At 54.2% G+C, this 56,458-nt stretch carries 55 protein-coding genes and 8 pseudogenes (1 of these 63 cut by a window edge); 32 read left to right on the forward strand and 31 right to left on the reverse strand.

From position 1 onward, the window contains the following. Together GT355_RS15640 and GT355_RS15645 are read left to right on the forward strand one after the other, a co-directional pair. Positions 1-389, forward strand: a 389-nt coding sequence (locus GT355_RS15640) for a hypothetical protein (protein WP_205250458.1), incomplete at its 5' end; no start/stop codon positions are given. A gap of 365 nt (positions 390-754) precedes the next feature. Beyond that, positions 755-1,624: a DUF5694 domain-containing protein gene (locus tag GT355_RS15645; protein WP_160135490.1), complete on the forward strand. Its 870-nt coding sequence runs from the start codon at positions 755-757 to the stop codon at positions 1,622-1,624. Between the two features lie 26 nt (positions 1,625-1,650). Here GT355_RS15645 and GT355_RS15650 read toward each other — a convergent pair whose 3' ends face one another. Together GT355_RS15650 and GT355_RS15655 are read right to left on the reverse strand one after the other, a co-directional pair. After that, the gene (locus GT355_RS15650; RefSeq protein WP_160135491.1) at positions 1,651-2,466 is read right to left on the reverse strand and encodes an AAC(3) family N-acetyltransferase; all 816 of its coding nucleotides are present in this window, start codon (positions 2,464-2,466) and stop codon (positions 1,651-1,653) included. A 51-nt stretch (positions 2,467-2,517) separates the two neighbouring features. After that, complete coding sequence (locus GT355_RS15655; RefSeq protein ID WP_160135492.1) at positions 2,518-3,117, reverse strand: NUDIX hydrolase; 600 nt, start codon at positions 3,115-3,117, stop codon at positions 2,518-2,520. A 159-nt stretch (positions 3,118-3,276) separates the two neighbouring features. On the opposite strand from GT355_RS15655, the gene GT355_RS15660 reads away from it, so the two are divergent. Further along, on the forward strand, positions 3,277-4,650 hold the full coding sequence (locus GT355_RS15660; protein WP_160135493.1) for a bifunctional metallophosphatase/5'-nucleotidase: 1,374 nt from the start codon (positions 3,277-3,279) through the stop codon (positions 4,648-4,650). A gap of 126 nt (positions 4,651-4,776) precedes the next feature. Here GT355_RS15660 and GT355_RS15665 read toward each other — a convergent pair. The 6 genes and pseudogenes from GT355_RS15665 to katG form a co-directional block, all read right to left on the reverse strand. Next, positions 4,777-5,232 (reverse strand): annotated as a pseudogene (locus tag GT355_RS15665) (IS1595 family transposase); the annotation flags it as partial. Positions 5,233-5,271: 39 nt separating this feature from the next. Next, entirely contained in the window at positions 5,272-5,487 is a 216-nt protein-coding gene (locus GT355_RS15670) for a hypothetical protein (RefSeq protein WP_160135494.1), read from the reverse strand. Positions 5,488-5,568: 81 nt separating this feature from the next. After that, a pseudogene (locus GT355_RS15675) lies at positions 5,569-5,994 on the reverse strand (transposase); the annotation flags it as partial. A gap of 97 nt (positions 5,995-6,091) precedes the next feature. Further along, the gene (locus tag GT355_RS15680; protein ID WP_160135495.1) at positions 6,092-6,478 is read right to left on the reverse strand and encodes a cupin domain-containing protein; all 387 of its coding nucleotides are present in this window, start codon (positions 6,476-6,478) and stop codon (positions 6,092-6,094) included. Positions 6,479-6,546: 68 nt separating this feature from the next. Further along, positions 6,547-6,692, reverse strand: a pseudogene (locus GT355_RS15685) (IS1595 family transposase); the annotation flags it as partial. Between the two features lie 326 nt (positions 6,693-7,018). Then, positions 7,019-9,181, reverse strand: coding sequence for a catalase/peroxidase HPI (gene katG, locus GT355_RS15690; RefSeq protein ID WP_160135496.1), 2,163 nt, complete (start codon positions 9,179-9,181; stop codon positions 7,019-7,021). A 326-nt stretch (positions 9,182-9,507) separates the two neighbouring features. On the opposite strand from katG, the gene GT355_RS15695 reads away from it, so the two are divergent. The 3 genes from GT355_RS15695 (at position 9,508) to GT355_RS15705 (ending at position 13,193) form a co-directional block, all read left to right on the forward strand. Further along, complete coding sequence (locus GT355_RS15695) at positions 9,508-11,103, forward strand: transposase (protein ID WP_160135497.1); 1,596 nt, start codon at positions 9,508-9,510, stop codon at positions 11,101-11,103. A 713-nt stretch (positions 11,104-11,816) separates the two neighbouring features. Next, positions 11,817-11,963 (forward strand): DUF2080 family transposase-associated protein, encoded by a 147-nt coding sequence (locus tag GT355_RS15700; RefSeq protein ID WP_160135498.1) that lies wholly within the window; start codon positions 11,817-11,819, stop codon positions 11,961-11,963. Positions 11,964-11,966: 3 nt separating this feature from the next. Next, positions 11,967-13,193: an RNA-guided endonuclease InsQ/TnpB family protein gene (locus tag GT355_RS15705; protein WP_160135499.1), complete on the forward strand. Its 1,227-nt coding sequence runs from the start codon at positions 11,967-11,969 to the stop codon at positions 13,191-13,193. 1,137 nt (positions 13,194-14,330) lie between these two features. Here the strand turns inward: GT355_RS15705 and GT355_RS15710 are convergent. Further along, on the reverse strand, positions 14,331-15,695 hold the full coding sequence (locus GT355_RS15710) for a glycoside hydrolase family 68 protein (RefSeq protein ID WP_160135500.1): 1,365 nt from the start codon (positions 15,693-15,695) through the stop codon (positions 14,331-14,333). Between the two features lie 195 nt (positions 15,696-15,890). Here GT355_RS15710 and GT355_RS18335 point away from each other — a divergent pair. Then, positions 15,891-15,971: pseudogene (locus tag GT355_RS18335) on the forward strand (RNA polymerase subunit sigma-70); the annotation flags it as partial. A gap of 253 nt (positions 15,972-16,224) precedes the next feature. On the opposite strand, the gene GT355_RS15720 reads toward GT355_RS18335, so the two are convergent. The 6 genes from GT355_RS15720 to GT355_RS15745 form a co-directional block, all read right to left on the reverse strand. Then, positions 16,225-16,746 (reverse strand): HTH domain-containing protein, encoded by a 522-nt coding sequence (locus tag GT355_RS15720; RefSeq protein ID WP_160135501.1) that lies wholly within the window; start codon positions 16,744-16,746, stop codon positions 16,225-16,227. Positions 16,747-17,690: 944 nt separating this feature from the next. Continuing rightward, a complete protein-coding gene (locus GT355_RS15725) occupies positions 17,691-18,842 on the reverse strand; it encodes a UxaA family hydrolase (RefSeq protein ID WP_205250459.1) in 1,152 nt (383 codons plus the stop codon). Beyond that, positions 18,839-19,162 (reverse strand): UxaA family hydrolase, encoded by a 324-nt coding sequence (locus tag GT355_RS15730; protein ID WP_160135502.1) that lies wholly within the window; start codon positions 19,160-19,162, stop codon positions 18,839-18,841. The genes GT355_RS15725 and GT355_RS15730 overlap by 4 nt, the downstream gene beginning before the upstream one ends. Beyond that, complete coding sequence (locus tag GT355_RS15735) at positions 19,159-20,346, reverse strand: UxaA family hydrolase (protein ID WP_160135503.1); 1,188 nt, start codon at positions 20,344-20,346, stop codon at positions 19,159-19,161. The genes GT355_RS15730 and GT355_RS15735 overlap by 4 nt, the downstream gene beginning before the upstream one ends. Before the next feature lie 566 nt (positions 20,347-20,912). Beyond that, on the reverse strand, positions 20,913-21,194 hold the full coding sequence (locus GT355_RS15740; protein WP_160135504.1) for a DUF3006 domain-containing protein: 282 nt from the start codon (positions 21,192-21,194) through the stop codon (positions 20,913-20,915). Then, positions 21,191-22,726 (reverse strand): lamin tail domain-containing protein, encoded by a 1,536-nt coding sequence (locus GT355_RS15745; RefSeq protein WP_160135505.1) that lies wholly within the window; start codon positions 22,724-22,726, stop codon positions 21,191-21,193. The genes GT355_RS15740 and GT355_RS15745 overlap by 4 nt, the downstream gene beginning before the upstream one ends. Before the next feature lie 360 nt (positions 22,727-23,086). On the opposite strand from GT355_RS15745, the gene GT355_RS15750 reads away from it, so the two are divergent. Then, on the forward strand, positions 23,087-24,106 hold the full coding sequence (locus GT355_RS15750; protein WP_160135506.1) for a lysylphosphatidylglycerol synthase transmembrane domain-containing protein: 1,020 nt from the start codon (positions 23,087-23,089) through the stop codon (positions 24,104-24,106). 11 nt (positions 24,107-24,117) lie between these two features. On the opposite strand, the pseudogene GT355_RS15755 reads toward GT355_RS15750, so the two are convergent. Further along, positions 24,118-24,798, reverse strand: a pseudogene (locus tag GT355_RS15755) (RNA-guided endonuclease InsQ/TnpB family protein); the annotation flags it as partial. A gap of 109 nt (positions 24,799-24,907) precedes the next feature. Between GT355_RS15755 and GT355_RS15760 the strand changes: the two are divergent. The 3 genes from GT355_RS15760 to GT355_RS15770 all read left to right on the forward strand — a co-directional run bounded on the left by GT355_RS15760 (position 24,908) and on the right by GT355_RS15770 (position 29,556). Beyond that, on the forward strand, positions 24,908-26,857 hold the full coding sequence (locus tag GT355_RS15760) for a dolichyl-phosphate-mannose--protein mannosyltransferase (protein WP_160135507.1): 1,950 nt from the start codon (positions 24,908-24,910) through the stop codon (positions 26,855-26,857). A gap of 242 nt (positions 26,858-27,099) precedes the next feature. After that, complete coding sequence (locus tag GT355_RS15765; protein WP_275690161.1) at positions 27,100-28,572, forward strand: glycosyltransferase family 39 protein; 1,473 nt, start codon at positions 27,100-27,102, stop codon at positions 28,570-28,572. Between the two features lie 99 nt (positions 28,573-28,671). Next, positions 28,672-29,556 (forward strand): IS1595 family transposase, encoded by an 885-nt coding sequence (locus GT355_RS15770; protein WP_160135509.1) that lies wholly within the window; start codon positions 28,672-28,674, stop codon positions 29,554-29,556. Positions 29,557-29,573: 17 nt separating this feature from the next. Here the strand turns inward: GT355_RS15770 and GT355_RS18755 are convergent, their stop codons facing one another. Continuing rightward, on the reverse strand, positions 29,574-29,843 hold the full coding sequence (locus tag GT355_RS18755) for a PIN domain-containing protein (protein ID WP_476702763.1): 270 nt from the start codon (positions 29,841-29,843) through the stop codon (positions 29,574-29,576). Further along, on the reverse strand, positions 29,770-30,399 hold the full coding sequence (locus GT355_RS15775; RefSeq protein WP_240145845.1) for a DUF7437 domain-containing protein: 630 nt from the start codon (positions 30,397-30,399) through the stop codon (positions 29,770-29,772). The genes GT355_RS18755 and GT355_RS15775 overlap by 74 nt, the downstream gene beginning before the upstream one ends. 285 nt (positions 30,400-30,684) lie before the next feature. On the opposite strand from GT355_RS15775, the gene tbsP (GT355_RS15780) reads away from it, so the two are divergent. The 3 genes from tbsP (GT355_RS15780) to GT355_RS15790 all read left to right on the forward strand — a co-directional run bounded on the left by tbsP (GT355_RS15780) (position 30,685) and on the right by GT355_RS15790 (position 32,610). After that, entirely contained in the window at positions 30,685-31,515 is an 831-nt protein-coding gene (gene tbsP, locus GT355_RS15780; protein ID WP_160135510.1) for a transcriptional regulator TbsP, read from the forward strand. 156 nt (positions 31,516-31,671) lie between these two features. Further along, positions 31,672-32,127, forward strand: coding sequence for an HTH-type transcriptional regulator Lrp (lrp, locus tag GT355_RS15785; RefSeq protein ID WP_160135511.1), 456 nt, complete (start codon positions 31,672-31,674; stop codon positions 32,125-32,127). A 123-nt stretch (positions 32,128-32,250) separates the two neighbouring features. Continuing rightward, positions 32,251-32,610: a hypothetical protein gene (locus GT355_RS15790; protein WP_160135512.1), complete on the forward strand. Its 360-nt coding sequence runs from the start codon at positions 32,251-32,253 to the stop codon at positions 32,608-32,610. On the opposite strand, the gene GT355_RS15795 is transcribed toward GT355_RS15790, so the two are convergent. Continuing rightward, the gene (locus tag GT355_RS15795) at positions 32,575-33,009 is read right to left on the reverse strand and encodes a hypothetical protein (protein WP_160135513.1); all 435 of its coding nucleotides are present in this window, start codon (positions 33,007-33,009) and stop codon (positions 32,575-32,577) included. The genes GT355_RS15790 and GT355_RS15795 overlap by 36 nt on opposite strands. 455 nt (positions 33,010-33,464) lie before the next feature. Between GT355_RS15795 and GT355_RS15800 the strand changes: the two genes are divergently transcribed. Continuing rightward, on the forward strand, positions 33,465-34,193 hold the full coding sequence (locus tag GT355_RS15800) for a DNA-directed RNA polymerase subunit epsilon (RefSeq protein WP_160135514.1): 729 nt from the start codon (positions 33,465-33,467) through the stop codon (positions 34,191-34,193). A gap of 224 nt (positions 34,194-34,417) precedes the next feature. On the opposite strand, the gene GT355_RS15805 is transcribed toward GT355_RS15800, so the two are convergent. Further along, positions 34,418-34,855, reverse strand: a complete 438-nt coding sequence (locus tag GT355_RS15805; RefSeq protein WP_160135515.1) for a TRAM domain-containing protein — start codon at positions 34,853-34,855, stop codon at positions 34,418-34,420. A gap of 112 nt (positions 34,856-34,967) precedes the next feature. Here GT355_RS15805 and GT355_RS15810 point away from each other — a divergent pair, with 112 nt between their 5' ends. The 3 genes from GT355_RS15810 to GT355_RS15820 all read left to right on the forward strand — a co-directional run bounded on the left by GT355_RS15810 (position 34,968) and on the right by GT355_RS15820 (position 36,725). Beyond that, entirely contained in the window at positions 34,968-35,234 is a 267-nt protein-coding gene (locus tag GT355_RS15810) for a hypothetical protein (protein WP_160135516.1), read from the forward strand. Between the two features lie 118 nt (positions 35,235-35,352). Beyond that, complete coding sequence (locus GT355_RS15815) at positions 35,353-35,520, forward strand: DUF1931 domain-containing protein (protein WP_160135517.1); 168 nt, start codon at positions 35,353-35,355, stop codon at positions 35,518-35,520. A gap of 626 nt (positions 35,521-36,146) precedes the next feature. Continuing rightward, the gene (locus GT355_RS15820; protein ID WP_160135518.1) at positions 36,147-36,725 is read left to right on the forward strand and encodes a TATA-box-binding protein; all 579 of its coding nucleotides are present in this window, start codon (positions 36,147-36,149) and stop codon (positions 36,723-36,725) included. Between the two features lie 350 nt (positions 36,726-37,075). On the opposite strand, the gene GT355_RS15825 is transcribed toward GT355_RS15820, so the two are convergent. After that, entirely contained in the window at positions 37,076-38,056 is a 981-nt protein-coding gene (locus GT355_RS15825) for a mechanosensitive ion channel family protein (protein WP_160135519.1), read from the reverse strand. A gap of 552 nt (positions 38,057-38,608) precedes the next feature. Here GT355_RS15825 and lrp (GT355_RS15830) point away from each other — a divergent pair. The 4 genes from lrp (GT355_RS15830) to GT355_RS15845 all read left to right on the forward strand — a co-directional run bounded on the left by lrp (GT355_RS15830) (position 38,609) and on the right by GT355_RS15845 (position 41,892). Beyond that, a complete protein-coding gene (gene lrp, locus GT355_RS15830; protein WP_160135520.1) occupies positions 38,609-39,079 on the forward strand; it encodes an HTH-type transcriptional regulator Lrp in 471 nt (156 codons plus the stop codon). A 305-nt stretch (positions 39,080-39,384) separates the two neighbouring features. Beyond that, entirely contained in the window at positions 39,385-40,215 is an 831-nt protein-coding gene (gene tbsP, locus GT355_RS15835; protein WP_160135521.1) for a transcriptional regulator TbsP, read from the forward strand. Positions 40,216-41,056: 841 nt separating this feature from the next. Next, positions 41,057-41,413 carry a nuclear transport factor 2 family protein gene (locus GT355_RS15840; RefSeq protein WP_160135522.1) on the forward strand — a complete coding sequence of 119 codons (357 nt, stop codon included), beginning with the start codon at positions 41,057-41,059 and terminating at the stop codon, positions 41,411-41,413. 155 nt (positions 41,414-41,568) lie between these two features. Then, positions 41,569-41,892, forward strand: a complete 324-nt coding sequence (locus tag GT355_RS15845; protein WP_160135523.1) for a rhodanese-like domain-containing protein — start codon at positions 41,569-41,571, stop codon at positions 41,890-41,892. A gap of 120 nt (positions 41,893-42,012) precedes the next feature. Here the strand turns inward: GT355_RS15845 and GT355_RS15850 are convergent, their stop codons facing one another. Then, on the reverse strand, positions 42,013-42,381 hold the full coding sequence (locus GT355_RS15850) for a DMT family transporter (RefSeq protein WP_160135524.1): 369 nt from the start codon (positions 42,379-42,381) through the stop codon (positions 42,013-42,015). 129 nt (positions 42,382-42,510) lie between these two features. Here GT355_RS15850 and GT355_RS15855 point away from each other — a divergent pair, with 129 nt between their 5' ends. Continuing rightward, complete coding sequence (locus GT355_RS15855; RefSeq protein ID WP_160135525.1) at positions 42,511-43,296, forward strand: sulfite exporter TauE/SafE family protein; 786 nt, start codon at positions 42,511-42,513, stop codon at positions 43,294-43,296. Positions 43,297-43,408: 112 nt separating this feature from the next. Further along, complete coding sequence (locus GT355_RS15860; RefSeq protein WP_160135526.1) at positions 43,409-44,254, forward strand: formate/nitrite transporter family protein; 846 nt, start codon at positions 43,409-43,411, stop codon at positions 44,252-44,254. A gap of 195 nt (positions 44,255-44,449) precedes the next feature. Here the strand turns inward: GT355_RS15860 and GT355_RS18620 are convergent, their stop codons facing one another. Next, complete coding sequence (locus tag GT355_RS18620; RefSeq protein ID WP_420825977.1) at positions 44,450-44,656, reverse strand: hypothetical protein; 207 nt, start codon at positions 44,654-44,656, stop codon at positions 44,450-44,452. Further along, positions 44,586-45,029, reverse strand: a complete 444-nt coding sequence (locus tag GT355_RS15865) for a DUF7347 domain-containing protein (protein WP_160135527.1) — start codon at positions 45,027-45,029, stop codon at positions 44,586-44,588. Before GT355_RS15865 ends, GT355_RS18620 begins: the two co-directional genes overlap by 71 nt. 481 nt (positions 45,030-45,510) lie before the next feature. Between GT355_RS15865 and GT355_RS15870 the strand changes: the two genes are divergently transcribed. Beyond that, positions 45,511-46,287, forward strand: a complete 777-nt coding sequence (locus GT355_RS15870; RefSeq protein WP_160135528.1) for a CPBP family intramembrane glutamic endopeptidase — start codon at positions 45,511-45,513, stop codon at positions 46,285-46,287. 246 nt (positions 46,288-46,533) lie between these two features. On the opposite strand, the gene GT355_RS18525 is transcribed toward GT355_RS15870, so the two are convergent. The 5 genes and pseudogenes from GT355_RS18525 to GT355_RS18345 form a co-directional block, all read right to left on the reverse strand. Beyond that, the gene (locus tag GT355_RS18525) at positions 46,534-46,797 is read right to left on the reverse strand and encodes a hypothetical protein (RefSeq protein ID WP_338036196.1); all 264 of its coding nucleotides are present in this window, start codon (positions 46,795-46,797) and stop codon (positions 46,534-46,536) included. Next, positions 46,688-47,221 (reverse strand): annotated as a pseudogene (locus GT355_RS15875) (recombinase family protein). The gene GT355_RS18525 and the pseudogene GT355_RS15875 overlap by 110 nt, the downstream one beginning before the upstream one ends. A gap of 1,173 nt (positions 47,222-48,394) precedes the next feature. Beyond that, positions 48,395-49,957, reverse strand: coding sequence for a sulfatase family protein (locus GT355_RS15880; RefSeq protein ID WP_160135529.1), 1,563 nt, complete (start codon positions 49,955-49,957; stop codon positions 48,395-48,397). Positions 49,958-50,009: 52 nt separating this feature from the next. After that, positions 50,010-50,273: a site-specific integrase gene (locus tag GT355_RS18340; protein WP_338036195.1), complete on the reverse strand. Its 264-nt coding sequence runs from the start codon at positions 50,271-50,273 to the stop codon at positions 50,010-50,012. Positions 50,274-50,441: 168 nt separating this feature from the next. Beyond that, positions 50,442-50,638, reverse strand: a pseudogene (locus GT355_RS18345) (inorganic phosphate transporter); the annotation flags it as partial. Positions 50,639-50,727: 89 nt separating this feature from the next. Here GT355_RS18345 and GT355_RS15890 point away from each other — a divergent pair. The 6 genes and pseudogenes from GT355_RS15890 (at position 50,728) to GT355_RS18630 (ending at position 54,996) form a co-directional block, all read left to right on the forward strand. Continuing rightward, positions 50,728-51,765, forward strand: coding sequence for a pentapeptide repeat-containing protein (locus GT355_RS15890; RefSeq protein WP_160135530.1), 1,038 nt, complete (start codon positions 50,728-50,730; stop codon positions 51,763-51,765). Positions 51,766-52,152: 387 nt separating this feature from the next. Beyond that, positions 52,153-52,671: a DUF7342 family protein gene (locus GT355_RS15895; RefSeq protein WP_160135531.1), complete on the forward strand. Its 519-nt coding sequence runs from the start codon at positions 52,153-52,155 to the stop codon at positions 52,669-52,671. Continuing rightward, on the forward strand, positions 52,668-53,105 hold the full coding sequence (locus GT355_RS15900; protein ID WP_160135532.1) for a hypothetical protein: 438 nt from the start codon (positions 52,668-52,670) through the stop codon (positions 53,103-53,105). Before GT355_RS15895 ends, GT355_RS15900 begins: the two co-directional genes overlap by 4 nt. 154 nt (positions 53,106-53,259) lie before the next feature. Beyond that, positions 53,260-53,399: pseudogene (locus tag GT355_RS18625) on the forward strand (cytochrome d ubiquinol oxidase subunit II); the annotation flags it as partial. A 392-nt stretch (positions 53,400-53,791) separates the two neighbouring features. After that, positions 53,792-54,637, forward strand: coding sequence for a formate/nitrite transporter family protein (locus tag GT355_RS15910; RefSeq protein ID WP_160135533.1), 846 nt, complete (start codon positions 53,792-53,794; stop codon positions 54,635-54,637). 173 nt (positions 54,638-54,810) lie between these two features. Beyond that, positions 54,811-54,996 carry a DUF7577 domain-containing protein gene (locus tag GT355_RS18630; RefSeq protein WP_420825978.1) on the forward strand — a complete coding sequence of 62 codons (186 nt, stop codon included), beginning with the start codon at positions 54,811-54,813 and terminating at the stop codon, positions 54,994-54,996. A gap of 246 nt (positions 54,997-55,242) precedes the next feature. Here GT355_RS18630 and GT355_RS15915 read toward each other — a convergent pair whose 3' ends face one another. Then, positions 55,243-55,566, reverse strand: coding sequence for a DMT family transporter (locus GT355_RS15915; protein WP_160135534.1), 324 nt, complete (start codon positions 55,564-55,566; stop codon positions 55,243-55,245). Positions 55,567-55,654: 88 nt separating this feature from the next. Between GT355_RS15915 and GT355_RS18350 the strand changes: the two genes are divergently transcribed. Continuing rightward, on the forward strand, positions 55,655-56,137 hold the full coding sequence (locus tag GT355_RS18350; protein WP_160135535.1) for a nucleoside deaminase: 483 nt from the start codon (positions 55,655-55,657) through the stop codon (positions 56,135-56,137). A 67-nt stretch (positions 56,138-56,204) separates the two neighbouring features. Here GT355_RS18350 and GT355_RS15925 read toward each other — a convergent pair whose 3' ends face one another. Next, positions 56,205-56,458, reverse strand: partial view of a DsbA family oxidoreductase gene (locus GT355_RS15925; RefSeq protein WP_160135536.1) — the final stretch only. The gene runs 436 nt beyond the window's last position; the window shows 254 of its 690 coding nt (coding positions 437-690); its start codon lies off the right edge, out of view; the stop codon is at positions 56,205-56,207.

A 56,458-nucleotide genomic window follows, 5' to 3' on the forward strand; every position in this document is an offset into this window, starting at 1 on the left:
TGACAGTTCTTAGCAATATACGAGCGTCACTGACCACCAATCGGCAGCTCAAACTGGGAGAAGTCATGGGATGGGCAAGTATCTTAATGAGCCTCTGGATAGGGCTCACGGCGATCACTGACGAGGCTTGGATAGCTGGCGCACTTTTCCCAGTGGGAGCTCTAGCATTCGCAGTCGGGATGGCTGCCAAACAACGGGCCTATGGTTTTCTACTGCTGAACCTCACCGGCCTGTTGCTCGTTTCAGGACTAGTAGTATTTGGATATCCAGCGGAGGCCAGCCTCCCTCTGCTTATCGTTGCTGGTGGCTTTTTCAATGGGTTAGTCTTGCTTCTGGGGTACATATATCCGGACCTACACGGCGAGCCTGCCAGACCAAACCCGGAATAGATCTTTCCAGAGTGATCGTGCGCGCTACTGGCAGCTTGTCTATCACAGTTTGTTAGGGCAGTCCGATTGTAGCCGATAAGATGCTTGCACCGGCTACTAAGAGAAGAAGGCTGGCAATAATCACTCCAGCAAGCTCATCGCCAGACCCGACGACAACAGCGTCAGGAGGCGATTGAAGCGCGCTTGCGAGTCGCGCGATACGCTCAGGTCGGTCAAACGCGTTCTCAACGTCAGAATAGTGAAGCAGAGTTGGCATACTCGAAGCTTGTCTTTGATTTGTACTCCATCGACAAAGAACGTACTGCCGCTTAGCTGGATTGCAGTACCCGCATGGTTTATTGCGATATCGTCTCAAGGGAATCATAATGCTCAGACCACGGGCAACTGCTCGAAAGACGCCGACCTGGCCAACACCAACTCCTGAACAGGTGGAGGTCGTACTTCTTGGAACGTACCACATGGATGAACCCGGATTAGATGACGTCAATGTCAGTGCCGACGACGTTCTTGCGGATTCTCGGCAGAACGAACTCAAATCCTTGGTCTCGCACCTCGAGCCAGTCGAACTAGACTACGTCGCCGTTGAACGACCTGCCTCTCTGGGGCAGGAAGTGAACGAGCTCTATACGCGCTATCACGAGGGGGAGATCGCATACGATGAAGAGCACACGTTCGCTCCCCATCATCCCGAGCGAGACGACGACGGAATGGCATGCCGGAGTGAGGTCATTCAAGTTGGATTCCGGCTCGCCGATCGACTCGATCATGACCGGGTTTTGCCTGTCGACGTTCCCGAGATGCTCGGAGAAGATCCTGATTTCGAGCGCTTAGAAGATGAAGCCGACCTCACACCGAAGGTAGACACTCCACAATTAGACCGAGATCGATTACAGGAATCCCTGGATGAGCGCCTCACTGATAGCTCTATCACCGAGTACCATCGCTACCTCAACGAAGAAGCTGCTCTCCACTACAATGATGGAATGTTCGAGGAATTCCTTCGCTATGGTGAAGGCGACAGCTATGCCGGCCCCGATGCGCTCGCCAAGTGGTATCGTCGGAACCTCAGAATGATTCACAACATCTGGCGCGCTGTGGACGCCGATACTGACCGGGTGCTTCTCGTCGTTGGGTCAGGGCACATCCACATCCTTCGACACCTTCTCACCGAATTTCCACAGTTCTGCCCTGTTAGCTCGCTGCCGTACCTCCCATCGGATTCTAAGCGGGAGTGAGCGGCGCTAGGAATGAATGACCATACTCAACAGCGGTTTGCTTCGAGCCATTCAATGGCAAAGTCCACAAGCTCTGACTGAGAGAGGAGTTTTGCTTCACAATCACCGATGGCCCCCGTTCTGCATGCCTTCGGTTTACAACGCTCAAATGCTGCGCCACACTCTGAGAAGTCCCCATCATCGAAATTGAGGTCCCCAAAGGACACCCACTCACGCTCTCCATCCACGAGTACTGCGCTACCATGCGTATCAGTACCCAGGTCGAGGTCGGCTCGATACTCAGCGAGATGGATAGATGTACTCGTTTCGTGGGACGTTCCCAGATACAAGACGTCACCATCGAGGTCATACATACGAGCTAGTGGCGAATCCTTGCCGAGCGAATACGCTAACGAATGGTCCTCAGTGACGAACTCAGCATCGGCTCCCCACGCCGCAAACGAGTGCTGGGGATGCTTGCTCCGAAGAACATCTGGATAGGACCGAAAACACTCAGCGATAGCACCCATCCCCTGTGTCGGAGTCACGGCTGGCCGGAACGGCGGCATCTGGTCTCGAATCGTATCGTACCACGAGTCGGGGACGGGTGGATTTTGCATATCAGTCGGGTCTCTATTTCCTGGTGAGTGCGTCGGCATGACGAGAGTTCCCTCCTCACCAGTAACCTCTTGCAGCGCGTCCACAACCGTAGGAGCGCCGCCACAGACCCATCCGAGGGAAGATAGCGATCCGTGGACAAGTAGCGTTTGACCTGCTTTAACACCGAGAGATCGTAAGTCCTCTACCAGCGAATCAACTGTTATTGGCTCTGGAGAACGATCTTCAGGAAGGATATCGTTCATGGGGAATCTACGAAGGTAGCTGGACTTAGCAAGTGGGGAATCTCAGCTGCTCTAATGAGTACTGGAACCAGTCGCTAACGAACGCAGGTAGTCGTGTTTTCGTGTGTACTCGCGCATTTCTTCAGGGAGTTCGTCGTGGCTAAACCACGCCAAATCCGTGATCTCCGGATTCGCTTCGATTTCTGCTTCGCTCAGTTCTGCTCCGCCACTCGGTTCTGCAGTGAAGACGATAACGGGTATCGGGAGGGGCTCTGGTCCACCGAGGTCAACATTCATCAGACGGGCGAAAAGGACACCAGTGATTTCGCACTCGATGCCGGTTTCCTCACGGGTTTCACGTTGAGCGGTTTCCGCGGGCACTTCACCCGGTTCGCCCGCCCCGCCAGGCGTCTCCCACTCACGAACGGGGTTTCGCACACAGAGCAGCTCGGCATTGTCGTTTACAACGACCGCTCCTGCCGCATACGGGTAGGATTCGTCCTCGAATTCGTCGGCCGTTTCTGGATAGATTGGGTCGTCGTGGTTCGGCATTGGCTCGACGAGAAGTGGCTCAATACGCTCGTAGTCCCAGCGTTCATCCAAGTCAGTAAGCGTCCGTTCAGCACGTTGATGTACAGCCTCAGCAACCGAATCGTGGTCAGTACTGTCCATGTTTCTTCTCCTCTAGGGTGTGGGAAGAAGCTACTCCTCCTGAAGCGATTGCGACAGTGAGGGAATCGCTTGAACTATAAGAAAATCAGCAATAAAATACATCAACACTCGCTGTAGCCTCCGAAATATCTTTGAAAAGCGGCTGAGATGATTGCCAGTATGCCTCTCCAGATCCTCCACTACTCTGATATCGAGAACGCCTATGACGATCCTGAACGCATTGGACGCCTCGCTGGGCTTATCAACCGCCTGCGCGACGAACAGACTCTCGTCACAGGAAGCGGTGACAACACGGCCCCAGGTGTCCTCTCGCTCGTCACCCATGGAAAGCAGGCATTCGATTTCTTCCACGCCGTCGAACCAGATGCCGATGTCCCCGGGAATCACGATTTCGACTACGGAATTGACCCTCTCCGCTCGCAGATTCGTGACTCACCACAGCCATGGCTCTGCGCGAACGTCTTCTCGGGAAACGAGCGTTTTTCCGCCGACGAAGGAACGCTGTCACACACCGTCATCGAAACCGAGAATCACCGAGTCGGGCTGATCGGCGTTGCAACCCCTGATACGCCAGTTATGGTGCCTGAGGCGGAGCCTCTCAATTTCACTGACCCCGTCTCCGCTGCTGCTGAGAGCGTTAACGAACTTCAGGACAGCGTGGATACTCTCGTCGTGCTTTCGCACTGTGGCGACGACACTGACCTCGCTACGGCACTTGATGTCGACGCGGTCCTCGGCGGGCACAAGCATACACCACATACTGAGTACATTGACGGAACTCTCGTCGCTCGTCCTGGCTCAAACGGCCGGTATCTCCTTTCAGTCAATTTCGAGGGTGACGATCCAACTGTTACCAGACACGAGGTTAGCGATGGTGCGCTTGATGAAGGCGTCTCGTCAGCTCTACGAACCCGAATGGATGAAACCGGGCTTACCAATGTAGTGGCCACGCTCAACGACCCGATACCAGTACACGACCGGGCGCGCTTGGCAGGGGAAAGCCTGATCGGGAACTTCGTGACTGACGCCCTACGTTGGCGAGCGGATGCTGAAGTTAGTCTAATGCGGGCCGGGATCCGCGAGAACGAGCCGCTCACCGGTTCTATAACCTCTGCAGACCTCATCGGCGTTCTTCCATTTGACAACGACCTGTGTGTCGTCGAACTCTCCGGCGAACAACTTCTCGAATCGTTTCGTGAACTCGCAGTCACGTACCGCTATCCCGAAGCTACCGACTGGTGGTTTGGTCACGTAAGTGGAGCGACCATCGTTTGGAATGACCAGACGAATTCCCTTCTTGATGCAGCCGTGAATGGTAACCCTGTTGCAGAGGATCAGATGTATTCTGTCGCTGTTGATTCTCATCACGTCGAGACAACTCATCTATTCTCGACGTTCGATAGTAGTGAGGTAACCAAAACGGCTGGAACGGCGTATGAGGCGCTCGTTGAATATGCCCAAGAGTGGGGTGTCAGCCCTGAGCTGGAAGGGAGGATCCAACGACCGGCCTTTGAAGAGGCTGAGAGTGACTAACCTCTATCCGGCTTTGGAAATCTCTGAGGCAAAAGCGGATCAACGGTGTTTGTTGGTCTGTGCAGGGGCTGGAACAGCATGCTCTCTCTTACGAGAGACGCTCTTGTGAAGTACATTGTTGGTGAGTCAGAGAACTGCTCGGATAATCTGTTTCAGTGCTTCTCGACCCGGTTTGCGGAGGATTCGTCGCCGAAGCTGGAACGGTCTGAGATACGCGGTCAGTTTGTCCTTTGAGACGCCTCGATGCGGCGAGAGCCACCGTTGCGCCAGCGACGCGTGGCTCTCGCACGTGTTCACGTGCGCGTCTCCATCAACGTACTCGCCGTCACCGTGAATTACTGATTCTCGGTGGAAGCTCTCGTCACCGTCGAGTGGATCGTAGGCCCGAAATCCGTCAGTATAGACGGTCAGCGACTCCTTCTCGCGGTTGTCGAGAAGGAGTCGCACGGTCGCTTCGTCGGCGGATTTCGCCGGGACGACGTATCGCTGACCGCTGCCGCGATCAACGAGCGTGAACACTGGCGGTTTGTCCCCCTCGTACGTTCCTCGTCCGCGTTTCGAGAGGCCACGCGAGCGCGACTCTAATGACTGAGAGAAGTTGTGAAACCTTTACCGTAATTTTTACGGTAAATCAGTTTCGTTCGGCTTTTCGATCCGTTCAGCGAGCAACTGAACCAACTCCTGTACGGTGATTTCATCCTCTTGGGCGAGGGTCGCATCAGCAGCATACTCGATCGCTTCAGCGTAGCTAGAGCGATCATGAGAAGCCATGATCCGCGTTAGCTTCGTTGCCAAGCTATCGCTGATTGTGACGGTTGTGTACCCATCTGGAGGCATATCCAACCAAGGTAGCGAATTTACGGTAAAACCTACGGTAAACTACTCTGCTATCTTCATAACTTCTCTGGGTCATTATCGGTCGCGCTCGCGGCCTTTCTTCCCGGCAGAGACGTAGAACTCGTCAATCTCGACCGGGCCAACGAGGGAGATGGCTGGCGCGTCGAGCGTTCTGGCGAACTGCTCGACGCGCCGGCGAAGCGAGCGATACGAAACGTCAATTTCAGCGTCTAATTGGCGGATACTCGTGTTGAACCGGAGAAACGAGTAGAACGCGAACAAGAGCTTGTCGAGGCCGATCTTCGCGTGCGCGAAGGTCGTGCCGGTCTTGTCGTTGAACGTTCGGTCGCAATCCTTACAGAGATACCGTTGATACTCTCGATAGCTGCCGTGTTTGATCACCGACTCAGACCGGCAGTGCGGGCAGTAGAGGCCGTCGCGCCAGCGAACCTGCTCCAGCAGGTTCGCGGCGCTCGCCTCTGAGCGAAGCAATTCAACTGGGAACATTGCATTCGGGTGACGCTGCCGCGTCACCCTTGCCCGCTACGCTTTCACAGCGACAGCGCTACTCGACCAACAACCTGCTTCCGAAGAGCGATAAAGTTTAGTGGTCCTCCGGCTCATCCTGCTTCGTCGCGTGTACGGTGCCGTCTGGATGCTCTGGTGGACTATAGAGCGTATACAACCGAAGGGCTTCCTCCTCTGACGTATTTGTGACGTTGTGTTCAGCTCCATCAGGAATCACTACGATATCATCGTCTTCGAGGGAAATCTCTTCGTCGTCAAGAACTACTTGTGCGGTCCCTGCTTCGATCCGGATAAACTGATCGATATCTGAGTGGGTTTCGAGCCCGATCTCTTCACCCGGTTGGAGGGTCATGAGAACGAGCTGGGTGTTCTCACCGGTGTACAGCACGCGGCGATAATCCTCATTTTCGAGGGTGTCCTCCTCGATGTCGGTCGTGAACCCGTTCGCTACGTTTTCAGTCATGAGCATCCTCTTTTACCAGAGCTACTATTATGTACCTTTTGCTCATTTCGAAGGACGTTGTTGGTGAGTCAGAGAACAGTCCGAACAATTTCTCTCAAGGCTTCTCGTCCGGATTTGCGTAGGATTCTCCGGCGAAGACCGAAGAGTCTGAGATAGTTGTGAGTTTGTCTTTCGAGGTTCCTCGGTGCGGCGAGAGCCATCGTCGCGCCAGCGAACCTGCTCCAGCTGGTTCGCGGCGCTCGCCTCCGAGCGAAACACTTCAACTGGGAACATAGTCGAGTGATGCTGACGCATCTCCCATGCCCGCTACGCTTTCACAGCGCCAGCTCTATCCGACCAACAATCTGCTTCCGAAGAGCGTATAGGCTATTATGAGAATGACTTATGTTCTCGCTAGTGTCGAATCTGTAGCGGTCATCCCAATGAACCGGTTTTTCACCTAGTGAATGTATCTATCTCTTCCGCTCGTGAGTGGTGTTCGGCAATTCTGAGCGGATCTGGCAACCATGCATAGAGTAGACAATCCCGGATGCCGAATTGCTATTCGAGGTCGAAGCGGTCGAGCTGCATCACGTTGCTCCAGGCATCCACGAAGTCCTCGACGAATTGCTCTTCGGCGTCGTCAGCGAAGTAAGCGTCTGCGGTGGCGCGGAGGCGAGTGTTCGAGCCGAAGATCAGGTCGAAACGAGTGGCCTCCCACTCGACCTCGCCGGTGTTGCGGTCGCGGACTTCGAAGAGCCCGTTGTCTTCGTCGACTGGATCCCACTCGTAGTCCATATCGAGCAGATTCACGAAGAAGTCGTTACTGAGCGTGCCCGGCTGGTCCGTGAGGACGCCGCGGCCGGTGTCTTGGTAGGTCACGCCGAGTGCACGCATCCCGCCGACGAGCACCGTCATTTCCGGAACGGACAGGTTCAGTAGCTCTGCCTTGTCGACCATCCGTTCCTCCGGGGAGTCGTAGAGGTCATCGTACTCGCCGCCGAGGTAGTTCCGAAACGCGTCGATCTTCGGTTCGAGCACCTCGAAAGACTCGACATCGGTCTGTTCCTGGGTCGCGTCCGTGCGACCAGGTTCGAACGGCACCTCGATGTCGTAGCCGGCGTCCGCCGCAGCCTCCTCGATGGCCGCGTTCCCGCCGAGCACGATGAGGTCGGCGAGCGAGACGCGTACGTCGTCGGAGCGCGAGTCGTTGAACTCCGTCTGGACAGATTCGAGGGTTTCGAGTACCGTTTCCAGCTCCTCGGGCTCGTTGATCTCCCAGCTTCGCTGGGGTTCGAGACGGAGGTGTGCACCGTTCGCACCGCCGCGCTTGTCGCTGTCGCGGTACGTCGATGCCGATGCCCATGCAGTTTTGACCAGCTGGGAGCGTGAGAGATCCGAGGCAAGGAGTGTCTCTTTGAGTTCGGCGATCTCCTCATCGCCGACGAGTTCGTAGTCGGCATCCGGGACGGGGTCCTGCCAGACGAACGTTTCGTCGGGAACTTCCGGACCGAGGAACCGCTCGGGCGGGCCCATGTCGCGGTGGATCAGTTTGTACCACGCCCGCGAGAACGTCTCTTGGAACTCTTTGGGGTTCTCTTGGAAGCGCTTGAGGATCTCCCGGTAGTCATCGTCGTGTTTCAAGGCGACATCCGTCGTCAGCATCATCGGCTCTTCTGTCTCCGAGGCATCCCGCGCACCGGGTGCGTCATTGATGTCGTCGCCGACTGGCTGCCACTGCCAGGCACCGCCGGGCCCTTTGACGGAGGTCCAATCGTAGTCCAACAAATTGTCGAGATAATTCATATCCCACACGGTCGGCGTGGCATTCCAGGGACCTTCGATGCCGCTCGAGATCACGTCGAGACCGCCGATCTTGTCTCCGTACTCCTGGGCCCAGCCGAGGCCCTGCTCTTCGATCGGTGCTGCCTCGGGTTCGGGACCGACGTGCTCCTCGGGATCATCCGCGCCGTGAACCTTCCCGAAGGTATGGCCGCCAGCGATGAGCGCGACGGTCTCTTCGTCGTCCATCGCCATCCGGCTAAACTCCTCGCGAATGTTCTTCGCGGATCCTTCAACGTCCGGTTCGCCGTACGGTCCCTCAGGATTCACGTAGATGAGACCCATTACAGTGTTGCCGAGCGGGTCCTTGAGATTGCCGACCTCGCCGTCGTCAAACCGCTCGGGCGAGGTTGTCTCCCACTCCGTTTCGGGACCCCACTCAACGACCTCGTTGGAGGTGAATGCGTCCTCACGGCCACCGGCGAAGCCGAACGTCTCGAAGCCCATCGATTCGAGGGCGACGTTCCCCGCGAGCACGATGAGGTCTCCCCACGAGAGCTTCTTGCCGTGTTTCTTTTTGACCGGCTGGAGCAGGCGACGGGCCTTGTCGAGATTTACGTTGTCCGGCCAGCTGCTCTCCGGCGGGAGGCGCTGAAGGCCACCGGCTGCACCGGCTCGACCGTCAGCAGTGCGGTACGTCCCAGCGCTGTGCCACGCCATTCGGATGAAAAACGGTCCGTAGTGGCCGTAGTCGGCCGGCCACCAGTCCTGTGAGTCCGTCATCACGTCCTCGATGTCCGACTTCACCTCTTCGAGGTCGAGCTTCCCGAACTCCTCGGCGTAGTCGAACTCCTCACCGTACGGATTGGTATCCGCAGTGTTATCGTCGAGAACGTCCAGTCGGAGTCGGTCTGGCCACCACTCTTGATTGGACCATGTCATACCCATCTGAAATAGCGTATCGGCGTTAAGCCTGTTGACTGCGACCAATCTTTACTATTTTCCTGACATCGACAGGAGTTCGGAATAACAGTTTGTGTGACTGAGACGCCCGGCTACCTGAGGCCGACCTATGACCATTCGTCTTTAGCTAACTCCAGAAGTTGGTTACGCTCATGTGTAGCACATTGTTGATGGCGAACAGTCTTGCGATTTCATTAGCTCTCATAGCCCGTTGCATGGTTTCGAAATCAGCTCGGAAATATCGTACAGCAGTCACTAATTGCAGGAATAGTCACTTTCACTAGACTAGAAGTCGGAGTAGTGCTATGAGTACCAGCACCTCCGACGCCTGCGACAACACCGCCTATTCGCATAAGATCACCGTTCGTGGATACCTCCAAACCCACGGCGAGGTCGCCTCCAAGGACGATCTCCGCGCCGGCACCGACGTGCCGGCGTGGTACATCACTAACATCGCCTCCCAAGCCCCCTTCTACACTTCCTTGAACCACAACAACGAGTACGTCGCCAGCAAGCACATCGTCGGCCACCGATCCACTCACGACGGGTTCTGGCGGCCCGAGGTGGATGACGGCGTCGCCGTCTTCCACCGCAAGGAAGACGCCAAGCCGACGCTCAAACACCTCGCGTTCCGCCGTCCATCCGGGCTGACCGCATCCGAAGCAAACGACCTTCTCGGTCGTCGCTCCTACCGCCCACTCCAGAAGCTCGCTGACCAACAGGAAGTACACGCCACGGAATGGCTAGACACCACCGTCTACACCCACAGCTGGCCGTCCCGCAGGGACGACCAGCTGGCTCAGCGTGAAACCGACCAGCCAGCCGATGTCACTCACGACGATCCTGCTGACGACGGCTACCTCTACCGTGACGAACTCGTTGCAACCTTCCTCTCGGTCGCTGTCTCGGAACTTCAGTCAATCTCTCCCGAACGAGCTGCCGCACTCGTCCTGCGGCAGTTCGAGGGCGACTCCTTCGACGCCCTCGAACGCCGTCTTCAGCGCAATCACTCATTTCGAGAGGCTCTCGACTACACCGAGCCAGAGGACGTCCCGGATGGGACGTCGCTCTGGCGGGCCTTCGATGAACTTCATCCCGATGAACTCCGAGACTGCCTCCAGTCGATGTGCGGCGAGTTGCTTGCCGATCACGAACATGGCGGTGAGTTCGTCGTGATCGATGGAACGCACATCGCGGCGTGGGCGAATACGCGTGATGAGATCGAAAATGGCGAAGTTGAAGGTGCGAGCTGGGGGAAACACGAAGGATCGTTCTACGGGTACAAGGTGTTTCTCGTGGTGGATGCGGCAACGGAGCTGCCGGTCGCCATCACGATGGAGACCGGCAAGAGGAACGACAGTGCGGCGTTCGAACCGCTCGTTGAGGAGTTCAACGAGCGGTACGACACTGACGATCTCCAGGCAGCCCTCGCCGATGCCGGCTTTGACAGTCAGGATAACCGCGACTTCTGTCAGGATCAGCTCGATTGTCCGTTGCTGACGGCGATCAATCCTCGCCGATCGTCGCCGTTAGCAACGATCAAGGACGAAATCAAGGAACTGTTCAAGGAACACGGCGAGGAGGTCGACAGTCCCTACGACGCTCTGGAGCGGCTGCCACAGAAGCAACTCTCGGAGTACGGTGTTTCCGTCGGAAACGTCGAGGAGACGTACATTTTTCAGGCAATCAAAGAACGGATGCATCGACACCTGCGGGCAGGTGTCGAGCGCGTATTCTCGCGTCTGAAGTCCTTTACCGGCCTTGATCGCGTCCGCGCACGCAAGAAGAACAACGTTGAGACTCACGTCGTTCTCTCGGCAGTAGCGCTGGTTGCAGCGTCTCTCACTGCACAACGGCAGAACAAACCAGGGTTGATACGGTCACCGAGTCGGCTCATCTGACGGTCGCGCCATCTGTCCAAAAAACAGGTGTCGCCGCCTGAGAGGCATCGCTCTCAGGCGGCTGTTTTTTCTGAAAGAAGCTCGACCAATCAGGCTGATCTACCGGCCGATTCAGCCATTTCTATCAAAAATCGTTCCATCGTTTCACCAACTCTACTGATGGAGTCCGGATTCAGGCCCGATCGTTCCGTCTGGCGATTTGATTTTGAACGTGCAACAGGGTATTTAAAATAATTGAGGCTAAAGCTAACCGTTGTTTATACTACGTTAGCAACCACCACAAGACTCATTATCGCGAATCAACTATCCTGATGTAGCTCGGGAGTAGGGTTCGCAAAAGGGGAAACCCCGTTGCGTGGCATCACCCTGCTTTCGAGTTTCCTTTTCTGGTCCGTTGACCAGTATCATCAACTGAGTCGCCATTTACATAGTCTTTGTGAAAAAGCATCAAGCTGCCTTTTCTTGATAGGACGTTCTCCGCAGCGATTACCTAATTTCAGGCGCTAAGGCCCCTCCCTCAAGGAGCACGACCGGAGGGAGCGCGAGTAGGGAGGGGATACAGCGTCCCCAGAACGCTTCGCGTTCTGGTGTGCGAACGAGACGCGAAGCGTCTCGTCAACGCCGTCATCGTCTGACCTCCCGAGGTTTCGGCGTGTCGGCTGACCGGACCACGAGCGATACGTTTATGTTTCTACAACGTTTATACTCTACCGATGGACCGGCACGAGGTCGAAGGCCACGAAGTTGTGGACGGAGAAGTGAAGCCCACCGGCAACGGCGCTCACGTTCTCGTCCCACGCCGATGGGTCGGCGCGACCGTCAAGGTCGTTCGTACCTCCGAACCGAATCCAGACGAGTAGACCATGCTCAACTACAAGTCCCGGCTCAACCCCACGCCCGCTCAAGCAGAGCAGTTAGCGTGGACGCTGGACACCTGCCGACAGGTCTACAACCACTTTCTCCACCGATTGAATCGCGTCGAGAACACGTCGTCGTACAACGAGCAGCAGCGACTACCGAAGCTCAAGGAGTGGTGGGACGACCTACGCGCAGTCCACTCCAAAATGCTTCAGAAGGTCGTTCAACGCCTGTACGACAATCTCTCGACGCTTCGCGGTCTGAAAGAGAACGGCCACCGCGTCGGTCAACTCCGATGGAAAGGAGCGGGATACTACCATTCGTTCACATACAGTCAGTCCGGTTTCAAGCTCGACCAAAAGAGCGACCGCGACGAACTGTGGCTGTCGAAGATTGGCAGTATCCCCGTCGTCGCTCACCGCGACCTTCCCACCGATGCGACCGTGAAATCCGTCACGGTGAAACGCGAACCCACCGGCAAGTGGTATGCCGTCCTCTCGGTCGAAACGCCCGACGAACTGCCGGAGAAACCAACGAACCCAGAGAACGTCGTCGGCATCGACGTGGGGATACTAAAGTTCGCCCACGATACCGACGGGACGGCGGTCGGGTCGCTCGACCTGTCGCACGAACGCGAGCGGCTGGAACACGAACAGCGCGTCCTTTCGCGCCGCGAACACGGGTCGAACAACTACCGCGAACAGCAACGGAAGGTTGCTCGACGCCATGCCGACATCAAACGGAAGCGTCGGGATTTCCTTCACAAACTCTCGACGTGGTACGCCGAGAACTGCGACCTCGTTGCCGTCGAAGACCTCGACGCGAAAGGTCTGATGCAACTCGATGGCAACAGTCGCAACCGTGCATCCGCCGCGTGGGGGACGTTCCGGCGAATGCTCGAATACAAGTGCGAGCGCGAAGGCACGCACTTCGCGGAGGTTCGACCACACGGAACAACCAAAGAGTGTGCCCAGTGCGGCGCGGAGACGGACAAACCGTTGTGGGTGCGGGAACACTCGTGTCCGGCGTGTGGCTTCACCGCCGACCGCGACGAAAACGCCGCGTGGAACGTCCTTCAGCGCGGTATCGACCAGATAGGCATGGGCAATGCCGAATCAACGCCTGCGGAGACTGTGGTCCCTACGGCGACTACTTTTCAACCAGTCGCAGCAAACCACGTCGCGGAAACAGGAAGCCCCACCCTCAAGCGCGAGCCGTCAGGCGAGCGGTAGGGTGGGGAGGATGTCACAGTGAATCTCTCACTCAGAATAGAGCTGTAATCGTGGGCTGAGGTAAGTATCGACGTGTGTGCTACGGCAGTGTGCTCGAAACGCGGTGATCCATCGCGGCGATAAGTTAGTTAGACGACGTTCTGTTGACAAAATCGTTATTGCGCGTTGGCAAGTAACTGGATAAGAGTACGTGACGTGACGGGATCAACCGCGAAACGACTGAACTACAGAGCGCTATTCCCATCACAGAATCGTTAGTGCGCGGTGAACGGTCGTTTCGCGGCCTACAACAGTGGTCGCCGACGGCCGCTATCCGTGTGGAGAACGAGTGGGCCAACAAGAAGTTGAGTTGGGGTTGAGTTCATGTCTAAACCGGGTTCGATCAGGTTCTCGAGTGCCTTTTGGACATCTTGACCATGGTCTGAGGCAGGAATGAATCTCCGGCTCTATCCACGAATAATCGTATACCACGTTGTAGAATCAGACGACTCCTGTGTTCGTGCTTCATGGTGTCTGTTTTCCCTTTAGTAATACAATTCTCGGAGAGTATCGAGAAGCCCAGTACTTGCTCTCGGACCTTGGTACAAGTCCACAACGTGAGTACGGTGGGCATGTCGAGCAAACCGTAATCCGGTTCGTTCTTTCGAGAAACCAATAGACTCGGTGATGATTTCTGCCTTCAGGATTGGTCGAGAAAAATTCTAAGGGGTTGTCCACCTCCGTCGTCTGGCTTACAGCATGATTACTGACTGCGCTGATAAACAGGATGTGGCGGAAAAACATCTCAAGAACGGTTAGAGGGAAGTCAATGAATTCGACTAGTCGCTCGCAAAGTCCGACTGTTTTGACCCAGCCACTGGAATGAGTTTCTCGCGGACGACTGTTTCACAGTTGAACGAACAGACGTGATAAGTGTTACCCGCCCCCATAATTTGACTATCTTGTTCTCTCTTTCCAAGCGGCGCAGCGCAGACATCGCAGGTGTACATTACGTAATGGAAAAGTCGGTCACGAGCAAGTAAGTCCTCGCTCAGGAGATTCTATACCACTCGATATCTCTCGGAAGGAGAAACTATTGAGTTCGACTTCAGCTACGAAATAACGAGATACAGTTCTTGCCAGTGGGCGGGTTTCCTGCTAGTTCTTTCCGTTTCCTCCGGATTTTGATTTCCCTGCCGAGGGGAGGAACTGGCCACCCTGTAGTTCGGCACTAATTCGCGTCTCCGACCCCTTCAGTTGCACACGAAGGCTAGGTGCGAGCGTCCCGCCGAAGACCGCCTTCTGCTCTTCGGGCGAGAGTTCAGAAACCGAATCAAGGGATTCTCCGGGGAGGTCCTGGAAATTGAGGAAGCTCGTTACGAGGAGGTTGTCCCCGTGTGGGAGTGCGAGATGAGAGTACGTCTGGAACGGTTGTTCGGTGGGGTTTGCGACGACGAGACCACCATCATTAAGCGGCTGATAGTCGCCATCCATCGAGTCTGCAACGAAGCCATACAGCCCGTCCGGTCCGGTGAGACCGGGCGCGAACGTGAACTTGTGGCTAATTGTGAATAGATAGTAGTTTCCTCTATTAACGACGATATGAGGTCGCTCAAGTTGCTGGTTCGTGGTTATTGCTTCGAGTAGCGGCTCCTGGAGCTCCCAGTCAGTGAGCTCCTCGTTCGTTGCCTGAGCAATACCGACGTTTCCGTTCCACTTGTACCAATCATTTTGGTAGGCACTGGGGTCCTCGATTCGAGTGTTACCTTCGAAGACAACGTAGTCCTCGCCGGTTTCGGGATGCTGGAAATACCAGGGATCACGGAACGCGTAGACGATCCCTTGGTCCACGGACTGTTCGAGCGTTTGGTAAGTCTGGCCGTCAGCCTCGGCGATCTTGTGGTGTTCAAAGCTCCCTGTGAGTGAAACTCCCTCGGATGAGGTTTCCATCGAGGCGCCTTTGGCGAAAGCGAGACGCTGCCGATAGCGTTCCCTTGGCGGGAGATTGCCGTCACTGACGGCTGTGTAGAACAGATATAGCTGGTCTTCGGTCTGGTCGTACATGGCCGAGCCAGCCCACTGGTGGTGCCCAAGTGGGTTTTCAAATGCTTCACCACCGAGTGTCCAGTCATGTCCGTTCTTCGAATAGAAGTATCGAATTCGAGCGAGGTTGTGACGAGCACCTGGAGGAACATCATTGGGCGCTGTCAGGGAAAATATCACCTGGTAGCCGTTGATCTTCGTAATTGAGCCGTCACGGTTTCGGAGGGGCCACGTATCCCAAATATAGAGGCTGTCGGATAGTTTGTCGACAGGTTCATCGATAAGTGGCGCAGTATTGGCGTCAGTTCGTCGGATCTGTTCGGCCTGCTCGCGAGTCCACGAAGGACCGAATCGGCCTTTCCCAGCTGCACTCCCTGGAAGGGTTGCACCAGCAACGCCAGCAGCCCCGAGAGCGCCAAACGTTTTCAGCGCTGTTCGTCGATGCATACCGAATTGTCCGCTGGAATCCTCTTCGGGCATCATCTCCACGTGTACTCGGCAGACGAAAGTATCTATTGGCCATTTTTGCATTATTGTTGGTGTCACGCTCTAAAAGTGGTCAAACGTTAGTCCACTACTGACTACAAAGTCAGATGTTGATAAAAGTTCAAGTTGTTGGATCTTCTCTGTTTGTGAATGATTTCCCCGTGCCTCGTTGCTTGCAAATTTCACTCACAATTCGCTGACATGGACTACGCCTTCACCGCTATTGATGCGGTTTACGTCTGGACCCGAGGTGGCTACCAGGCCGCTCGGATTTGATGCGCTGGATCCACTCCTTCGTAACCGTTTCCATCGAACGCCTTCTGTTCTATAGGGGTGAGTTTGTGTCAAACTAGGTTCGATCGGGTTGCCGGGTACGTCCGAAACGGCGACGGATTGTATCGTCGCTCTACGGAAAGAACATGGTTACTGAGAGTCTGTTAGTGACTTACCCGCTTTATCCAAAAGCAGGGGCGTCAACAATTCGAGATTGTTCGTCGAATAGTTGGAGAGACGTGTTTCGGTCTTAATTGACAGGTGCTTCCATCGTTTCTGTTCTGATGATGAGCTTGTTGTCGGAGCCAACAACTCCATCAATCGTCCCAGTAATCGCAAGCCTCGATTTCGGCGTGGGACCGACCGTAACTGAGTCGCCTTCATGAAAGTCCCGAACTGACCCCTGCATTCGAAGCTCAGCGCGGCATTTCCCAGGATGGTGGACGCTCATCAGGTTGATCTCCTGAATCACCTGTTCGTCGATTGGATCACCATTGTGGCTCAGCGGGATGGAGGCAGGCTCATCCATCTCCTCGATGTCGAGCGCGTTGTAAGCGCTCGCCATCGGCTTGTAGCCACCCTTCGGTCCAGGAACGCCCTCGACCAATTGGAGGGCTTTCAAACTCTGCATCTGATTTCGGATTGTGCCTGCATTACGGTCGATCTGCTCGGCGATGGCTTGACCTTTGACTGCGTTCTCGCTGTCCCGATAGAGGTCAACGAGTTCTTGGAGGATCGTCTTCTGGCTTTCAGTCAACTCGATCGATGACATACATACAATAGTGGGTCACTGTCGGTTAAGTCCGTGGATGAAATCAGATGGCATTCAAACCTTCGCAGATCGTGTGCTTGATTTCGAGATAGGAGAAAAGATAGGTTGACCTTCCACTCAATCTTCGGTTGAGTCTGGCAGGTAAACTGTTAAAATTCTTTCCCAGAGGTTTACGTTGTAACCTCAGAAGAATATATAACCCAGAACGAGCGAAATTATCGCCGCGATCCAAATTCTACATGAACAATCCGACTAAGAATCGAACAAGTGAAGAGTATTAGTACCCTGCACTGTGTGAAATACTATCACATGCCAGAAGACGCGGAAGCTGGACCTACTCGGAACATCAACGAATTGTTAATGCGGTGCCCCGAGTGTGGTACACCCTTCCTAGAAGAAACTGCTATGAAGAGTCACAGAACGGAAACTCATTAGCAATATAGCTCTCAGTCGCCGCCTAGGCCGACACACTGGCGTTGATTCCCTTCATACGCTACCGTCGTGCCGTTTTCCATGGTGAACTGAATGCCCATGTATTGGGGTCGATAGCGAACTCCGAGTACGGCGGGTTTCACGAGCAACAGAACACCGTCTCGGTCCGTTCAACCTCCATGTGTGTGAGCAAATCAGGGTAGTGAACCGCCTCACTGACCAACATAGGGTACTCCTCGAGGCCATGGAGTAGCTTGCCAGCCCAGCCATCACACGTTTTGGCGCTGACCGTATATCAGCCGCAGAGGTGATTGACGGGCCCAACTCGCCCGACTGGAGGCGCCTGGGGAACAAGGGGACGTTTTGCTGGAGGAACTCTCGGCACCACGTTTCGCGCGATCCACCGGTACCGATAAGGAATAGTTGATGTGCCACACCTCACCGCTCCCCGAAGCTTCGCTTTGCTCTGCTGTTCCGTCTGCGCTTCCATATAATCGAGGGCCTCCCCAGCACTAGTCGTTCGCTATGGGCGAGCCGGTCGGCGCCGATAGCGCTACATCGAGGGCCCGACTCGCGTAATCGCGAACTCGGTCAGCCCGTGGCGCTCTGCGCAGGTGCGCTCGCCGTTCGCGACCCCCCCCGACCGCCTCCTGCAGGTCGATGTCTGGCGCCGACGCGTCGAGGTCGATATCGGAGCCGAGTACGGCGGCGGTTCGAGAGTCGCCGGTGATCTTGAGAATCGGCACGACCGGATGACCGGTCGGCACGCCCTCGCTCGTCGCGTGCACGATGAGGTGTGCCCCGGCAGCGGCGAGTGCCGTCGCGGCCTCCTCGACCTGCGAAGGCGCATCGACGAGCGTGACCGCCCCGTCGCAGGTTGCCCGCTCGCCGTACTGAAGCACGTCCGCAATCGGCTGGTCCCCGAGAAGGTCGGTCGCGCTCGCCGCGCCCGCCTCGCTTGCTGCCCGTCGAATCGGCGGGGCTCGCGCCGACTGGCGTTCGTGGCGGTCAAGCAACGCCTCGAAGGTCCTCTCAGCGTGGGCGTCGGCGAAGCGGCCACGGATCTCGTCGGCATGCGGGACGAACCGCTCGGTTCCCGCGACAACAACGCGGCCACCGGCTTCGGTAACCTCATCGACGAGCCTCCCCATCAGCGGGTCGACAGTCTTGCGGGTCGACCTGTCGCAGTCACTCGCGACGACCCCGACCGTCAGGTCGCCGAGCTCAACGGTTGGCCGACCGTGCTCGCTCTCGCCGGCGAGGTCGTCGGCCTGGGCGATCCCCTCGGCGATACACTCGTCGGTTCCACCGGCCTCCTGGATGATCGTCTCGCGAACCGGGATGTCGTACTCGGCGAGCTCCGCGACCACCTCGTCGCTCTGAACGGCCTCACAGCCGAGACCGACAACTACGGTTCCTGCGATATTCGGATTCCGGCCGACGCTGACGAACGTGCGTTTGGTCTGTGCGTTGTCTGCCCCGATCTGTGCACAGCCGTGGTCATGCGGGGCGCTCACCGCCTGATCGACACGATCTGCGATCTCGTCAGCGACGACGTGCGAGCAGATGACCGAAGGCAAGACGAGCACACGGTTCCGGACCGCGACCCGCTCGTCCCCGCGCCGGCGCTCCTCGATTTCCGTCGAGGGTACGTTCGCTCTCATGGGTGCTCACCGTCCCGAATATCCGCCGTCAGGTCACCCCGTCCGCGGGCACTCCGACAGTTATGTGTATGCACCCATGTCCCCGGTTCGATCCGGGTTTCAGCGGTGCCGATCACCTCCCCGTACTTGCGAACCGCACCTGCTTCGTTTATCGCGGCAACCGCGAGCTTGTGGCCGAACGGGACATCGTCGACGAGCTCGATCATTGGTCCGTCCGGGCGCTCGATCGTCTGGCCGGCATCAAGATCGCCGAGCGCGGTCGCGACCGTATCGCCCGCGGCCATCACCAGTGCAACACCGTCGACGACAGTGCCTTTCATACGGAACCCCCGGCGGCGATCTCGTTTGGCTGAATCTCGTTGATCGCGAACTCCTCCATGCCGCGGCGCTCCGCCTCGGTGACTGCCCCGTTGGCGACGTCGAGTACCGTCTCGAAGACCCGTTCGCCGACAGATTCGAGCGGTTCGCCGTCGAGAATCGTGCTCGCGTTGACATCCATGTTGTTGGCCATCCGGCTGTAGGTCGCGGGATTCCCGGTGACCTTGATCACCGGCGCAATCGGGTTGCCGGTCGTCGATCCGCGGCCCGTGGTGAAGGCGATTACCTGTGCGCCGCCGGCGATCTTCCCGACGACACTCTCGACGTCGTAGCCGGGTGTGTCCATCAGGACGAGACCGCCGCCGACCGGGAGCGGCTCACCGTAGTCGACAATTCCGCGAACCGGCGTCGTCCCGCCCTTCGCGATCGCCCCGAGGCTTTTTTCTTCGATTGTTGTCAGCCCGCCCTCCTGGTTGCCTGGCGAGGGCTGTGCGCCGCGCATGTCGACGCCCATTAGGTCCGCAAGCGATTCGCGACGTTCGACCCGCTCAAGGAGGCGTTCTCGAATGTCGTCGTTGACGCAGCGCTCGGCGAGGATGTGTTCGGCACCGATGAACTCTGGCGTTTCGCTGAAACTGGCAGTGCCGCCTGCCTCGACGAGCCGGTCGCAGGCGTTCCCGACGGCGGGATTCGCCGCGATGCCACTAGTTGCGTCGCTGCCGCCACACTCGACGCCGAAAACGAGTTCGTCAACATCCGCCGACTCACGCCGCGCCGCCGCGGCGACCGTTCGGAGATCTTCGACTGCCGCTGCCCCGGCATCGACGGTCGCGCTCACCCCGCCTGATTCGCGGATCGAGAGCGTCCGTGCCGGCTTACCGGTTTCTGCGATCCGGTCGGCAATCCCCTCTGTGTCAGTCTCTTCGGTTCCGAGCTCGACCAGTACCGCCGCGGCGACGTTCGGGTTCCGGCCGATCCCGGCAAGCACCCGTTCGGTCTGTTCGCGAGCAGGCGCCGCCTGGCTTGCTCCCATCTGGTGTGGCGTTGCGCGGACGTTTGGTCCTCCATCGTCGGCCACCCGCTTCGCGACGGCACTCGCCGCCACGGAAACCGGGATTACAGCGACGAGGTTCCGTACCCCAACCGTCCCGTTTGACCGCCGGTACCCATTGAATTCGAGGTTCATCTATTACGATTGACGATACATGATGGATACGTATTCATCCTTTCGGGCGGGGTCTTCGCTAATCACGTGCCACAATTGCGCATTCGATCCCGCCTCGGGCCGGCAATAGCGGGTACGGGGACTTGCCGGGAGAACAGGTGAAAGCGGTACGCTGACCCCGACGATTCGGTAGCGGGAGCACTTTTCACCGGATCGGGCACGGCTGTGCCACACCCCGAGCAGCTTAAGGGGTGGCTCGATTCCTGGGTTGACGTTGTTCGGGTGATCCTCGACATCGGCGCGGATCGGGCTTGTACAGCTGCTGTGTCGAATTCTAATGCTGGACATCAGTTAGTAACGGATCGGGGTCGAACCCGCTCAAGTGAGCCTCACAGTGGCTACTGGAAGCGGTTGAAAGGAGGGTTGAGTTCATACTAGCTATAGTCCGATCGATCCGAGTTTGAGTTGTATTTGAGCTCGAAAGGGATCCCGACTCTGGGTGAACCTAAGATGAAATGATAGACTGACCGTCGGGGTGGGGCATCGCTGTGGACGATTGGGAAAGTATCTTGATGACCTGTGGAAGGTCACCCTTCGTTCTCGTCCGGTGGCCGTTCCGAGAGATCTCTGAAGCGGTCTTGGGCCTGTTTTGAGCGGGTAGCAGTTTCGTCGGGTAGGTAAGTGATATGCTTGAGTCGGTCGCCTTCGATTTCGACCACAAAGATCGCATCTACATGATTTCCGTCCTCGGGAAGCTGCTTTCGAGAGATCACGATATCGTCAATCGTACTCCCATTACGTTCCAGGAGGACGACTGCCTGGTCGCCCTCAAAACGGTCCAACACACCTCGATACTCCTCGGTCTTCATGAGTAGTCCTCGCTGAGCATTTCTTGGCCTTCGTCGTTCGTAACCATGATTGTATCGCCCCCATTATTCCAGATGGCTCTCCCAGACCCCCAATAGAGGTCTGAATCGGTATCACGTCCCTCCCCCGTGTGGAGAGTCAGCGTCTCGCCAGCATCGATGGTCGTTCCGGATGGCACAGTATACGAATGCGAGCTCCTGTCTTCGATGGTCCACCCGGATATATTGAGCGACGTCGAACCGGTATTCTCGAATACGATGTATTCGTCGTTGAGATTCTCGGATTCGTCGCCCTCCGCATCGGCATGGACCGTCCTCACTGCAAGTGCGCTACCGGTATCGGTTCCCCCATCGCTTGTAATGGTTGATGTCGATGGGTCTGTAGATGTCGGCGTATCCCGTGTTGAATCCGTCGCGGTCTCTGAGACTGTCTCTGTCGTACTACTTCCAACTTGGATGGTCGCACGGTGAGTCACTGGTTTGTCGGAGCCGGGTTCGATAGGATTGCCGTCGCGAACAGCCGTCGGCTCGGTGGGTGCTTTTTGTTGTGTGGCGATATCGATAGTGGAACCATCGCTTGTGAGAACGATATTCCCGTGAGTAGCGGTCCAGTAAGCCTCGATATTCTGGTCAGCGAGCCGTTGGAGGGTTTCCGGAGCTGGGTGGCCATACTGTGAATCGTACGCGCTCGAAATGAGCGTGACAGTTGGCGAGACCGCATTGAGGAACGGCTCGGTACTACTCCCAGCACTGCCGTGGTGGGCGGCTTTCAAGATGGTCGAGTTGAGGTGGCTCCCGTATTCACTCGCGAGGCGGCTTTCGCCAGTTTCCTCGATATCGCCCGGCAGCACGAAACTCGTCTGACCGAAGGTAAATCGGAGGACAATGCTATTCTCGTTGCGATCTCGGTTGTCGATGTACTGCTCAGGTGGACTCAAGACCTGTGTTTGGACTCCCTTGAGGGGGATATTGTCGCCAGCGTGAGTCTCATAGAGCGTGACGTTGTGCTTCTCGACGGCATCAAGGTAGTCTTGGTAGGTTCCTGAACTAGAGGCAATACCAGGATCATAGACGGCTCCAATACCCTCGGCCTGTGATTCGTAGTATTCGATGATCTCCGCGTTCCCACCGATATGGTCGGCATCGGCGTGCGTGGAAACGAGGTAATCGATACGGGTGATATTATGATTTTTTAGATACTCGAGGACGATCTCGCCGTTGTCGCTGTAATCGCCCGTGTCGATGAGCATTGTCTGGTTGGTAGGACTAATGATAAGCGTCGAATCACCTTGGTCGACATTGATCGAGTGGACTTCAAATGTTCCGTCGGACGTTGAAGAAGACGATTCCGAGCGCGTTTCAGTGGCTGATGAATCCTCGCTATATGGTGAGGGAGGTGTTGTGGTCGTCTGATTGTCACCGCCGTCAGAGCCACTGTTGACTCCTATTTGAGTTTGAGAGCCAGCATCCGAAGCACACCCTGCAAATACGAGAAGTATCGCTACGAGAGCAACGCCCACCGTGTGTCGATCCATGGGATAGCTTGTCAGCTACGCTGGGTAAATCTATCGGTAGTGGAGTCGTTAATTCATTCTTTGTGAATATATTACTGAACCAATGGAAGCGATGGTATGTCCTTGCTTCGCAGTTCCTGTTGGGCAAGGAAAACTCTGATTTGTTTTTGAGATTGCTTCAACAAGTATACATTGGGTGTTTGCAAACCCGCTGTAGAGTAAATCCATTCGCCCAACGGTGGTTGAGCAATCGATGCGCTGAATCTCGATAGCTTTCGCTCCGCGAGTCGCAATCTATGTGAGGGATTTTCCGACTCATCCATCCCACTGCTCTTGAGCACAATACACAAAGTACATACTCTCGTTAAGCGGTCGGAGAGTATGGTCGAGAGCAGACGGTTTCGAACGACGGCACTCGGATTCCTCGGTGCCGGGCTTGCGTTCGCCATCGCGATCTGGGTCATTGGCCCACAAGACATCTATAATGCGCTTGCCATGAGTCAACCCGGAATCCTTGTCGTTATTGTCGGAGTCGCGGCGTGCTGGCTCACAGCATGGGGACTCTCGCTCCGAACCGTTTTGGAGGCGCTCGACGCCCCCATTCCGATTTCGACAGCTGTTTTGGTATTCGCCAGCGCAACCTTCGCTAATAACGTCACGCCGTTCGGACAAGCTGGCGGTGAGCCCGTGAGTGCGTTGCTCATCTCCCGTGCCTCAGACCAAGAGTACGAGACGGGTTTGGCGGCGATAGCGAGCGTTGACGCGCTGAATTTTGTACCGTCGATAGGGCTCGCACTGATTGGATTGAGCTATTTCGCTACGAAACTTACCTTTGGAACGGATCTCACGCTCGCCGCTGCCGCGGTCGGCCTATTCGCAGTAGTCCTCGTAGCCGCCGTTGTCCTCGGATGGCGCTACCGCTACCGAATCGAACACGGGGCTGTGGCTACGATCACGCCACTCGTCCAACGGATCGCCAGTGCATTCCCCCGAGTTACAGCACCCGAATCCGAGTCGCTTGAAGCTCGAATTGAGGGATTTTTCACCGCCGTTGAGCGGGTGGCGACCAATCCCCAAAAGCTGGCACTCGCTTTGGTGTTTTCGACGATCGGATGGATAGGCCTGTCAACATCGTTGTGGCTATCACTTTACGCGATAGGCTATACTGTCCCGCTTGCTGTAGTACTGGTCGCCATTCCGGCAGGTGCAATGGCAAGCATCACGCCCCTTCCAGGTGGTCTCGGCGGTGTTGCGGCGGTTTTGGGCGCACTCGTTGTTGGAACGACAAATGGTGTTACGATAGCCGCCGTCACTGCCGCTGTTCTTGTTCATCGCGGGGCGACCTACGTTTTGCCAACGATGGTCGGTGGAGGGGTCGCTGCCGTACTTGCTGACCAGTGAACTACCGCGTCCTACTCGCTCACGATTGACACTGTTCGCTCCTTGAGGGCGCGGATTCCTGCCTCTATGACGCGCTTTGCAGATACGGTAGTATCCCCAGGCGTTGATTCGGAGTAGACCACTCCTATGCGTTTGAGGCCGCGAGAAAGGATGTTCTTTGCCGCGTTCACGTCCCTGTCCGCCGTGAAACCGCACGAGGGACAGGAATGTTCGCGTACCCACAACGGTTTGTCTGTCGAGACTCCACAAGCGGCGCACTCCTTGGTCGCTCCCGACGGTTTGATCGTCGCGACGTGCGTGCCTTCGCGCTCGCACTTGTATTCGAGCATGGAGAGGAACGTTCGCCATGCCGCTGACACGGCATTCCGACCGTTCGACGGGCTTTCAAGCATCCCGCGGACGTTCAGGTCTTCGACCGCCACGAGGTCGTACTCGGTGGCGTAGTAATTCGACAGCTTGTGGAGCAAGTCGCGGCGCTTCCGTTCCAGGTCGGCGTGACACTTGGCCACCCGTCACCGCTGACATTCGTAGTTGGCGGAACCATATTGCTTCCGTGAGAGAGCGCTGTTCACGTTTGTCCGACAGGTCGGGCGATTCGACCGCCACGCCGTCGGTGTCGTGAGCGTACTTCAGAATTGCACGTCGATACCGACCACATCTTCCGGCTCGGTCGGTGGTTCAGGCGGCGCTCGCTGAGGGAGAGGGATTAGCGCCCTACAATTCAGCTAAAGACTGCAGTTTTTGAACGGGCTACCGAAATTCGGTTTCCTCTTATATCCTGGCCAGAAACGCATCTTATCGATGTCTTCGTGGTCAAAACATGGTCGACAAATCCTTCCTATTTTTCTGTTGGCTATTTTTGCACATTCTAAAATACTCCAGAACTGGTTTGTAGCAAGCGATACGTTGCCGCTAATTCAAACGAGCCGGGTAACGAATCTGAGTGAGCTCGTCGATATATTTACACAGCCGCTAATGGGCGGTTCAGATTTCGTGACTGGGGCGCTCTTCTACCGACCGGTTTCTAGCCTCTCATACGCAGCCGACTATGCGATCTGGGGACTCAACCCGTTCGGCTATCATCTTACGAATTTACTCCTCCATGCAGTTGCAGCAATATTAGTTGCAGTAATGGTCACCACCCTCACCAGCCGTCCCAAGGTTGGTTCCCTGACAGCCGTTTTATTTGCTCTCCACCCAGTTACCACTGAGGTCGTCCCCGTTACTGCACGGCGGCAAGACATCCTTCTAACCATTTTCGCCCTGGCTTCGATCACACTGTTTGTCAAGTGGTATCGTGTGGTTGAAGAGTCCGGTGAGATACGCTGGAAGCGGAAAGCTCACTGGCTCCTCGGCGGGGCACTTCTCATGTATCTCTGTGCGCTCGGATCGAAAGAAACCGCCCTTATGGTGGTAGGACTGGTTACCGTGTGGGTCACCCTTCAAGTAGGCGTTGAGAGACCCCGTCTGACTATCCAAGAACTCGCAAAAACAACGGGACTGTTCGTTGTAGTTTCTGTGCCATACGTTGCACTCCGCACCTCCGTATTAGGTGGCCTTGGAGGATACGATGGCGAAGCCCAGGCAGTTACATTTCAGCTTCTCATGCGCCACCTGATAGACGTTTTCTTCTTTGTCATCAAGTATAGTCTCTGGCTCACCTATCCGCTCTATTTCATTGAAGAGCAAACGACGACCCTTTTGGAGAACCCGTTCTTGGTGGTCTTTCTCGTAGTATTCTTCGTTATAATCGGTCGAACTGGTATACAGGAATATCATAGACGAAGTTCTTCTCAACGCAAACATCTCCGAGGAATGCGAACCCTTTCGCCGATCATGAGCATCATTGGATTCTCGACAATCCCAATCCTACTTATTCAAAAGTCGTTCAGCCCAGCGCTATCCGCCGGTGCTTCAGGAACCATCGTGAGCTACGCGATCGGGATATTATTCGTGGGGGGCTGTCTTGGCGTGATTGTTACAACAATTCTTGTACGAAAGGGATCAGTTAGCAGAACGAAACGGATGCAGCTGATATTTTTTGGCTGCTGGGTTATCATCCCTGTTGCCGGACTGGCTACTCAAGGGTTCGTTACGAGCAAGCCGATGGAGTATGGATTTGGCATTCGAAACGGCTATTTCGCTATTGTCCCTGCAATGGCCCTTCTTTCGATACTCTTGGTGCCAGCTCTGCGACGAATATGGGACACTGCTAAACAGGTAAACGTGGACAAGAATCGTCTCACTCGTTCTGAAGTGCTCAATAGCGATACAGTACGTATCGCCAGTATTCTTCTATTGTTATTTCCATTGATTGCCGCTTCGCCCGCCCTCCATGCTCAGAATGGGTGGCAAGCAGCCGGTGAACTCAATCGTCAGTCTCTTTCCGGACTACAGACCAGTCTCGAAAACACACCTAATGAACCGTTCACATACGTTGCGGATTTCCCGAATGAGTTCAACAACCAACAGCGTGCCTACTCTCGCGTACACTCGATAACACCCCTTCAACCCTATTCGATCGAGGCGTGGCTCAAGTTGCATGACGAGACATCGTCCACCCAGATCCGGCTCGTACGAAAGAAGACCGTTTCGAGCGTTCCGGAGAACCTTTCGTTTCGAACGGGAGACCGAAATGGATGGACAGCGGTCTGGGTCACTCAAACCTCCAATGAAACTCCCAGTATGGTGGATGATCAGGTGGTCCCCTCACAACCCCCTCTCCGCTCTCCATTGGAGGATAGGGAATAACCGTGCGACATTCATGTCTTCTGTGGGTGGGTGTTGGACTCGCGTTCATTCTCGGCATTTTTGCTCACATCGACTCACTTAGTGAATGGTTCACCTCGTATGATTCGCTCGCACTTATCGAGACAAGTCGTATCACCTCATTTGAGGATATCTACACGATATTCACGACGCCATTGCTGTCTAGTACAACGTATGTTGAGTCAGGTCTCTTTTACCGACCTGTAGTTAACATTACGTATGCGGTGGAGTATTGGGTTTGGGGGGTCGACCCATTTGGGTATCATCTTACAAATCTCCTCTTACACGGTCTCGCTAGCGGACTCGTCGTTCTCACAATATACTCACTAACGGGCTCGTACTTGACTGGAACTCTAACAGGAGTTCTCTTTGCTATCCATCCGCTCTCAATTGATACGGTTCCGGCGATCTCGCGGCGTCAGGATATTCTGCTGGCCGTGTTTGGTTTGTTCACACTGTGGCTTCTTGTCGAAGGGTATCGTCGAGAAGACAACCGACTACGGACTCTCGCAGTTGTTGCATATGGGTTGGCACTGTTTTCGAAGGAGACTGCCATTGTTGTGGGACCGCTCGCATTTCTCTGGGTCCTTTTTCAGGAGCAGTCGCTCCGTGAAGTGAAAGCGTATTTTCAGGCTTTTTATACAGTTTCTCCCCTGGCGGCTGTAGCTATACTATATCTAATCATTCGACTTGCGGTGCTCGAGGGTGTCGGTGGATATACTCATGACCCCCCATTGGCCCAGATACTCCTCTTTCCGATGGAATACATGCTTTCGCTCATCTATCAAGCAGATCTCTTTAGTGTGGTTCGAGTCTTCTCACCGCTCGTTCTTCTCATCATCATTTTCGTAACAGTGACGCTGTACGTACTGCTTTTCAACCGTGACCGTTCTGTTTTCAATGTCACGTACTCTTCTGTCCCACTTATTGGTGGTCTAGTTGCCGTCCCTGGCGTGGTGACACTCTTCGTCCTGGTATCTAATTTGCTGTCGTCATCAAATGTGCTCAACTCTCAGATGGTTAGTTGGTATGCTATGGGAACGACTTTCGCGGTTGCTACTGTCAGTGCCCTGCTTGTGGCCCTCTTGTCGAAGTCGTCACGCAACGGCAATCAGCGGCGGCTGAACGTGTTTTTCACTATCTGGATGGTAATCCCTCTACCGTTATTTTTCATAGCAAAGCAGTTTGCGTTTCGGGACGCGTATTTTTTCGTTATTCCATTCATTGCACTGGCGGTCACGTGTTTTGTAGAAGCTCTTCCCCATCTTGAGAATCTGCAGACGATCCCATTCAACAACACAGCTGATAGGGTTCTCATACTCGCTGTACTAGTATTGTTGATCCCTACTGTAGCTGCGTCTCCTCTCCTCCACAACGATTCAGGATGGGGCAGCAGTAGTGACGTTACGAATGAGTCACTCTTCGATATCAATAATTCTGTAGCCCAAGCCAATGAAAGCACACCGGTAACTGTTATCGGTATGCCAACAAGAGTTCAGCACAATCCACGTCGGCTAGGGCAGGCACGAAAGGTGACTATGCTTCAACCACATTCTGTTCGTGCATGGTCTCGGCTACATGGGATGGGAAATAAAATAAAAGTTGGTGGTTTCCGCTCATTCGACACTGCGCCACAGAACGTTTCATCGACGACCTATAAGAGAAAGCAAGTAGTCGTTCGTCTACGCTATAGCTAAAGATAGCAAATGCGCTCTTGTGAAGGACATTGTTGGTGGAGTAGCTGTGGCTGAGAAAGCGTAGCGGGCAAGGGTGACGCTTCCGCGTCACCCGGTAGGATGTTTCCATTCGCCGCACTGAGTTCGGAGGAGAGCGCCGCGGACCTGCTGGAGCAGGTCCGCTGGCGCGATGGCCTCCAGTGCCCGCGCTGCCGGTCCTCGTCGGTGATCAAGTACGGCAGCTACAGAGCGTTTCAGCGGTATCTCTGTAAGGATTGTGACCGAACCTTCAACGACAAAACCCGCACGATCTTCGCCCACGCGAAGATCGCGCTCAACGAGTGGCTGTTCGCGATCTATACGTTCGTCCGGTTCAACACCAGTATCCGCCAACTTACCGCCGAACTCGACCTCTCGTACAAGACGCTTCACCGGCGTGTCGAGCGCTTCGCCAAAGCGCTCGACGCGCCCTCCATCGAGCTGTGCGGTCCCGTCGAGATCGACGAACTGTACGTCTCTGCCGGGCTGAAGGGTCGCGAGCGCGACGGCCCGTCGCGCTCGCGTGGCCTCTCCACGCGCGGGCGTGGAACCTACGAGGGTGACAAACCGCCTGTGTTCACCCTCGTCGATCGCGAGAGCGGGAAGCGATACGTGATCCCGGCGAAATCGGCGGACGAATCGACCGTTCGGCTCCTTCTCGCGGGACGCGAGAAGGAGCCACTCACTGTTTATACGGACGGATTTCGAGCGTACGACCCACTGGATGACGACGAGCGGTTTCACCGCGAGTCGGTCATCCATGCGAACAACGAGTACGTCGACGGAGATGCTCACGTGAATACCTGCGAGAGCCACGGGTCGCTGGTGCGACCGTGGCTCTCACCTCATCGAGGTGTTTCGAAGGACAAGCTCACGCACTATCTGAGAGCGTTTCAGCTACGAAGGCAAATCTACCGCAAATCGGGCCGAGAAGCGTTGAGACACGTCCTTCGGAAAGTGCTCTGACTCACCAACAATGTCCTTCACAAGAGCGCAATGCTAATGTATCCACGCTGTTCAGTGAGCTCTTCAACGACGCTCTCGGTCAGATAGAGATCTCTGTCCTTGGACCGAACGTATTCAATGAACGTCTGATACTGCGAACTATCCGTGCCACCAATTGTCCGGAGAAAACTCGTATCAAGGATAAGGGCCGTTGGAAATGGCGATGGATGGCCCTCACTCATCGGTGCGCTCGTAAGGGGCCTGCTCAAGCGCTTGTTGAGGAGTCTCCACCTCAAAGGAACTATCATTGAGTATTGGATCAAACTCCTTCACCACAGCGATGATCCGTTCGATCGCCTGTGTGACCGCAATTGCCTCAACAGCAGGCACACTTAGGCTATCCGCGACCCCTCGTCGCGTCATCTCACCTTTCAGGTAGTCGACTGTTGCAGTAATAGCAGGTGCGAGTGCGGCCTTTCCGTGGCGATCAATGAACAGTTCGAGATCCTCGTTGACACTCGTTGCTCCATAGACAGCAATAGTGACCGGACTGAGCTTGAGAGTGGCTTCGTCGGTCCAGTCCCCGCTTATAGCGTCAGCACGCCAGAGAGCGGATCCATCCTTATGTGAGTCGAGTTCCTTTGCAACACCCAGCTCAGCCAGGGTATTGGCGTACTTGTAGGCGGTGCTCTTGGAGAATCCCTGGCGATTACGCGCAGCGGTGACTGTGGTTGGGGAATTGATCAAGAGGTCGGTGTAAAAGCGCGCGAGCTCGGGCGTTCTGAGTAGCTCTTGGATGGCGAAAAATCGGTGGACTGTATCCCCAACATCTGGCGGATGGGTTGGGATCGGCGTATTTGACATAGTTCCGAGTACGCGAACTATAGACTAAACGGTTCCGGTGAATCCGAGTTGGGATAGGGTGAGAAATTCTGAGTTATCTCGTCATCACATTTGAGTCTCACCCTACATTGGAAGAGCCAGCTAGGATGAGTCTCCCTGAGAAAGGGGGTAGCGACTGAATATCATCCGTAGTTCCTCAATCACACTTCTACTATGATAAAAACCTCGCAGGCTTACTGGAATCCATATACAATACCCTTACTACTTAGGCAAAAGGTCGATATACTCTCAAAGCCAATATTGTGCATGGTCTTACCTCAAACCACCGTAGACACGTCCAAATCAACTCTCTTCGATGCAATTCTCGAAAATGAGTCGAACGATCTTCTTAGCACTGGGTTTGATGAGGCTCTTACAGAGGCGCTCATCACCGTACTCGGAGAAATAGATGATCCACCGAACGTCCACCTTCTCACAACCGAATCCGTATTGAAATGGGTTCGGGACGACTTCGTCTTAGCAAGCGAGGCTGCAGACCTCATTAAAAGTGAGACGCTCTCGATGCGGACTGACGAAAGCGTATCCGAGAATCGATTGGTCATCACCGAAGAATCCGTTGTCTCACTCGTTACCGCCGGTGAACACACCGCTGGACTCCCCACCGACGACGAGGAGTTCGTCGGAGCAGTAAATGAGAAATGGAACGAACGCTGGAATCAGGCCGAGGAATTCTCGCTCCGAACACCGCCACGCTCACGGGTGGAAGCCTCTCTCAACGATGAATTTGGCTCGGAGGTCGAGGAAGACTTCCGAGCGATGCTGGACACAGTTGAGAGTACTCGCAGCAATGAGGGACTCGATGCAGTGGATGTCAGTCTCCTCGTGGCCGCCAAACACGAACTCCTGCTCTACGATGTTTCGAAGTGGGGAGAGGATATTGGCCTCGCAAGTAAAGCAACCTTCTCACGAGCGAAAACGAACCTCGAAGAGAGCGTACTCATCGAAACCGAAAAAGTCCCGATCGACGTCGGCCGACCGCGTCTACGGTTGCTTCTCGGCGAAGACGAACTGCGGGATGCCGATATTGACGAACTCCCCAGTGTCGCTCAACGGCTCGCTTCGATGGTTCCAGCATAATCCTCGCTGTCATCGTCATTCTCGGTAGAGCATTTCATCTTTCTACCTGATAATGGGGATATAGGTCGTATTCCCTAACAAGTGCATCTTCTGAATTGGTGGCAGACGCTGATTGAGTTCGCAAAGAACTCATATCTCCGTGCTATATTCTGGGAAATGGCATACGAGAATCTCGACACAGAACTCATCAATGAACTCTTGAATGATGGTCGCGCAAGCCTTCGGAGCCTTGCCGAGGAACTCGACGTCTCGGTCACGACGATCTCAAACCACATCGCCGAACTCGAAGATGCAGGTGTGATCGAAGGCTACTCGCCAGAAGTAAATTATGACGAGCTGGGATACGATGTGACGGCTACTATCCAACTCAACATTGAAGGGAGTAAACTCGCCGACGTTATTGAGAATCTCCGCGAGCACAACCAAATCACGTCGATCTACGAGGTTACTGGTGACTACGATGTCATTGCAATCGGGAAGTTCAGGGATACCGACGAGATGAACGGCCAGATCAAGGCCCTCCTGAACGATTCCGGGGTCAAAGAGTCCAACACCAACGTCGTGTTGAACACCGTCAGCGAACACGTGCAGTTCGAACTCGACGTCAACTAGATCACTTCTCATAATGATTGCCCCCTGAGTACGAGATTAGAGAGACACGCAACGGTCAGCTAGAATACCGTTGGATACGTGCTGAATCAAGAAGGTGATCCAAGATCTCTATCACCTTCTCTGGTGGTGGTTTCGGAGGTTTTAATGCTGGTATGGGTGGTGAATAATTTACAGGATGGCAGATCAGTCGCTCTGAGGTGGCGTCCTGTGGTGGCGAAGTCTCACACGCACTTTGCCATCCGCATTTGCTACGAACTCCTACTGGAATTGAGGGTTGTCCGCGCCAGCACCGGCAACTGCGTCGGCAAGGCCATCATCGAAGGCGGGTTCGAATTCAGCGTCGGGATCCTCAGCTTCTGTCGTGCCGTCTGCAGAGCACAAACGCCGGAAGCGTTCGTAGTAGGTGTTCTCGACACGTTTGGCTTCCTGCTGTGCCCTGAGAACCCGTCAATACTGGTTGGCAGTCGAAGCGGCGATATCTAGTTGGCGAGCGCACTCGGCCCCTGAATTACCCGCCTCGAAGCACTCGCTCAGCGCCTCGAGGTCGAAATCAGCTGTCGTGTCTCGCTCACGAAAGAGATGGAGGCCGAGGCGAGCTCGAGTCACAGTTCTATCCAGACTGCTATCACCGAGTCGCCGGGCGATTGCCGTATCTCCCTTGCCCTCAAAGAACGCTTTCACGAGTGCCACCAATTGATCGGTCGGCAATTGGGTACTGAGGTCATATCGTTCGTGCATTTCCTCAATGGTTGAGCGAATCTGTTGATCGGTATTGGTATTCGAGTTCCATCTTCCTCGCTGGTCTTCTTGGCGTTCGGTCGTCGTGGTGTCTCCTTTCGAGACATCCATATAGATGGCCGTCAGCTCCTCAACGTCCGTCATCGGTCTTTACTCTACACGTTGTATAAGTAAGAACCTGATGATCGGACAAAATCACGGCGAGTCCTTCTCTACAGTTGTGCGTATAGTCGCGGCTATCTGAGAAGGTGCCTATTACAGACGATGTTCTTGCTTGCTCTCCCCAACAACACTGCTCCTGTTTTCATGGGCAGGATACTCACTCTGTTTGGACGTCTGAACCGACTTAGATATAGCAGTAAGACCGTGGCTCGGCAATACACAGTAGTACATAGTCTGTCGCTAGATAGCGGTCTTTCAGCGCACGTAGGAGGCGACACATGATTGATCTCAAGAGGTTCGAGGACTCCATTACCGCTTAGCTCTTTAAGTGCTTCTAGCGATAAGGTGTAGATACGAGAGAGGTTCGCCGGGTTTTGTGGAGGATAGAATTCTACACAAACGCATCTTTCAACCACGAGTAGATAGTAGGTCCAGTTATGACCAACGGTGGAACGGTTCCACAGTCGCCCTCCTCTACTCTGGACGGAGATGACGAGTACGAAGAGTTCGTTCAACTGAGCAGGCTACCCGGCGACAGTACCGTCTCACGTGCGGACCTCCAGCGCGACGAAACCGTTCGTCGGTGGGGTCTCGTTACCCCGAGTGCGACGCGTATCGGACGCGCTGAGGCACCCGAACACGACCTCAGCGAGAACATTCGGCGACTCCACGAGGAACGCCATCCAGCGATGGAGGGGTACAGCGAGCGGGCTCACCGTCTCGAGAAACTTCGCCTCACGCACGCGCTCTGCAGTAGTCTCGGACTTACACCCTGGCAACGCGACCGCGCTATTGGGACGATGGTCGACCTCGATCTCACCGCGTTCGGAAGTCAGCGCGCTATCCCGAAAGTCGCGCTTGTCGTGATCCGCCATGTTGTCGATCTTGAACGAGAACACCATCTCGGTCTTCATGACAACGACTGGATAGCTGAGCAGCCACCCGAGCGACTCGCCGACCTTTACGAGCAGTTCCAGTCGATCACTGACGATGAGCAGTTCACGGAACTCTGCGAGCAACACGACCTCGGTGTCACGAACCTGAACCGGCTACGGCGAACGCTCGTCGACCAGCTTGACGAACAGGGCCTTCACAACGCAGTCTATGGCCGAAATCCCTACCGGGACCCGAGTCTGCCAGATCTTGTGGCTGGTTCCTCGGCATGACCCTGCGATCTACGAATCGGCTACTTTCTTTAAGTGCTTCTGGCGACAAGGTGGAGATATGAGAGGAGTTGGATGGGCTTCCATCCACAGTCGTCGCTTCTATTGGACTAGCCATTTTGCTGTATTGTTGCTGTGTACCGAAATCTTGCTGTCGAGTGGTATCTCTAGTCTTGAGGACAAAAGTGAGCTCTTCACACAAGGAATCGTGCCTCTCTCAGCGGGACCTACGCTTCTTCGTCAGCGGTCGATGACGTGGTTTCAATGACTTCCGCGAACGCGACGTTCTCACGAGCGTTCTGGATTTCGACTTCAACCTCGTCGTCCGGGCGAGCACCGGGGACAATGACAACATAGCCTCGCTCAACTTTCGCGATGCCGTCACCTTGGTCGCCAACTGATTCGATAGTGAGTGTGCGCTTGTCGCCCTGTTCGACTGGCGGCGATTGTGTCGTCGACTCCGAAGTATTGGATGATGACTGCGAGGGAGAGTTGCTTTCCTCACCAGTTTGCTCTGTTGAGAGAATCGCGACACGATAGGTTTCGCCGGCGACGACTGAGCCGTTCTGCATTTCATTCTGCGGAACCTCGATCCGGTACGACTCACCATGCTGTTCGACAGACCCACTATAGAGACATTCCATCCGCTCTGAAATTTCAACCATTGCGTAATCTCTTTGTTTTCCAGCGGGGATATTGAATCCTCGCCTCCGGACAAGCGATACCAGTCATTATGAATTATCCACGGATTCATGCTCTCGGAGGCGAATGTTCTGTATGAGCTGGGAGCGGCGACTGCCGCCACTCGCCGAGGAGGCTCTCGATATCCTGCGTGAAGCAGCGGAGGATGAAACTGGTAGTAACGAGACCGGTGAGTGGAACTCCTCGAACGCGGATTTCACTAAGCATAGTGCTGCAGCAGTGCTGGTCGCAGACGAGGAATTCACGGAAGCCGATGCGGAGCATGCCTTGGAACTGCTTGAAAGTCGTGGCCATATCTATTACATCGACGACGAGGTCTATCTCACGCCGACCGACGATTGATGGTTGAGGGCTCTTCGATCGGGTCGATGAAAGATTGAGAAGCCGTCTGACCAGACGAATTCTTTACTTTTAGTGTGCTTCGATAGATTATCAGTCCCTCTCAGTGAGAACCCCATGTATGGTAGACCTGATTGTCCAGTCGGCCGTGAAGGAGCAACTCGACCAGATGAACGTCTCCGCGGATTTCTATGACTCCCTTGACGACGAGGTAGCCGACCTCCTCGCTGATGCCGCTCGCCGAGCCGAAGATAATGACCGCAAGACCGTTCAGTCACGCGACCTCTAAAACGAGTTCGAATGCGGTAGAGACCCACTTTGATGTAGAACACAGATACAAGCAAGCGCCGCTTCTGTGCTGTGCGCTTAGACGATGAGTCTCCAGATGCAGGCGTCCTTGGTTACCCCACAATTCCCGGGATTGCTCCGAACGTGGGGTAACTAACCTCGCAGGACACCGGGTTTCCACTGTAACTTCGGAAAATCGCTGGTCGAATTACGCACTCGGTGTCTTGGTTTTGGTCGCACTCTCAATCTGAGGGGTCGGAGAGAAGCAGGAGGTCCTGGATATGAACAGAGGCGGTGGTCACGATATTGAATGTGAACTCTCGCTCATAACCCCATATGTTCAGTAGGAAGGGGGCTCCGCACTAGTCTTCACCCACTATTCGAATCAGGGTCTCACTCCAATGTTTGTTAAGACACAGAACCGCGGACATGGTGGGGTCAGGCGTTACCCCACGATGTGGAGAAATCGAATACGTGGGGTAACTACGAGTGCCGCCGAGCTCGGCTTCGCCGTCGCGAACATGCACATCGAGTTATGCGGTTCCTCATTGGTGATATGTGCGTGTACCGATGGAGCTCATGAAGTGAGGTTATTTAGCACTGCTACTTTCAGTTCAGATGACTCCAATGGCTGAGCGCCCGAACGTAGACCGATATCTGGACGCCCTCGAAATTCAGAATGTCGTTGCCTCATCAGCGATCGGTCAGGAGATTGATCTTGAGGCTCTCGCTATGGATCTCGAGGGCGTGGACTTCGACCCGGAGAAGTTCCCCGGCCTGATCTATCGAATTGAGGAGCCACACGCAACAGCGCTGATCTTCCGCTCCGGGAAGTTAGTTTGTACTGGGGCAGACTCCGTCGATGGAGTCCATGAAGCACTCGCATCAACCTTTGAAACACTCGGCAACTTAGGTCTCAGTGTAGACGATGACCCGGCTATCACCGTGCAGAATATCGTTGTGAGTGGCGACCTTGGTGAGAGGCTGAATCTCAACGCGATCGCAATCGGGCTTGGGCTCGAAGCTATCGAATACGAGCCGGAACAGTTCCCAGGACTTGTCTATCGCTTGGAGGAGCCTGCTGTCGTTGCCCTCCTGTTTGGGTCGGGAAAGACAGTTCTCACGGGTTGCAAGCAGCTCGAGGATGCCGAAGAGGCGACAAACGTTCTCGTTGAGCGGCTCTCAGACCTTTCTCTTCTTGGCTGATGATGACTTCTGGATGAGATTTCGACTGAGGGCTATTCTTACCTCCGGAAATGATAGTGTGTCCTGCGGAACCTCCGGAAACGGTGGTCGATTTCTCTAGTCTGTGCGACCCCTCTATAACGCCTACGAGCCTTCTAGTATTTTTGAGTAGTAAGAACACTACGCGATGCAGAGATCGTAAAAATACTACACGTACTTCACAACTCATAGTACTCGTAACGTTTGCGAGTACTCTACCCTCTCAACTCTGGAACGCCCTTAGATACTTTTTCAGGTGAGAACCCGGGGGCTAATAGCCGAGGTAATCGTTCAGTGTGGCGAATTCCTCAGGGGAGAACGGCACAGTTGTCTCACCTTTCTGCTTGCGCTATTTGACTGGCTTTGAGTTCCCCGGAGAGGTCAACCTGCGGGTAGGGGATATCGATACCGGCCTCATCGAAGCGCCGCTTGACATTAGTTACGTACTCGCCGCGAGTTTTCAGGAAGTCAGCTCGGTTCGGATCTGCGATCCAAAATCGGGAGGTGAGGCCAACATAGGAGTCCGCAAGCGCTCCCTCAGTACTCATTCGAACAGTCGGGGCTGGGTCATCAAGGATATCCGGATGTTTCTGTGCTTCCTCGACAATAATGTCGGTTGCACGTTCGATATCGTCGTCATACCCGATTCCAAACGTGAACTGGAGCCGGAGTTCGCCCTTCTTGACTGGGTTCTTGATTACGTCGCTGGTCAGTACTGCATTCGGAACGGTGAGGACCTCGTTATCGAAAGTACGTACCCTAGTTACTCGGAAGGAGATGTCCTCAACGACACCCGCATACGCTCCGTGCTCCCACTCGATCCAGTCACCGATTCGGAACGGACGATCTGTATAGATGAATACGCCCGCAACGAAGTTCGAGAGGGTGTTTTGTAGTGCAAACCCAATAGCGAGTGTTGCAGCAGCTCCAATCGCAGCTAACGAGGTGAGCAGTCCCTGATAGCCCGCAACTCGGAACGCAATTCCGATGCTGATGAACGCGACCAGGAGCTTACCCAATCGAAGGAGCGGACGCTTTTCGTGGGTATCGAGGCCCCTTCGGTCTAGCAGCCGATTGACGAATGGAATTACAAAAATCCGGCCGAGTGAGTAGAGGATGAACGCCGCAGCAACAAACGTGATTAGCGCACCCAATACTTTGTAATAGGGAACGTTCAGATTGTGGAGGAATGCGCCGACTGGTCCGAGTTCTGGATTCGAAATAACATCCGACACATTTGTTCCGGTCCCATTCGGAGTCGGTGTTCCGGCTTGCAAAACCCGTTCCGGAAGATGAGGATCTGTCAGTGACATTTTGAGTTACTGGATATCAATTTGGTCTGGGATGGAGTCGTATCGCTGTTTCTCGCCGACTCGGGTTGCGAACTGACAGTTGCTATCTCTTTGTGGTTCGCGATGGAAGACTCCATATCTTGTGGTTCGTGTGTACTCTCGCGATCGATGCTGCCTAGGTAATCAGAGGCTGTTTCCGAGCGAAGACTCCAGTCTTGATGACGCTCTGTTTTCTCGAATATGAGGTCACCAATCACTCCCAGATATCATTGTTCAGTCCACCTAAGGCCTCTCATATTCTTAAGAAACTTCACCACGACTCATCTTCAGACTCCCATCTGATCTTATCCCCAATTACTCACCAGGATTGCCAATGACGAAACAGACTTCCGTAAGTTCATTGAGACGCTCTCCCAAATGGACATTAAACACTTTGGCAAAGGCGGAGACGGCGGATTTCGTGAGTTCTCAGAGAAGAATTCCAACTGCCTAACGACGGGTCAGTCGTCCACCCTCATGTACCCTCCATTGTTTTCCGAAAGATATTCTTTATTTGTGGACGGATTCTTGCAAATGGCGTACGAGAACCTCGATACTGACCTCATTAACGAATTGTTGGGTAATGGACGTGCGAGCCTGCGAAGCCTCGCCGAGACGCTTGACGTCTCAGTGACAACCGTCTCGAATCATCTTCAAGACCTCGAGGAAACGGGTGTGATTCGCGGGTATTCGCCCACTGTAGACTACGACACACTCGGGTACGACGTCACAGCCATTATGCAACTCACTGTAGACGGAAGCGTGCTTTCAGATGTGACTGAAAGCCTTCGTGAGCATCACCAGATTCTCTCCGTTTACGAGGTAACGGGTGGGTTTGATGTCATCGCGATCGGGAAGTTCCGAGATACCGAGGATATGAACGATCAGATCAAGAGCCTCCTGAATGATTCCGGGATCAACGAGTCCAACACCAGTGTCGTCTTGAACACGGTGAGTGAGTACGAGCAGTTCGAGCTCGACACGGACACCTCGTTGAGCGAGTAGACAGGAATCGGTAGTCGCGCCGCTTACAACACGCAAGACTATTCTTGGTCTAACCAGCCAAAACAATTATTACATATGGTGCACATTGAATAATTGGCCGGATGGGAGGGCAGTCACTGAAAAGAGGTAGGCGTGTCCCATCTGGCGGCCAGTCATGAGACAGACCGGGGTTGGGCCACCCTCATCACGGCCTTTCCTTAGCCCCCACTACCAGGCTTGAACCTTTGTGATAGTTGTAACGGTAGCATGCAACACCCTCATTGTTTAGACAAAACACCGATACAGACTCAGGCTTGAATTGATGCATGGTTCTTAGCCAACCGGTCAGAGATGTAACCCGGTCGAGTCTCCTCAATGCAATCCTTGAGGATGAGTCACGCGACCTCGTTTGCACTGGGTTTGATGAAGCTCTCGTTGAGGCACTTATCACTGTACTGAGAGACAGAGATGGTCCGCCGACCGTCCATCTGCTGACAACTGAATCGGTATTGAGATGGGCTCGAGACGATTTTGACTTAGCGAGCGAGGCTGCAGACCTCGTTGAGAGTGGGACACTCTCGATTAAGACGGGGGAAGGCGCACTCGAGAACCAATTGGTCATCTCTGAAGGGTCAGTTGTCTCGCTCGTTACCGCTAGTGAGCACTCGGTAGGACTCCCGACTGAGCATGAGGAATTCGTCGGTGCAGTGAATGAGAAATGGAACGACCGTTGGAACCGGGCCGAAGAGTTCTCACTCCGAACCCCAGGACGCTCACGGATCGAAGAGTCCCTCAATGAGGAATTCGGCTCGGAGGTCGAATCGGATTTTCGAGCAATGCTTGACGCTGTCGAGGGCACTCGTAGCGATGAGAATCTTGACGTGGTAGACATCTGCCTTCTAGTGGCTGCCAAGCACGAACTCCTCCTCTACGATATCTCGAACTGGGGCGAGGAGGTCGGCGTTGCGAGCAAGGCAACCTTCTCGCGAGGGAAGAACAATCTCGAAGAGAGCGGCCTAATCGAGACCGAAAAGGTCCCGATCGACGTTGGTCGGCCGCGTCTTCGACTCCTGCTCAGTGAGGATGAACTACAGGACGCTGATATCGACGTTCTCCCAGGTGTCGCTCAAGGATTACTCTTAGAGGGTCTGGCATAATTCTCTTCGTTGGTTTGATGAAGCCTAACCAGTACTTTCCTGAGCTACAGTGAAAATGCGGGGTGGCTCGAAATAATTCTTACCTGACGATCGAACCGAAATCGGGTTCGATTGTTTGGTAAGATGCTAAGCGCTAACTGAATCCCAGCAGAGTTGTTAACGGTGTGTAGAACTCGCGAGAAGCATCGGCAACGTGTAGTGAGCGGTAGGCAAGTATTTGCGTTGTTGCTCCCGATTCATTCTGGAGAACGAAACCAAACATCGAATGTGCTGTGCTATTTGGTAACAAGAATTAAGGGGTCCTAACCCGTACTGAGGCATGCAGGCGTATTGCCTGTACTACGTGCGGCCAACACGGGGACACCGTGCGTAGGAGTATACGTGAACCACGGGCCGGGGGTTAAACCGGCCGGCCCATTTTCTATCCCGACACCCTTTTAACGGATGTCTTCGGAAGCAGGGCAAAGGTTGGCGAGCGAGGCTGCGAAAGCACTTTGAAGGTCAGCTCAGTGTGACTGTTTTTGTAGGGCTCTACAGTGGCCAAATCGTTCGAGAAAGTTCTGATCTGTCCCAAAACGGATGAGAGATTGACCAGTAAGATACGTTAATCACTTTTCTGAGAAGCGTGGTAGGAAAGACCGCAAGAACGGTCACAAAGCGGGACAGTCGGCGGTGCTGATGTGCCCTGTGCTCCCGGTGGCGACGGAAGCAAGCGACCCACACCATATCGACGAAACCATTGTTCCGGACTGTCTCGCGTGAAAACCGTTCTGACCACAGAGCGAGGGACAGGCGACGCCCTGCACGGTGGTTTAAACAGCCCCAATCAGTATCTTGAGCCATGGCTACGACTGGCCCGGAGTCAGTAGTACGGGCGTATTACGAGCTCGTGGATAGAGATCGCTATGACAATCTCATGGACTTATTCGCTGAGGATATCAGCTACGAACGGCCGGGACAGTCTCCTATCGAGGGACGGAGTGCACTCAGGGAATTCTACGAATCGGGTCGCCCGCTTGAAGATGGCAGCCATGAGATTCACAGTGTGATCGTTGAGGACCTTACCGCAGCAGTCCGGGGTTCGTTCACCGGGAAGCAGCATGGCGAGCAGGTTAGGTTTGGGTTTGCTGACTTCCACGAGTTCGAAAACGAAGTAATCACGCGGCGCTATACCTACACCGACCGCGATGAAGTATAGCCACTGGGATACCATGTTACGAATGTACTGAGTGTGAGTGGACGGGTGATACGCTGTTCGATGCACTCGGTCCCGCGAAGACTCACGAAATTCGTCTTACCAGCGAGTGAGCCTTTCAGAACCTCTTTAGGAGTGAATAGTATACGGGTTCTCGAATGAGCGAAATCACCGCTGAGGAGTTGAAGCAACGGCTTGAAGCCGGAGATGATATTGCCCTTGTTGATATCCGATCTAACGACGACTACGAAGCCGAAACCATCGAGGGAAGCCAGAACCTCCCAATTCGTGACGCTCTCATAGATGGTGATCTTGAAACCGTCCAAGAGTACTTGAGCGAGCTCCCTGATGACGAGGAAGTGGTGACCTTCTGCGGCGCAGGGGTTACCTCCGGGCAAACAGCAGAGATACTCACCGAACAAGGATATGACGCAAAAGCCCTTGACGGCGGATTGAATAGTTGGAAAGAGAACGAAAGCTAACTACTGGTGTACCCAGTCTCTTCTTACTGCAGTTGTTGAACCAATGTGATACCTCATTCACACTCTAGTTATGGTAGAGTATGGTAGAACCCTCAAGCACAATGGAGACTTAATCCACTCTCACTCGATTAGAAGAGGAATCAGAGCTAATTGAGAAACGAGTTGTGATCGGCTAGAGAGTTCTAAGCCAGCAACGCCAATGACGATAAATCCGATAAATCCTAGACGAGTGATGCTGAATGTCTCATCAAAGAGGAGGATGCCAAGGAGTGCTGTTGCAGTCGCTCCGATTCCCGTCCAAGCAGCGTATACAGTTCCAATTGGAAGTGACTGAACCGCTCTCCCTAAGAGGACCACACTAATCGCCATCGAGATAACTGTCGCAATACTCGGAACGAGCTTCGTGAATCCATCCGAGAGTTCAAGTCCGATCGCCCACCCAGTCTCGAACACTCCTGCAATGATGAGATATACCCATGCCGAGTTCATCACTTCGACTAATGATTCACATCATAAAGGGCCTACTGGGTCAACTGCTGTTTCTCATCTCGTGTAGAGCAACCGACTCGAATAGGTTCTAAGCATTTTGTACCACTTTCAGAGAAAAAGGGTGCTATCGTGGTTGTGAGCTTCGCTCTTCCGTTTGGACTCGGGCTGGCAGCTCTGCTTATCGGCATCGCTTTCGTTTCAGGAATCGGTATTACCGCGATCGGACCCGGTGGAATCTTTCTGACTGTTGCTTTGTATGCGCTCACGTCGGTTGATTCAGCAGTTATTGCTGGTACAGTGCAGGTTGCCTTTCTTGCGACGGGTCTGTTAGGTGCTCTTGCGTATATTCGATCGGGCGAACTCTCCAGAGAGAATCTGCTTCTAACTGGACTGCTCTGTATTGGGAGTATTGGAGGAGCACTGTTAGGCGCGTGGCTAAATGGATTCGTCTCCCGAGAGCTGTTTGGATTACTACTGGGCTGTCTTACCGGACTCACTGGCGTCACTATCGTCTATCGTGAATATCGTGATCTGGGAGCTATCAGCGCTCTTACTCCAGAAACCACTCGTGGGAAAGTGGGGTATCTCTTCTTGGGAGTCGTCCTTGGAACGTTTAGTGGCCTTCTCGGGGTTGGAGGACCAGTCATTGCAGTTCCAGCACTCGTGATTCTTGGAGTACCGATGCTGTTCGCTGTGGCTGTTGCCCAGGTACAATCCGTCTTTATCGCGCTGTTTGCTGCAGTAGGATATCTTTCTCAGGGAGCCATATCCCCTTCTCTCGCGGTTCTTGTAGGTGCTCCACTCTTGGCTGGTGTCCTCCTTGGATGGAAGATAGCTCATCGAATCGAACCATCTCGACTAAAAATAGTACTTGGTGGGATACTCATTGTTGTAACTCCTTACCTCGCGTTCTAACTTTTGGACAGTAATCTCAACAATTATGTTATCATTTACACAAACTAACAGAGCTCAGAAGAGTAACACGGAACCGTGTAGTTCTCATGAGTGGAGTGAGAGTGTCTTTCTAGTGAGTTCTGAAGAAGACGGCCCCTCAGGCGCGACGTTGTCGTATCGGAACATCATTGAGCGTGAGATGGAGAATGCGTTGAAAGAGATGGACCGGCCCGCGCTTGGGACGTTCATTTCGGGGTTTTCTGCAGGACTTAACTTAAGTTTCGGCGCACTGTTCATGGCCATGGTACTCACCTTCGCCGGTGGGTTCGGTTCAGATCTCACGAAACAACTCGCGCTCGCGGGCGTCTCTTCGATCGCTTTTCTGTTCGTGGTTATCGGTCAAACAGAACTGTTCACCGCCCATTCGACTATGGCAGTTCTCCCGGTACTCGATGGACGGGCGTCGATTCGCGACCTCGGGCGGATTTGGAGCGTAACGTATGTCTCGAATCTGCTGGGATGTGCGGCGTTCGTTGGGCTCATTGCTGCTATCGGTGAGCCGATGGGTATCGCCACTCCCTCAGCCTTCGGGTCACTTGCAGGCGCGCTCATTGAGGTTCCATGGTGGACTATACTCCTCTCGGGAGTCGTTGCAGGATGGTTGATGGGTATGGCAACATGGCTTTCGGCCGCTAGCCGTGATACCATCGGACGGATCGTCTTCGTACTGCTTACTACCGCGGCCATTGGCTTCGGGCCGTTTCATCACGCGATTCTCGGGACAACCGAGGTGCTCTCGGCAATCGTACTGGGTGCAGGCGTCGCGCCTAGAGCATTTATCCCATTTCTCGTGTTCACCACTCTCGGTAATATCATCGGTGGCACGGTGTTCGTTGCCCTACTCAATTACGGTCATATCGCTCTCGCAGGCAAGCAGAAGGATATCGACTTCCAAGCCGATGGGATCGAGGACTCGTAATTCACACAGCGAGTAGACTTCGATCCGAGAGGAGGATGTTAAATACATTCGATCTTCTAGTATTGATGGGAGATTTGAGAGATCGGTGGTAAGTTGAGTCGGTCAAATTATCGCACCTTGTACTCTTGGGCTCCAATCCCGACTCACTAGTTTTCCCTGATTTGAGATTTACGTGATGGTTTCATAGTGGAATCACTATATGGTGTGCATCACCTCGCCGACTTCGATAGCAGACGTCATTTCGCCGTAACAGTTCGAGCAGACCCCATCACGTGCGAACTCGAGTTGTTGAGCGGTCATGGTCCCGACAATGGAGACCATTCGGTCGAGGTCACCGTGTCCGGCACCGTCCGATGGATACATGTTCGAAAAGACTGGGTGGCCACGACTGCACCGAACCACGAGCTGACCGGTCGAGTACTCGACCGTCAACGGAGCGTCGCAGAACAGACACTCCCCCTCTCGACGATGGCAGTCTGTGCTCCCCTTCCGTGAGCGTTCCGGCGAATATCGTTCCGACAATCGCGAGTCCGCGCTCCTGGAGGACGTATCCCTGGTCCGTCTTCCGAATGAACGACCCCCGGAGGCGCTTTAGATGGTAGCCGAAGTTCCCATCGTCCTCGTAGCCGACCCGATCACGGAGTTCGCTGAATGAGACCGGGCCACCGTCGTCGCGTAGCGCGTCGGAGAGCGCTATCAAGACCCGCAGTCGGACTTCGTTTCCTAACTCGGCTAATCCTTCCTCGGTCGCGGTGGGATCGTCGAACGCCGTCATATGTGCGAGACTACACGCTGGCCACATATTCTGTTCCGTTGTACGGTCCTCGTCGCTTGCTCTCGAAGCGCTCGGACACGATCAGGAGTCAGGAATCATTGTACAGACCGTCACTTCGTGACTCCCGCACCGGACAACCGGTTTGGACTGCCATGCCACGCTCGATTCCATGTATCGGAGTACGGCGAGCCATTATCTGAAGTCGTGAACTGCTCATGAGTATGTCCCCCGACGTACTCGGATCGAATCACAGGAATCCGATCCTTACCCAGAAGATCGGTCATGGTCTCACCCAGGAGCTACGCAACATGTGTGGTGCCGAACTCACAGCGTATACGGACATGATGTTTAAATCACATGCCGAGAGGTTTTCATGAATGATAGTCGACGCAATAGCCGATATCTGGTCCTAGACCGCCAGTTGCGCTAACAATTCGGCGCGACTGCTTGTCGACAACACGCCCGCTCGACTGGAGGACGAATGAGGTCCTTCTCGGAGACCTGGGGCGCACTTCGGGGCGACGGCGGGTTCAACTGGCGAACGTTCGGCATCCTGGTTCTCACAGGCCTGCTCAGCACGCTCGCCATCCTCCCAATGCAGTTGTACGGACAGGACCTTGGGATACTCCTCTGGTTGATAGTCGTCTCCACCCTATTGAACACGGGTATCCTGCTCGTCGTGGCCGTCGGTATCGGGACATTCCTCCACGACCGCGTGGGCCTGCACGTCCACCGATGGGCCGCGGACGCCATGCGACGCAATGGGCTTGCCTCCATCCTCGGACTGCTGTCGAGGGCGCTCATCGTCGGACTCGATGCCGTGGTCTTCGTGCCCCTAGTTCAGGACGCTATTATCGGCGGGGTTGTAGCCGAAACCCCACAAGCCCCCTTCTGGACCGGTTTCCTCGCCGGTTTCTATGGCGGTATCACTGAGGAACTGTTGCTCCGGTTCGGTCTCATGACGCTGCTCGTCTGGGGTGGCTGGAAACTAACCGGAAGCGACGGAGTACCCTCGGTGGGCATTGTTTGGGCAGCCATCGTTTTCGCAGCGGTACTGTTCGGTCTCGGCCACCTCCCGGCCACTACGGCGGTTTACGAACTGACGCCAGCCGTGGTCGTACGCGCGATCATACTCAATGGAGTGGTCGGAATCGTCTTCGGTTGGCTCTACTGGCGCTACGACCTGACGAAAGCGATGGTCAGTCATTTCTCAGCCGATATGGTGTTGCACGTCCTGCTGCCCACGCTGTTTCCCTAAGCTCCAGACAGCGCTTTCGGGCTGGTTGGTCGCCGTGAACGCTAACTTGCCGCCGATCCCGGCCATCGAAACTCCGAAGTGCCGGTAGAAGTTGAGACTAGCGCTTTCAATGCATAGCCCACTATCTGGAGCTGGCAGTCAACAATCCATCAGAAAACAGGCAGTTTATAGAAATCCAAACGCCGAGCCTCTGTAGTCTGGTTGTTTTACTTTGCATATACCTGCATAGAGTGACATGTTGTAGAGCTACCCCTCAACGGGCGCCTCGGCCGAACCCTGGATGTATCGCTCGCGATTGTCATCGATCGCCCTGACCGTCGTCCGGGTGATACCGGCTCGCCGGGCGAGCTCGCGTTTGCTCGTTCCTTTGTCGAGCTCATCGATGATGACGACCGCTGTATCATAGTCCTCGTTCGGAGTGAGATAGCCCTCTGAACCGACGTCGAACCCGAACGGTGGTCGACCGTGCCACTTCCCCTGAGCGCGGCTCGCCGTGATTCCCTCGCGAATGTTGTCGCGTTTGATCTCGGCCTCGAGCTCGGCGAACGTCGCGGCGACTGTAGAGGAACGCGCGCGTGTAGTGATCCGGATTCTTCGGATCGAGGTCAATCCCCATATCGAGGACGTGGAGCGCGACTTTGTTCGTATCGACGATTCGATCCACGGCGTCGGCGAAATCCCGAACCGATCGTGAGAGCCGCGACACCGCTGAGGTGACGACTCGCTCGACCTCCCAGTTCTCGACTGCCTCGATCATCTCGGCGTATCCATCGCGGTCGGTGTTGGTCCCCGTCTACTTGTCGGAATATACATCGATCATGGCGGGTTCAATCCCGAGTTGGTCGGTCGCGTAGTCGCTGGTCTGTCGCCGTTGGCGAGCAAGGCTTTGCTCGCTGGTGCTGACCCGACAGTAGAGAGCGGTTTTCCCGGACATGGTGGGGTGCTATGTATCAGAATTTGACCCGTATGTCATGCCATCTGAAGTCGGCTAGGTAGGATTCGTCATGCACGGCCACCCGCGAAATTTAGCCCAACGGACCAAATCTCACAGCGAACCGTGCATTAGGAATCCTACCTGGCCATCATCAGATAGCATATTTGCTTGAGAAAATGTGGCGACGGCCGTTTCGACACTAGATTCAGCTTCTTAAGAGATAACTACTAATACCAATTCCAACCATGAAGTCTACCGTCACCGAGACCACTGAAATGCGTTAATCATATATCTACAACCCTGACAGAAAGAACTGCGGAGAAGGGTCACAAAGCGAGACAGGCGGCGGTGCTGATATGCTCTGTACTCCCGGTGGCGACGGAAGTAAGCGACCCACACCAGATCGACGAAACCATTGTTCCGTCCTGTCTCGTGTGATAACCCTTCTTTGTCGTAACTTCTGAACGAGAGCACTCTGAATTACCCACTATATCCATCCAAAAGCATGTAGTCGTTAGTAGAAGCAGTCGCAAGGTGAGAAAGTCAGCAATAACAACAGGATCTGGGTTCTGGAGACATCAAAAACGTCGCACGGATAAATGGCTACTAATCTATTGACGGAAAGTTCGAAGTAAAGAGGTGCCCACCGAGAACCCTATACGAAAGTAGCGGAAATGTAGTAAGATGGCTGACCGAAAGTGGGCTTATCTCGGACTGTTGATAGTCGGGTTCGTAACCTGGACCATTTCGATGGTCATAACACTAAACCGAGGCGGGATATTCACAATTATCGTTTCTGGAACTTTTGCTATTGTATGTCTTTACCAAGGGTCTCGGTATAGAAGATGGAAGGAAATAGCAACGAAACGTGAAATCCCTCCATCAGTGATCTTCAGTGCAGTCCTTTTTGGAATAGCTGGTTTGGTCATGGTTGGATTCCTATTTGCTTGAAGATGATACTTAGAATAGAAGATATATTCATACTCCATCGACAATACAGCTTTCGAAAAGAACTATGAATATTACGAACTCCCCCTCCTCCAGTTTTAATTTAACATTATCTCAACTTTAGATTTTCTCTAGTAGGCAAGTTCTATTCATGAAGTATTGCTCTCCTAAAGACTATTCGTCTCTGGTTGTTCGAAACCATCTCTTCCTAACACTTGCTTGGCCTCAGTTCTGCTGTTGACCCTGGATATTGTCTGGGGCCGTCTTCGGTGCATTTTCTGGCCGCTTTTTCTGGTTGGTTCCGCGCATACTTCGCTGGAGCGGAATTGGTATACCGCCATCCGTTTCAATCCAATCAAACAGGCGGTCGTGCATTACTTTGAGGAGTTTCTCGTGTTTCTTCTCGTTGACGAGGTTGTGTTGTTCAAGTGGGTCAGCTTTGAGGTCGTATAGTTCGTTCTTGACTGGGCCGTAGTACCAGATATATTTATATTGGCCTTCTCGTGTGCTGAACATTGTTGGATGCTGAGGAGCTCCGCCCCAGAACGATTCATAGAAGGGTTCCTTGCGTTTGCTCATCGTTCCCTCAGCGAGTGCTGGCAGAAACGATTCGCCACTCATGTAATCGGGCATGGAACGCCCGGCTTGCGCGAGAATCGTCGGTGCAATATCAACATTCGAAATGTGTTCATCGACAACTGTTCCTGGGTCAATCATTCCCGGTGCGTATGCGAGCAATGGCACGCGAAGTGACGTCTCATAGGCAGTCTGCTTGCCGATCAGTCCGTGTTCGCCGAGCGTGTAACCGTTGTCACCCATGTATAACATCAGCGTCGAATCAGCCAATCCCGACTTATTGAGTCGATCCATTATTGCACCGACGCTTTCGTCAAGCGCCAGTAGTGTCTCGCTGTATCGACGATAGAGCTCATCGAAGCTAAAACGACCGCCAAAAACATAGTTCACGCCGCGTGGACCGTCGCGTTGGTTTTTCACCCAATCAGGTTTTCCAGCATAATTCTTCTTCGTGTTCGCCATCGTTTTTGGATACTTGATGGGTGCGTTTGCGTACCGGGTCCGATGACGTGGTGCTGGCCGGAATTGCAAATGGGGAGCCTTGTGTGAGAGATATAGGAAAAAGGGTTTGTCGCTATCCCGGTTTTTGAGCCACTTTTCGGCGTACTCAGTCAAGATATCGGTAATGTAGCCCTTACGTCTCACTCGATTTCCGTTGATATTGAGCGTCGGATTGAAATACGATCCCTGGCCCTCGAAGCTGACCCAGTGATCGAACCCGGGACGCGGTTGCGCATTGTCCATATGGTATGTATGCCATTTCCCGATGAATGCTGTTTCGTAGCCCGCATCCTGGAGGTGTTCGATGAAGAATGGATCGTGGTCTGTTTTCGTGTGCTGGTTGTCAATGACACCGTGCTCGTGTGCATATTGTCCAGTAAGAATCGAGGCGCGACTTGGCGCACAGAGTGGCGTATTGACCGAAGCGTTCCGGAGGTGTGCCCCATTCTTCGCCATACGGTCCATGTTTGGTGTCTCTAAGAACTCCGGAGTCCCCGATTCGTCCATGAAACTCATAAAGTCGTATCGGTGGTCATCACTGAGCATGAACACGACGTTACGCTGCTCGATCGTTGAATCCTTATTTTGTAGTATGTCGATATTCGAATTACAACCGCTGAGCGCCCCAGTAACCCCCACTCCGCCAACCGCTTTGAGAGCGTTTCGACGGTGAAGACTCTGTTCCGAGTGCTCCGCCGAATGGTTGATCATGGTTGATACCAAGATAACCGTGATGAGTGGTCTTTCGTCTTTTGAAATTGTATCATACTATACTGGCGTGAGCGAATTCGGCGACGATCGCCTCAATGCTGAGTTTGTTGAGATATAGCTCAAAAGACTGATAGTTGTCCCACCCGCCGATCCCCATTACAACACGGGGATTCATCCGCTCGCAAACGAGACACGAATGGGCGAAGTGTCGTCGAAGGTCGTGAGAGGACACCTTCCGTGAATCGTCGTTGCCTGTACGATCAACTGCTCTCGTCGCGGCGGATTTCATGATTCGCTGCATCATCCCGGGGGCCATATCGATCACGAGATCTGACTGAGCGATGCTCTCGGTCCGTAATAGCGGTGCAGGTGTAGATCGTGTTCGACCTCACGCGGGAGGTAGGCGTTTTCGGTTTCCCGCCACCCCCTGTGGTGACTTTGCCCTGCGGCACGCGGAGGAAGTAGTAATCCCCGTCCTCGACTAGTTCGCGCCTTGGAGGACGGCTCCCAGAAAGCCAAAATGCCGACGAGAAAGGCCACACGCATTACCGGAATAGCGTGTGCACCTACGGCAGGGGCAAAAGGCGTAGACTCCGACGACCCAGCACCGATAGTCCACGTCATGAACAGGCTCGCAATTCCTGCGACGATGGCTATCAATACTGTTCCGACATCAACCATCGGTGGTGGTGCAATCGCCGAGATAACAAAAATGCGAGTGGCAAGCGCTGGGAACAGCACTATCCGTTCATAGAACATCGTAATTTGCAATGGCGACTGAGGGACGCTGTGGATACGAGCAACCCGTAATCACCAAAGAAGATGTCGGCGCAGTCTGTTGTTGGCGGCCAATTTGGGAAACCCATGAACGGTGTATCTGGCACGCCGACGAGACCGGGAAGCCTCGTGGGGCGTTCGAAGACCATCCACCCGAGCGGGACGAGCGCCTCGATGGGGCGGTACTCCGCGGAGCTTTTCTCACCGATATGGATTGGCTCGTTGGTGGAACTCTCATCGGTGCGGATTTCTCCGACGCAATCATTCGAGAGGCGGATCTCGCTGGTGCAGATCTCCGGCGGGCGAACTTCCGGAACGCCGACGCACGCAGCGCGAACTTTACCGACGCGAACGTCGAGGACGCCGAATTCGTCCACACTCAGATTCAGGGGGCGAATTTTGAGGGCGCGCTCTTCGACCGAGCGCTCTTTCAGGGCGCACATGCAGATCGATACACAACCTTTGGTGACCGAGTCGCTGATGAGACCGTCCTCAAAGGCTCCGGAAATGAGTTTGTTGTTGCTGCCGAGCAGGCGGTCTGGGCGTACAAAGAACTCGAACGACTCTTCGGTGAGAACGCGTTACCAGAGATCGAACGCCAGTACTACCTCCGTGAGAAAGATCTCAGACGGCGAATTGCGTGGGCGCGGAGCCACTATGCCCGCGCGTTGCGACTGGAGGGCGCACGTTGGGTAACTGGATACGGAACCAGCCCTGTGCGGGTAATCATCAGTTCGTTCGTACTCATCGTCGTGAGTGCACTTTTGTATCCGTTTACCGTTGGAATTCGGGAACCAGCCACGGGGACGGTGATCGCCTACTGGTCAGGCGGCCCAACCACGATGCCGCTCGGAGAGCTGCTCTCGACGTTGTTTGTGAGCCTCTATTTCAGCGTTATTACGTTCGGGACGCTTGGTTATGGCGACATTCAACCTGTTGGCACCGCTGCTCGGGCGCTGGCCAGCATTGAATCGCTACTTGGTGCACTGCTGTTGGCACTACTAGTCTACGTGCTTACGCGTACGCTGTGATTCTCATCCCAACGTTTCAACGGAAGTTGAGACTGGTGCTCTCAATGCATAGGCCCCATTGAATGGAGTGAAAAAGTCCTCACGGTAGTTGGCGCTCGATTCCTCCTGGGTATCGTCAGATACCGGATAGGGAGTCCTGAACCACCTCGGATCACTGATTTGGGTGTTCCTCATGTGACTCATTCCGCCGTCAACCTGTTCAGTAGCTGCTTCCGTGACGTTCCTGTGTAGAAACTCCCAGCGCGAAGAATGCTTGCTCATCGGATGGGAGTAGAGACGCTATCTGTTCCCCCTGATCGACTTATGTGAATCCTCTCAGCTGGATCCGTCTCAGACATAATTCGAATCGCCGCAACTTATTTCTACGTATAGTCTGTAGATGGACTCATGAGCGAGAAATCAGCGCAAGGGTGGACTGACGGGCTATCGGGGGCCGAGCGCGTCGAAGCTGTTGCACTCACTGTCAGTGAACCACGAACGGCAAACTGGATCGCTACAGAGGCCGAGGTGGCCCACGAAACGGCGACGAAGTACCTCAAACGACTCGCTGACGACGGCAAACTGACTGCAGATACACGTGGTCAGCAGACCACCTACGAGCCGGATCCCGTTGGCCAGTATCTCCTCGAGATGCGCGAGCTCTATGAAGAACACTCACCCGATGAACTCGCTGCGAGCCTCGAAGCGATGAACGAGCAAATTCGAACGTGGAAGCGTGACTACGACACAGAGACCCCCAACGAGCTCCGTGCGAGCCTCGGGAAAACCGGTGATACTACGGACGAAGGCGAACGTCGCCAGGCTGCTCGCGAGTGGGATCACCTCCGGACTCGCCGCCGTCTCGTCGAGGATGCATTGCAACTCTACGACCGGTTTCCTGGAGAACGGCGCTCTGCCTCCGCATGAATCCGGGAGTGGAAAACCCAGCTCTCTATCGGACCCTTTGGGATACACTGGAACGGCAAGCTGAGATCATCTCCGTTCGGTTTGAGCCAGATGCGATTCAGAAACGCTACCTCGCTGCGACGGTCGACCCACAGCGCGTTGTTCCACCGACTGGACCTGACTCGCCCCAGCTCGAAGTCCATTGGAAACTAACGCCGCCCCACGACGAATTCAGAATCGACTACGCTGACCCCAATTTGGATTTTCATTGTGGCTGGCATCAGGACGAAGATCACGATGAGCTGGGTATGGCGCATTTCCAGTACCAGACGGCTTCAATGGAAACCCCCCATCGCGAAGGTACCGAATTCGAAGCGGCTTCTCCGCCGAAAATCCTCTGGGAGTGCTGTGACGATCTCTTCGGGACTGTGATTCCCGAATATACTGCTCTGTAGGCTCGCTAGATGAAAATACATTTAGAGAAATTTTGGGTATCTATTCCCGATGATGAAATCGAAGACCTCACGGAATTCTCGCCGGGCAGTGCATTCGCTGACGGTGCGAAATAACTCTGAAAGGAGTGCGAGGGGCAGGATTTGAACCCGCGCCGTCGGGGAAGCCATCGTTTCCTCGCTACCACTCAACATTATGACGATAGATACAGCGCTCTTCTTGCCGTTGATATTCGGCTATTTCGTTGTGCTCTATTCTGCGTTTAGTGGTCTATTGAAACAGGTGAATCATACTAATGCTAGACTCGAGCTCGCTACCGCCGGAAAGAAATGTGGATCGTTGCCAAGATGAGACGGATATCACATTAGTCCAAGTCCGTGGTTGGACGAAACCTCACTCACAAAATGGTCCCAGTATATCGAGGTCGTATCTCAGCTCTAGAATTCTCGTTGAGTGGCTCGAGCTCACTAATTGGTATTACAGGAGGTTTACTTGGAGCAACCGTTGGTGAGCCTCCTGGATTCAGGATATATCTTACAACAAGTCTCCTGACTGTCGCGGTTTTATTCTACAACATCAAACTTCCACCAAGCAGTGATTCCCGTCGCCTTCCAGGGATTCAACAAAGCGCATTACAGTAATAGGAAAACCGTGTAACTCTCATGAGTGGAACGAGAGTGTTGTTGTAGTGAATTCTGAAACGGACGAACCCTCGGGCGCAACGTTGTCGTATCGGAACATCATTGAGCGCGAGATGGAGAACGCATTGAAGGAGATGGACCGACCCGCGCTTGGGACATTCATTTCGGGGTTCTCTGCAGGACTCAACTTGAGTTTCGGCGCACTGTTTATGGCGATGGTGCTCACCTTTGCTGGCGGGTTCGGTTCGGACCTCACGAAACAGGTCGCACTCGCGGGCGTCTCTTCGATCGCTTTTCTGTTTGTAGTCATTGGTCAGACCGAATTGTTCACCGCTCATTCTACTATGGCAGTTCTCCCGGTGCTCGATGGGCGAGCGTCGATTCGCGACCTCGGGCGGATTTGGAGCGTAACGTATGTCTCGAATCTGCTGGGATGTGCGGTATTCGTTGGGCTCATCGCTGCTATCGGTGAACCGATGGGCATTGCCACCGCCTCAGCTTTCGGGTCGCTCGCAGACGCGCTCATCAATGTTCCATGGTGGACCGTGCTCCTCTCGGGTGTCGTTGCGGGATGGTTAATGGGTATGGCGACATGGCTCTCAGCTGCCAGCCGTGATACGATTGGACGGATCATCTTCGTATTACTCACCACCGCAGCCATCGGCTTCGGGCCGTTTCATCACGCGATTCTCGGGACAACCGAAGTGCTTTCAGCAATCGTTCTGGATGCGGGCGTCACGCCTGGAGCGTTCGTCCCATTCCTTGTTTTCACTACCCTCGGCAATATCATCGGTGGCACGGTGTTCGTTGCTCTACTCAATTACGGTCATATCGCGCTTGCAGGTGAGCAGAAAGACATAGACTTCCAAGCAGATGGGATTGAGGATTCGTAGTTCACACAGCAAAAAGTCCCAATTTAGAGAAGAGACGCTGTTTTCGTCAGTCATTTCACGAGAATCTTACCGAGGAGGATCACTGCGCCAAAGGAATACCTCAAGCTGCTGAAGAGAAGCATAGTGAGTAAACCGGCAAAAGAAATATGCTAAATCATAACAAACGTTGTGAGATGGGGTCTGTACCAACCAAGGGTATTGAGACACCTACTAAAACTCCCTCTCAAGAACCTGGTTTCGTTTCGTGTCCAAACTGTGGGACTATCAACAAAAAATTCTATTGGTATTGTCGAGAGTGTATAAAATCTCTACGAGCTACTTCACAGACTCAATATATCCATGTAGCAAAAATAAAATGAAGAGCTTTGCTATACTATCTAATTGAGAACCTCCCCGACAGGCGTTCGACCATCAAGCGCTTGATTCGGTCGATCGTAGTTGTAATAATACCACGGCTGTCGCAGTCAACGCACGGTGCTGGCTGGACCCCTTTCCCAAGACGCGTGAGATGGATTGATCCGCATTGATGTCCCATTTATTTCTGATAATTCTCGATTTGGATATATGTGAGAAGAAAAACGACGCACAAATTTTCTAGACTAAAATCATCCACTTGTTAGCTCTAGACCGACGACTCCGAGGATAATCAAACCAATAAATCCGAATCGAGCGACGCTAGATGACTCGTCGAAGAGGACAACACCTAGTACAGCAGTAGCAGTTGCCCCAATCCCTGTCCAGACAGCATATGCAGTACCAATCGGGAGCGACTGCACAGCCTTCGCAAGCAAGAGCACGCTGATTGCCATAGATACTATAGTAGCGATACTTGGAATGGGATTACTGAATCCATCAGAGAATTCTAATCCAATTGCCCAGCCCGTTTCAAACACAGCAGCGACTAGGAGATACAGCCATGCGGTATTCATCCTCGAACAAAGGCACGCACGACTGTAATTCCTACCGATTCGTTCCTATAGCCAAATTCATATACTCGTCGTAGACGTCCCCTTGGAGATGGCGCCAGATGCTGACTCAGAATATATCGAACGCACGCTTGATCTCGCTCATGAAAATATCGAAGACGGTGGGCGTCCGTTCTCGTGTGTTATCGTTCGAGATGGCGAGATTTTAGCTGAGAGCCCCAATCTCGTCGAGCAGACCAACAATCCCGTGGCTCACGCAGAAACCGTTGCAATCGAACAGGCCTGTAAGCGAATCCAGAGCGAGGATCTCTCCGGCTGCGACGTGTACGTGATGGCACATCCCTGTCCGATGTGTCTCGGTGCGCTCTATTATTGCAGCCCCGACCGAGTAATCTTCCTCACTCAAAGAGAAGACTACGAACAGTACTACACTGATAGCCGAAAATATTTCGAATTCGGAGAATTCTACGATGAATACGCTAAGGACTGGGATGAGCGGAACCTCCCACTCGTTTACGAACAAAACGACGATGGGCTCGAAGTCTACAAACGCTGGCAGAGTCTCAACAGCTGAGCTCGCGATCCTTCACCGATTTGTGAGATCGCGGGTTAGAAAAGACAGTGTTTGAGATGATAGCTACTCATCCCTGTTCGTGGATGAATTCCGCGAGTTTATTGGCTGAGGTGACTTCATGGAGTGATCGACTTTCGTAGATAAGGGTGGGAACATCACCCACACCCGCGTGACGTGCCTCCGCACACTGAGTGAGCACTTGCTCGCGAGCATCTGCTTTCTTCAGTGGGATGTCGATAGCATTTCTATTGAGTCCGCTCTCTTCAGCAATGTTACGAAGAACCCCTGTATCGCTGATATCCTCACCATTGCACCAGAGTG

It is taken from the genome of Halococcus salsus, from assembly GCF_009900715.1.
Classification (GTDB): Archaea; Halobacteriota; Halobacteria; order Halobacteriales; family Halococcaceae; genus Halococcus; species Halococcus salsus.

Bases quoted from the DNA above. Each gene is read 5' to 3' on its own strand.
- GT355_RS15645 (WP_160135490.1), top strand. From the start codon at position 755: ATGCTCAGACCACGGGCAACTGCTCGAAAGACGCCGACCTGGCCAACA.
- GT355_RS15650 (WP_160135491.1), bottom strand. From the start codon at position 2,466: ATGAACGATATCCTTCCTGAAGATCGTTCTCCAGAGCCAATAACAGTT.
- GT355_RS15655 (WP_160135492.1), bottom strand. From the start codon at position 3,117: ATGGACAGTACTGACCACGATTCGGTTGCTGAGGCTGTACATCAACGT.
- GT355_RS15660 (WP_160135493.1), top strand. From the start codon at position 3,277: ATGCCTCTCCAGATCCTCCACTACTCTGATATCGAGAACGCCTATGAC.
- GT355_RS15670 (WP_160135494.1), bottom strand. From the start codon at position 5,487: ATGCCTCCAGATGGGTACACAACCGTCACAATCAGCGATAGCTTGGCA.
- GT355_RS15680 (WP_160135495.1), bottom strand. From the start codon at position 6,478: ATGACTGAAAACGTAGCGAACGGGTTCACGACCGACATCGAGGAGGAC.
- katG (WP_160135496.1), bottom strand. From the start codon at position 9,181: ATGACATGGTCCAATCAAGAGTGGTGGCCAGACCGACTCCGACTGGAC.
- GT355_RS15695 (WP_160135497.1), top strand. From the start codon at position 9,508: ATGAGTACCAGCACCTCCGACGCCTGCGACAACACCGCCTATTCGCAT.
- GT355_RS15700 (WP_160135498.1), top strand. From the start codon at position 11,817: ATGGACCGGCACGAGGTCGAAGGCCACGAAGTTGTGGACGGAGAAGTG.
- GT355_RS15705 (WP_160135499.1), top strand. From the start codon at position 11,967: ATGCTCAACTACAAGTCCCGGCTCAACCCCACGCCCGCTCAAGCAGAG.
- GT355_RS15710 (WP_160135500.1), bottom strand. From the start codon at position 15,695: ATGCCCGAAGAGGATTCCAGCGGACAATTCGGTATGCATCGACGAACA.
- GT355_RS15720 (WP_160135501.1), bottom strand. From the start codon at position 16,746: ATGTCATCGATCGAGTTGACTGAAAGCCAGAAGACGATCCTCCAAGAA.
- GT355_RS15725 (WP_205250459.1), bottom strand. From the start codon at position 18,842: ATGAGAGCGAACGTACCCTCGACGGAAATCGAGGAGCGCCGGCGCGGG.
- GT355_RS15730 (WP_160135502.1), bottom strand. From the start codon at position 19,162: ATGAAAGGCACTGTCGTCGACGGTGTTGCACTGGTGATGGCCGCGGGC.
- GT355_RS15735 (WP_160135503.1), bottom strand. From the start codon at position 20,346: ATGAACCTCGAATTCAATGGGTACCGGCGGTCAAACGGGACGGTTGGG.
- GT355_RS15740 (WP_160135504.1), bottom strand. From the start codon at position 21,194: ATGAAGACCGAGGAGTATCGAGGTGTGTTGGACCGTTTTGAGGGCGAC.
- GT355_RS15745 (WP_160135505.1), bottom strand. From the start codon at position 22,726: ATGGATCGACACACGGTGGGCGTTGCTCTCGTAGCGATACTTCTCGTA.
- GT355_RS15750 (WP_160135506.1), top strand. From the start codon at position 23,087: ATGGTCGAGAGCAGACGGTTTCGAACGACGGCACTCGGATTCCTCGGT.
- GT355_RS15760 (WP_160135507.1), top strand. From the start codon at position 24,908: ATGTCTTCGTGGTCAAAACATGGTCGACAAATCCTTCCTATTTTTCTG.
- GT355_RS15770 (WP_160135509.1), top strand. From the start codon at position 28,672: ATGTTTCCATTCGCCGCACTGAGTTCGGAGGAGAGCGCCGCGGACCTG.
- GT355_RS18755 (WP_476702763.1), bottom strand. From the start codon at position 29,843: ATGATAGTTCCTTTGAGGTGGAGACTCCTCAACAAGCGCTTGAGCAGG.
- GT355_RS15775 (WP_240145845.1), bottom strand. From the start codon at position 30,399: ATGTCAAATACGCCGATCCCAACCCATCCGCCAGATGTTGGGGATACA.
- tbsP (WP_160135510.1), top strand. From the start codon at position 30,685: ATGGTCTTACCTCAAACCACCGTAGACACGTCCAAATCAACTCTCTTC.
- lrp (WP_160135511.1), top strand. From the start codon at position 31,672: ATGGCATACGAGAATCTCGACACAGAACTCATCAATGAACTCTTGAAT.
- GT355_RS15795 (WP_160135513.1), bottom strand. From the start codon at position 33,009: ATGACGGACGTTGAGGAGCTGACGGCCATCTATATGGATGTCTCGAAA.
- GT355_RS15800 (WP_160135514.1), top strand. From the start codon at position 33,465: ATGACCAACGGTGGAACGGTTCCACAGTCGCCCTCCTCTACTCTGGAC.
- GT355_RS15805 (WP_160135515.1), bottom strand. From the start codon at position 34,855: ATGGTTGAAATTTCAGAGCGGATGGAATGTCTCTATAGTGGGTCTGTC.
- GT355_RS15810 (WP_160135516.1), top strand. From the start codon at position 34,968: ATGAGCTGGGAGCGGCGACTGCCGCCACTCGCCGAGGAGGCTCTCGAT.
- GT355_RS15815 (WP_160135517.1), top strand. From the start codon at position 35,353: ATGGTAGACCTGATTGTCCAGTCGGCCGTGAAGGAGCAACTCGACCAG.
- GT355_RS15820 (WP_160135518.1), top strand. From the start codon at position 36,147: ATGGCTGAGCGCCCGAACGTAGACCGATATCTGGACGCCCTCGAAATT.
- GT355_RS15825 (WP_160135519.1), bottom strand. From the start codon at position 38,056: ATGTCACTGACAGATCCTCATCTTCCGGAACGGGTTTTGCAAGCCGGA.
- lrp (WP_160135520.1), top strand. From the start codon at position 38,609: ATGGCGTACGAGAACCTCGATACTGACCTCATTAACGAATTGTTGGGT.
- tbsP (WP_160135521.1), top strand. From the start codon at position 39,385: ATGGTTCTTAGCCAACCGGTCAGAGATGTAACCCGGTCGAGTCTCCTC.
- GT355_RS15840 (WP_160135522.1), top strand. From the start codon at position 41,057: ATGGCTACGACTGGCCCGGAGTCAGTAGTACGGGCGTATTACGAGCTC.
- GT355_RS15845 (WP_160135523.1), top strand. From the start codon at position 41,569: ATGAGCGAAATCACCGCTGAGGAGTTGAAGCAACGGCTTGAAGCCGGA.
- GT355_RS15850 (WP_160135524.1), bottom strand. From the start codon at position 42,381: ATGAACTCGGCATGGGTATATCTCATCATTGCAGGAGTGTTCGAGACT.
- GT355_RS15865 (WP_160135527.1), bottom strand. From the start codon at position 45,029: ATGACGGCGTTCGACGATCCCACCGCGACCGAGGAAGGATTAGCCGAG.
- GT355_RS15870 (WP_160135528.1), top strand. From the start codon at position 45,511: ATGAGGTCCTTCTCGGAGACCTGGGGCGCACTTCGGGGCGACGGCGGG.
- GT355_RS15880 (WP_160135529.1), bottom strand. From the start codon at position 49,957: ATGATCAACCATTCGGCGGAGCACTCGGAACAGAGTCTTCACCGTCGA.
- GT355_RS18340 (WP_338036195.1), bottom strand. From the start codon at position 50,273: ATGGCCCCCGGGATGATGCAGCGAATCATGAAATCCGCCGCGACGAGA.
- GT355_RS15890 (WP_160135530.1), top strand. From the start codon at position 50,728: ATGGCGACTGAGGGACGCTGTGGATACGAGCAACCCGTAATCACCAAA.
- GT355_RS15895 (WP_160135531.1), top strand. From the start codon at position 52,153: ATGAGCGAGAAATCAGCGCAAGGGTGGACTGACGGGCTATCGGGGGCC.
- GT355_RS15900 (WP_160135532.1), top strand. From the start codon at position 52,668: ATGAATCCGGGAGTGGAAAACCCAGCTCTCTATCGGACCCTTTGGGAT.
- GT355_RS18630 (WP_420825978.1), top strand. From the start codon at position 54,811: ATGGGGTCTGTACCAACCAAGGGTATTGAGACACCTACTAAAACTCCC.
- GT355_RS15915 (WP_160135534.1), bottom strand. From the start codon at position 55,566: ATGAATACCGCATGGCTGTATCTCCTAGTCGCTGCTGTGTTTGAAACG.
- GT355_RS18350 (WP_160135535.1), top strand. From the start codon at position 55,655: ATGGCGCCAGATGCTGACTCAGAATATATCGAACGCACGCTTGATCTC.